This is a genomic window from Maricaulis sp. B-26 (genome assembly GCF_056857855.1).
This window is the reverse complement of sequence record NZ_JBSXNX010000014.1, coordinates 53,064-108,545: the sequence shown is the minus strand read 5'-3', so window position 1 is coordinate 108,545 and position 55,482 is coordinate 53,064. Positions and strand designations below refer to the sequence as shown.

Here is a 55,482-nt window from a genome sequence, read left to right as displayed (position 1 = left end):
CGGCGACCCTGCCGAACAGCAGGAAAAGATCGACGAACTGATCGAACTGCTCGGCCGGCACTACAAGTTCTGAGAGATCAGTCGTCCGCCCATTGCCGCAGGAGGTTGGACTTGCTCTTGAGAACAAGGGCCAATGCCTCCGCCCCGGCGCCCTGTTCTCTCAGCAGCCGCGCAGCCCGGTCCAGGTCGAACAAGATATCGCGCTGATCCGCCCGCCTGACCAGGCTCCTGACCCAGCCGACCACGGCCAGCCGCTCGCCGGAGACGACCGGCGCGACGCGATGCAGAGCGGCCGTCGGATAGACGACGGCACTCCCGGCAGGGAGCTTTACCTCGGTCTCGCCGTCGACACCCTCCATCACCAGCTCGCCTCCTTCGTAACGGTCCGGATCGGACAGGAAGAGCGTGAAGGACAGGTCCACGCGGCGTCCGCCCATCAGCGCATCATCGACATGCCGGCCGTATTCCATACCCGGCCCGTAGCGCGAGACGAGCATGCGGGAGATCGTCTTCGGCAGGGCGAAGGCATTGAAGAGATGATTGGCCTCCAGCGCCTTGCGCACGATCTTGCGGATCGTGTCGATGCGCGGCCCGCTTTCCATCTGGAGATTGTTCTTCACGGCTTTCGCGGCCCAGCCTGCCGTGGCTCTCCCGTCGGCGAACTCGCTCTCCGAAGCCAGGACGCGCAATTGCTCCACATCCTCGGGCGAACAGAGATTCTGCAGACACAACAGCATCGAAAAAACCTGCGACTAATTGTCATTTGCCGGAACTGGCGTTAAGCCGGTTATCGCACCGTTCCAACGCTAATGCATCCCGGAGAGACAAGACCATGTCCATCAAACGTCGCACGCGCATCTGGACGACCGTCGGTACGGCGGCACTGATCGGATCCCTTGCCGGCTGCAGCCAGCCCGTGGACGAGGCCGCCTCCCCGGAGGAATCCCAAAGCGACATGGCCATGCATGATGAAGCCGCTCCGGCCGGATTCGTCGAGGGCGAAGGTGAAGGCGAGGGAGAAGGCGAAGGTGCGGCCGGCGGCGGCGAATTCGGCATCGATCCGTCGGCGGCCGAAGACGACCCGGTTGTCTATCTGATCGCGCTCGAAGTCATGCGGGCGCACTATCTCGCCGGGATCGACGCCTTCCGGGCAGGCGAACGCACCGCCGGTGCCGAAATGTTCGCGCACCCGATTTCCGAGATCTACATCGATTTCGAGCCGGCGCTGGAAGCCAATGGCGCCACGCTGTTCGGCGATGTGATGACCGACGCGTCCGTCGCCCCGTATTCCGGCGAAAGCGACGAGGCGATCCAGGCCCGCGTCCAGGACGTCCTTGCGGCCATCGATGCCGCCTCCGGCCATGCGCCGACCAATTCCATGGGGCAGCCGCAGGTCCATGCCCAGGTGCTGGGCGACCTCATCGAGCGCGCGGCCCTGCAATACCGCGTTGCCGCAGCGGGAACGACCGGCGGCGATGCGTATCTGGACGGATACGGGTTTACCCGGGCCGCGGAAGGCTATGCGCAGGTTCACCTCGAAGAGATCGGCTCGGCCATGCCGGCTGCTGCGGCGGCTGCAATCGTGGCGATCGACGCGCTGGACGCCGCCTATCCGACAGCGACCGAACCCGACAGCCTCGACACCGACCCGGAGGCCCTTCTGGCACTCGTTTCCGGATATCACTCGGTCGCGAAGTAGGCGCACGCAGGGGGCGAATAATTTAAACCCGCAACAATTCCGAGAATCCTGTCTAGCTTACGAGGCTTTCCCGACCCAGTCTCGCTATCAGGAGGGAATGATGGGGTATTTCGATCTGAACAATTTCATGCCGCACGGCATGTGTTTTCTCTGGCGCCCGGAACTGGTCGGTATCCATGTGATTGCCGACCTGGCCATTGCACTGGCCTATTTCTCAATTCCGGTCACCATCGCCTTGTTCCTTCGCCGCACGCGGGCAAGAATTCCGTTCCGCTGGGCATTCGCAATGTTCGGGATTTTCATCCTGTTTTGCGGTATCAATCACGTCATGAACATCGTGGTTCTCTGGTACCCGCTCTACTATCTGGAAGGTGCGCTCAAATTGATGACCGCCGCCGCATCGGTCGCGACCGCTGTCCTGATGCTGCCGCTTGTTCCGGTCCTCATCGATCGCTTTTCGCGAATTGGTGCACCACAAGCCGGCGAGTAAGGGATGCCGGAACAGACAGCGCCCTATCCGGTTTCCGAAGACAGCGAGTTCGAGACGCTGACCGGGCTTCTGCACGCCTATCGAACGCCTGTCGTCATCATCCTGTTCGGAATCCTGATCTCGCTCGGCCTGTTCTTCGCGACCCTTGTCGGCCAGACGAGCAGCAAGGAAGACGCCTTCCGCAATTATGCCGATACCCGCTTCGTCGAACTCGATGCGGGCTTCGACATCCTGTTCGCCGAGCTCAACCAGCTGGACGCGGTGATCGAGGCCGGACTGTCGCCGGACGCGGCCGTCACCATCGTCAGGCGGTCCGGGGCCATCACGCAGATCCCCACCCTCGTCGACATCGGTATCGTCGGCCCCGAAACGATCGGGGACGGCGGCGCCGGACACGCAGCAGCCATCGCCTCGGCGCTTGCGCAGCAGGACCGCTGGCCGGACGCCGCGACGATCCGGGTTCTTCCGCTCGAGCAAGCGGAGGGCGAGGCACTGATCTTCGCCGCCATTCGACCAATGGGCGCCGATCCCCTCCACCACGCCTTTATCATCGCCGATTTCAACGCGATGCTGTCCCATACCGAGCTGCAGGACGAACCGGCCCGCGTGATGGTCCGTTTCGGAGAAGCGCCGCCGGTTTTCGTGGGCGCCGAACGCCCGGCGCCCGGAGATTTCGAGCAGACTGCACCCTATCTGATCCACTGGAACGCTCCGTCGCCCTTCCAGTCCTTTCAGGTCAGTCTGGCGCCCACGCGCGACTACCTGCTCCGACTGGGCCTTTTGCCCTGGCTGGTGCTGGCCTTTTCCCTCTTTGCGACGGCATCGATCGGAGCACTCGCGCTGATGGATGCCCGCCGGTCCGAGCTGGTCCGCCGGGAAGTCGACCGCAAGACCGCTGCGCTGAAAGCCTCGAACGAAGTCATTGCGGCCAAGAATGAGGAGCTCGCGCGCTTCGCGGCGCACGCATCGCACGATTTGCAGGCCCCACTGCGGGCCATGAAAAGTCTGGCCACGCTCCTGGTAGAGCGCGACCTGCAGCTCGACGAACGCAGCGAGGACATGCTCAACCGGATCAATCGCGGCGCCGACCGGGCCCAGAGACTCGTCCAGGACCTGCTCTCATATACCCAGGCGGAGAAGGCCCAGCTTTCGCCCGAGGCGATATCGCTCGATGAAATCCGCGAGGAAATCGAGGACCTTCTGGGCGAAACGGCCCGAGAGGCGGGCGCCGAAATTGTCTGGCAGGGCGACAGCCCCGTCCACGCCGATCGCTTTTTGCTCTCCAGGGCAGTCCAGAATCTCGTCTCCAATGCCATCAAGTATCGCGGCGAACGGCCACCCCGCATCCTCGTGGAGACCCGGTCCGTCGGCTCCGCCACGCGACTGAGCGTTACCGATAACGGTATCGGGATCGATGAAGCCTATTTCGAGAGGATTTTCGATATTTTCGAACGCCTGCACTCGTCCGACACCTATAGCGGGTCGGGGATCGGACTGGCGATGTGCAAGCGGGTGGCGGACATGCATGACGCCCAGATCGGACTGACGTCGGAGCCTGGCGAAGGCAGCTGTTTCTACATTATTTTCCCGGATCGCGACGGGTCTCGCGCGATCGATGGCATGGCCCTCGGCCGCAACGACTGAGGCGATAGCCTGACGCCATGCGACAAGCCTTGCTATAAGCGCCGCATCAGCCAGGGACCAAGCCATGCCGCGCTATCTCATTGCCGCCCTCTACAAGTTCACGCCGCTGGACGGCTTGCCGGCGCTGCAAGCCCGGCTGAAGGAGCAGTGCGAGACGAATGCGGTGTTCGGGACTCTCCTGCTGGCACCGGAAGGGATCAACGGAACGATCGCGGGCCCCGAGGCGGGCCTGCGGACTGTGCTGGCTGCACTGCGCGCCCTGCCCGGCTGCGCCGACCTCGAGCACAAGGAAAGCTGGGCGGACACGCAGCCTTTCCTGCGCATGAAGGTGCGTCTGAAGAAGGAGATCGTGACCATGGGGGTTCCGGGCATAGATCCGAACCGTACCGTAGGCACCTATGTCGAGCCGGAAGACTGGAACGCGCTGATCACCGCACCCGACGTGGTGACGATCGATACGCGCAATGATTACGAGGTCCGGATCGGCCAGTTCGAAGGTGCCGTCGACCCCAAGACGATGAGTTTCCGCGACTTTCCCGACTGGTTCCGGAATTTTCGCGAGGGGCGCCCCAATGCGCGCATCGCGATGTATTGCACAGGGGGAATCCGGTGCGAAAAGGCGACTGCCTTCGTCCGCAAAGAAGGCGTTGAGGACGTCTACCATCTCAAGGGCGGCATCCTGAAATACCTCGAGACCGTGCCCGAAGCGGACAGCCTGTGGCGCGGCGAGTGTTTCGTCTTCGACCGCCGCGTCTCCGTCGCCCACGGTCTGGCAGAAGGCACTCACGGCATCTGTCATGCCTGCCGCGAACCGCTGGCACCTGAAGACATCAAGTCCCCGCTCTACGAAGACGGCGTCTCCTGCCCATATTGCCATGAGGACCGCGACGCGGAGCAACGCGCGCGCTATGCCGAGCGGCACCGGCAGGAACAGCTGGCCGAGGCGCGCGGCGAGCGGCATCTCGGCAAACGTTATCCGGCTATTCAGGACACCGGCTTCGGGCAGGAAGGCGACAGCGGCAAGGAAGCCGGGACGGCGTGACCCGCAACCTGCCCATCCTCTACAGTTTTCGCCGCTGCCCCTATGCGATGCGGGCGCGGTTGGCCCTTCACGTCAGCGCCACGCCGGTCGAGCACCGCGAAGTCCTGCTGCGCGACAAGCCGGCGGCCATGCTGGACGCCTCGCCCAAGGGTACGGTTCCCGTCCTCGTCCTGCCGGACGGCAGCGTACTGGAGGAAAGCCTCGACATCATGCGCTGGGCGCTGGAACGCAACGACCCGGAAGGCTGGCTTGCGGCCGACGCAAGGGGCACCGAGCGTCTCGTCTCGGCCTGCGACGGTCCGTTCAAACACCATCTCGACCGCTACAAATATGCGACGCGCTATGAGGGGGCGAAGCCGGACGACCATCGCGCGGCCGGGCTGGAATACCTCGTATCGCTGGACCGGATTCTCCGCGTCACGCCGCAGCTAGCGGGCGCACGCATGAGCCTTGCGGACGCAGCGATATTCCCCTTCGTGCGTCAGTTCGCCAATACGGATCGCGACTGGTTCGACGCGCAGGACCTGTCCGGTCTGCAGACCTGGCTGGCCGGCCATCTCGCCTCGGAACGCTTCTCTGCGATCATGCAGAAGCAACCGCTCTGGGCGCCTCAGGACTGATTTCGCATTCGCAGCAGTTTTGCTGCAACGCAGCGGGCGGCTGACGCAAATCCGCAACACTCCCTGCTGAAAAACCGGCAGGAACCCCGCTCCCTCTGTCATAAAACGGCAATATCCGATAACGGAGCACTCGTTCACCGATTGAACGCGCCGCCCCTGTTTTGCTGCGACGCACAACAACTGCGCTCTTCACCGCGTACCACTCCGGGAATCCCACATCATGATCCTCCGCTCCGCCACTTCCAGACAGCTCCTGGCCGCGACCGGCGTCAGCCTCCTGGCCCTCACCGCCGCGACCCCGGCCCTCGCCCAGACCTCGGACGACACCGGCGCTTCGACCGTCGAAACCATCATCGTGACGACGACCCGTCGCGAGGAGAACGTCCAGGACATCGCCAACTCCGTTACCGCGGCTTCCGGCGAAGACCTCGCCCCCTATACGGAAGGCGGCGCCGACATCCTGACCCTCGCCGCACGCGTGCCGAGCCTCTACGCCGAGAGCTCCAACGGCCGTGTGGCCCCGCGCTTCTACATTCGCGGTCTCGGCAATACCGATTTCGACCTTGCGGCCTCCCAGCCGGTTTCCGTCATCATGGACGGGATCGTCATGGAGAACGTCATCCTGAAGAGCTTCCCGCTCTTCGACATCCAGCAGGTTGAAATCGCCCGCGGCCCGCAAGGCACGCTGTTCGGCCGCAACACGACAGCCGGCACGATCTCCTTCGACAGCGTCCGCCCGAGTCAGGAAACCGACGGTTTCGCCAGCATCACGGTCGGCTCTCTCGGCACGGTGAATTTCGAAGGCGCCATGGGTGGCACCCTCATCGAAGACGTGCTGAGCACGCGTCTCTCGGTGATGACCCAGAACCGCGAAGACTGGATCAATAATGCCTTCACCGGCGAAAACGATGCGCTCGGCGGCCACGAGGAATGGGCCGGACGCCTGCAATTCCTGTTCACGCCGAACGACAATTTCGACGCCCTGTTCAACGTGCATGCCCGCTCGCTGAACGGTACGTCCGCTGTCTTCCGCGCCAACATCATCGGCCCGGGCAATAACGACCTGAACGCCAATTTCGATCGCGACACGGTGTTCTTCGACAGCACGTTCAACAACCCGCAGGCCTATGACAGCTGGGGCACGAGCGCGACGCTGAACTATTACGGCGACGGATACAGCCTGACCTCGATCACCGGCTACGAGTCGGCCGAAGGCTACAGCCTCGGCGATATCGACGGCGGCAATTTGGTCACCGGCCCGGGCTTCATTCCCTTCCCGTCGGAAACGCAGGACGGTATCGACCAGCTCGACCAGTTCACCCAGGAAGTCCGCATCGCCTCTGACAATAACAGCGCCACCAGCTGGCAGCTGGGTGCCTACTGGTTCGACAGCGAGTTCGACATCACCACGGTCGGTCCGAATGGCGGCTTCCCGCCGGCCACCACGGTCCGTCACGAGAACGAACTCTGGTCGGTCTTCGCCCAGGCCAGCCACCAGGCAACCGATCGCCTGGAACTGTCCGGCGGCGTCCGCTTCACGAACGACGAGAAGGACCTGACCACGCTCGTCTCCGTCGTGCCGCACACTCCGGTGAACGTGTCCGACGAGCAGGTCAGCTGGGACCTGTCGGCCTATTACGACCTCGACGACCGCAGCGCTGTCTTCACCCGGATCGCCCGCGGCTTCCGCGGCCCGACGATCCAGGGCCGTGACATCGCCTTCTTCGGCAACCCGTCCGTCGCGGACAGCGAAACCTCGATCTCCTACGAGATCGGCTACAAGTCCGAGCCGTTCGACGGTCGCGCGCGTTTCAACGCGACGGCGTACTACTACACGGTCTCCGACCTGCAGCTCTCGGCTGTCGGCGGTGCCGGCAACCTTGTCCAGCTGGTCAATGCGGATGAAGGTGTCGGCTACGGCATCGAGATCGACAGCGAGATGTGGGTCACCGACAACCTGTTCGTGACCGCCGGCTTCTCCTGGAACGAGACCGAGCTGCAGGACAATACGCTGGAAGTCGGCGTTTGCGCGCAGTGCACCGTTCTCGACCCGGACGCCGACAACGACACCTTCGTGGAAGTGGACGGCAATCCCTTCCCGCAGGCGCCGGAATACATCCTGTCTTTCACCGCCCGTTATTCGATCCCGGCCGCCAATGGCGGCGAGTGGTTCGCCTATACGGACTGGTTCTACCAAGGCGAGACGAACCTCTTCCTCTATGAGTCGGAAGAGTTCTACTCGGACGGCAATTTCGAGGGAGGTCTGCGCCTCGGCTATGCCGGCTATATGGGCAATGGCCGCAACTATGAAGCTGCCCTTTTCGTGCGCAACATCACCGACGAGGAAAACCTCGTCGGCGGTATCGACTTCAACAACAATACCGGCTTCGTGAACGAGCCGCGCATCTGGGGCGCCTCGTTCCGGATGGACCTGAACTAGTCGGGCATACAGCCTGAAACGGAAAAGCCCCGGGCGATCGCCCGGGGCTTTTTTTTGTGCCCTGAACCGGCAGGACGACGCGTGGCGCCGCCGGAGCAGCGCCGCAGGTCTGAGCCTAGTCCTCCCAGAAGTAAGGCTGGCGCTGCGCGTCGCCGGTGACCGTTTCGTTCATGGTGTCGGCGTCGTAGAGACGGCCGTTCAGCATGACGAATTCGATCTCGTCGGTATTGCCGATATCTTCGAGCGGGTTCTCGCGCATGATAACGAGGTCGGCGAGCTTGCCTTCCTCCAGCGAGCCGAGATCGGCCTCGAAGCCCAGATGGCGGGCCGGCATGGTCGTCGCGGCCTCGAGTGCCTGCAGCGGGGTGAAACCGCCCCGGACGAAGGACCACATCTCCCAGTGAGCCGCCAGGCCTTGCTGCTGCCCGTGTGCGCCAATCGCGACATCGACGCCGCGCTCCATCAGACGCAATGCCTCGCGGGCATTGTCGTCATCGACGAAGTCCTCTTCCGGCGCGGTCGTGCGGCGCACGCTGCCTGCCTGCAGCACGCGCGGCGGCACGTGCTGCGAGAGGATCGGGTGACGCCAGACATCCGTCGCCTGACGCCAGTAGGGATCCCCGGCGAGACCGCCATAGGTGACGACGATGGTCGGCACATAGGCGACTTCGGTCTGGGAATACATGGACAGCACGTCTTCATAGAAGACGTTGACCGGCAGATTGTGCTCGATCGAGGTATTGCCGTCCGCCACCATGGCCATGTCCATGTGGTAGTTGGACCCGCCCTCGGCGACCACTTCCAGACCGGCCTCGATGGCGGCGGCCACGACCTGCTGACGCTGTTCGCGACGCGGCTGGTTGTAGTTCTTGATCGAGTGAGCCCCTTGCGCGGCAAGGCGGAAGACATGCTCTTCGGCGTCTTCATAGTTCTCGATCTGGGCATAGACCGACGGCGCACGGGCGCCATAGACGATCTCGCCGGTCGAATAGATGCGCGGAGCCAGATAATTGCCCGTGCGCTGGTATTCGGACGCCGCGAATATCTGGCTGGCCCGGTTGGACGGGTCGTGGATCGTCGTCACGCCGAGGGCGAGATGGGCGATCGCAGACCAGTTCTGCTCCGGGATGATGTCGCCGGTACCCTGCGGGCCGTGCGCGTGGGCATCGATGAAGCCCGGCGTGATGGTGTGCCCTGTCACATCGACCACACGTGCGCCCTCGGGCACGTCCACGTCCGCGCCGACCGCCGCAATGCGGTTGCCGTCGATCAGGACCGTGCCATTCTCGATGACCCCGCCGTCTTCGCTTGCCATGGTGATGATGCGGGCACCGACCAGAGCCGTCATGCCGGTCGGAACGTCGGCCTGGGCGATGACAGACAGGTCCATGCCCTCAGTCGGCGGCGAATACTCGTTGTCGCCGTCCGGGTTAGGCCGGAAGTCAGCGACGTCGGACGAATAGAGCACAGGACCCATCGACCAGTTCAGCGTTTCGCCGTTTCGGCTCCAGTGGAAATAACTCCCGCCATTGCCGCTGACCTCGACGGTCGGCAGGGCGGAGCTGGGACTGCCGCCGGCGACCGCTTGCGGGCCCGGCAGGAGCGGCTGGACGTGAACGTCGTAATTCTGGCGGAAAGCGACATGCGCCCCGTCCGGAGAGACCTGGTATTCGGTGACCAGATCGCCGGTGACGTGCGTGCGCTCATCGCTGCCGTCGAGATCCATCGAGACAAGGTTGCCGCCGCGCCGGGTCAGGAATATCCGGTCGCTGTCCGCGCCGAAGTGCGGCAGCGTACCGTCATCGGACACCATGGTCATGTCGCCGCCATCGGCTTCGACCACGAAGATACCGGAGGTTTCGGACCATTCGGGCGCCGTGAGATAGCCGCCCTCGCCCTTCTCGAACACGATGAGTTCTCCGTCGGGGGAGAAGCGCGGATTGCGATAGTGACCGGGCTCGTCGGTGACGACGCGCTCGCGACCGCCGCGGGCCGAAATGGTGCGGATGGAGCCAAGCTCCTGGTCGTCCCAGGTCACGAAGGCGATGGTGCGTCCGTCCGGCGACCAGGTCGGGAAGGCCTCGCGATGATCGCCTTCATTGCGGGTCAGCCGGCGCGGCTCGCCGCCATCCGTGTCGCGAATCCAGAGCTGGCCGAGACTTTCGAACACCACCTGGCTGCCGTCCGGCGACGCCGCCGCAAAGCGGGCCATGCGCGTGGTGAAGGTCTCTGGCGCCACCTCGACGGCCGGGCGCGGCGGATCGATCACATCGCGCGTATCGTTGACGCTGAACGGGATGTTGGTGACTTCGCCGGTCTCGATATCGACCCGGTTGATGCCGCCATCCGCCCAGTAGACGATGGAGCCGCTGTCCGGCATCCAGTCCATGTTCGGATACATGCCGGTCACGCCCCAGGTTTCCTGCATGTCCTGGTCGACGGTCTCGACGAGACGGCGTTCCTCGCCGGTATTGAGGTCCTTGATCCACAGGCCGGAGCGGATGCGATCGCGGCGGATGAAGGCCATGTAACGGCCGTCGGGAGACGGAGCCGGGCGGACCGCGCCGCCGGCACCGGAAACGGCCGTGTCGGTTTCGCCGGTCTCCATGTCGTAGCGACGGATATCGAACAGATTTGTGTTCGAGTCCTGCGCGTAGATGAAGGTGTTACCGGAGGTGACATTCTGCGTGTAATAGACGTAGCGGCCATCCGGAGAGAAGATCGGCTCGCCGAGCTCCTTCTGGAAGTTCTCGTTGGGACGCTCGACCAGCTGGACGCCGCCCCCGCCGAGCACGTGATAGAGCCAGATTTCGCCGGTTCCGGCCGAGCGCGTCGTAGTGAAATGCTTGCGGGCCGCAATATAGCGTCCGGACGGGTGCCAGGTCGGATTATTGAGAAGGCGGAAGCTCTCCTCGGTCAGCTGGCGGCGGTTGGAACCGTCCACATCCATGATCCAGATATTGTCCCCGCCCCCGCGATCCGAGGTGAAGGCGATCTGGCTGCCGTCGGGCGAGAAGCGCGGCTGGATTTCCCAGGGCAGACCGGAGGAGATGTTCGTCGCCTCGCCACCGGATGCCGGCATGACATAAATGTCGCCGAGCAGGTCGAAGGCGATGGTCCGGCCGTCGGGGCTGACGTCCAGCGACATCCAGGTGCCCTCGGTGACATTGATGTCGATCGCGCGCGTCTCGAGCGGCGGATTGGCGACATCCCAGCCGGCATCGGCCTCGGCGGCCTCGGCGGCCTCGTCCTGCAGGGCCAGGCCCGGCGCTGAAGCGAGGATGGTCGTAGCGGTCAGTGCCGCGAGAAAACGGGACATATTCCCCCCCTTGTCGATTGCTTTGGGAGGGAGAATAGGTCCGCGCGGGCCCGCCGACAAACTAACCATTTTGTGAAGCGCAGCAGGCTGCTGCGGCGCGTTGCGTGACCCTTCAGTGCGCACCGCCCATACGGCCGATTTTCACGGTATAGTCCGCCGCGATCCCGTAGGCCGGGTCGTCATCACTATCGATCATCAGCTGGCCTGCCCGGCTCAGCAGGCGATGGCAATCGCGGCTGAGATGGCGCAGTTCCAGCTGCTTGCCCGCCGTGTCGTATTTCACGGCCAGATCCTCGATCGCCTGAAGGGCGGACTGGTCCACCACGCGCGATTCCGCGAAATCGATCATTACCCGGTCCGGGTCGTTCTCGACGTCGAAGAGCTCCATGAAGCCGGCGATGGAACCGAAGAAGAGCGGCCCCTCGATCTTGTAGACCTTCTGCCCCTCATCGCCCGCCTCGGTGCGTGCATGAATGTGGGCAGCGGCCTTCCAGGCGTAGACCAGAGCGGAGACGATGACACCCACGATCACGGCAATGGCCAGATCGGCATAGACCGTCACGCCGGTCACGAGGAGGATGACGAAGGCGTCGGATTTCGGGATGCGGGTCAGAATGCGCAAGCTCTGCCAGGCGAAAGTGCCGATCACGACCATGAACATCACCCCGACCAGCGCCGCCAGCGGGATCTGCTCGATCAGGCTGGAACCGACGAGGATGAAGAGCAAAAGGAAGATCGCAGCCGAGATTCCGGCAAGCCGCAGGCGGCCGCCCGATTTCACATTGATCATTGACTGGCCGATCATGGCGCAGCCGCCCATGCCGCCGAAGAAGCCCGTGACGAGATTCGCAGCGCCCTGAGCCAGGCACTCCTGGGAGGCACCGCCCCGGCGGCCGGTGATCTCGCCGACGAGGTTGAGCGTCAGCAGGCTTTCGATCAGGCCGATCGCCGCAAGAATGAAAGCGTAGGGCAGGATGATTTCCAGCGTCTCGAAAGTCAGCGGAACCATCGGGATGTGGAATTGCGGCAGACCGCCCTCGATGGAAGCGAGATCGCCGACTCGCGGCACGGGCAGGTCCAGCCCGATCACGAGGATCGCCACCACGCCGATGGCGACCAGCGGTGCCGGTACGGCCTTGGTGACTTTCGGAACGGCCCAGATCAGCGCCATGGTCAGCGCCACCAGTCCGAGCGTCAGGACGAGCGGGAAGCCGGTCATCCAGACATGTTCGCCCGTGGCCGCATCCACCGTCTTGAACTGTTCCATCTGCGCCAGGAAGATCACGATGGCCAGCCCGTTGACGAAGCCCAGCATGACCGGGTGCGGCACCATACGGATGAATTTGCCAAGCCGGAAAATGCCCGCCGCAATCTGGATGATCCCCATCACCACTACGGTAGCGAACAGGTATTCGATGCCATGCGTCGCCACGAGATGGACCATGACCACGGCCAGAGCGCCGGTCGCACCGGAGATCATCCCGCGACGGCCGCCGAAGAGCGCCGTGATCAATCCGACGATAAAGGCGGCATAGAGCCCGGCCAGGGGCGGCACGCCGGCCACGAAGGCGAAGGCCACCGCTTCGGGAACCAGCGCCAGCGCGACGGTCAGGCCCGCCAGCACTTCGATACGGATACGTCCGGGCGTCAGGGGCGGCAATTCCCCGCGGTCGCGAATACTCGCGGCGAGACGCTCCGTGAACACGGCAAGAGAGGTTTTCAGCATCGGGTCAGATCCGTCGGATTGGGTTTGCGCAGCCATCAGGCAGGCGAAGTATGAGCCGGGGGCCGTCATATGCTGCACCGCAACAGAAAACCACCCTTCAGGTGCAGGGTAGCACAGGCGGCACATAAGGTTTCGCTAACCATGCTTCTCAACCAAATATTTCGGTTGGTCTGGCAAAAGGATGCGGCTTGAGATGGGGAAAGCCGTGGATTTTTCGAGCACAGATCGCGCCGTTCAGACCGGCCCTGCCAATGATACGTCGGACTTCGTCCCGAAACCGGTCGACGAAACCGCTGCGCTGACGCGCGCCCAGCTGAAGGCGCAGGACCGCACGCCGCAGAACCGCGTCAACCGGAAGGCGCTGGGTCATGCCCTGCGCACGATCGACCTGTTTACCGTGACCCTGCTTTCCGCTGTCGGCGTCTGGGTTCTGTCCGGCGGCGCACCGACGCGTCTTCCGGCCGGGGACCTGCTGCCGCTCGTGGCCTTCGCCCTCGCCGCCCCGACGCTGCTGGCGGGGTTCGGCCTCTACCATGTCGATCCGCGCGAGACGGCCGCCATGCGCGTAGTGCGCGCCTTCATCGCCACCGGGCTCTCGGGCGCCCTGGCTGCAGGTCTCGCGCATCTCACTGCCGAGACCAACCTGCCCCTCATCGCCACATTCGCGCTGACATCGGTCGGCGCCCTCACCCTGCTCCACGTCATCTATGCCGGCTTCGTCGAACACTGGGCCAAGGCCGGACGGCTGGCGCGAAATGTCATTCTCGTCGGCGCGACACCGAACGCTCAAAAGCTGATCATGGCGAATTCCGGATCGGGAACCGTGAATGTCGTCGGCATTTTCGACGACCGGAAGTCGCGCGCGCCGCAATCCCTGGCCGGCGCGCCTTATCTGGGCACTACGAAGGACCTGTTCGAATGGCCGCTTCTGCACGAGGTCGACCGCATCATTCTGACGGTCACGCCGAAGGCCGAAGAGCGTGTCCAGATGCTGCTCTCAAAACTCCGGATTCTGCCGCACCAGGTGTGCCTGCTCCTCGATATCGACCAGTTCGACCCTGAAGAGACCTCGCTCGACGACATTGTCGGCGTCCGCTCGGCCCGCATGAGCGGCCCGGAGGAGCGACTGGGTCATGCCGTCCTCAAGCGTTTCCAGGACCTCGCCCTGGGCGTCCCCCTCTTCCTCGCCAGCCTGCCCGTCATGGTGCTGATCGCGCTTGCCGTGCGCCTGGACAGCCGAGGCCCGATCCTGTTCCGCCAGACCCGCGAGGGCTTTAACGGTCGCCCGATCCAGGTGCTGAAATTCCGCTCCATGCGCTTCGATCCCGACACCGGAAACAAGGCGACGCGGCAGGTCGAGCGCGACGATCCGCGTATCACCCGTATCGGCGGCTTCCTGCGCAAGACCAGTCTCGACGAACTGCCCCAGTTCTGGAATGTCATTACCGGCGAGATGTCGCTGGTCGGACCGCGTCCGCACGCGCCGGAAATGCGCACGGGAGGCACGGAGACGTCCAATCTCGTCGCCGAATACGCGCACCGTCACCGCGTGAAACCGGGCATTACCGGCTGGGCGCAGATCAACGGCTCGCGCGGCCCCCTTCACACGCCGGAAGCCGCTCGTGAACGGGTCAAGCTGGACCTGGAATATATCGCGCGCGCGAATGTCTGGTTCGATCTCTGGATCATGCTGCGAACCCTGCCCGCCCTGCTCGGCGACAAGATCAATATCCGCTAGAGGCGGAGTGCCCCTGGCGGACGCAGGCTGTTGCGCTGCCATCCCGCTTCCAGGGCCTGCATCAGCGCATTGCCGGGGTCGACGAGCATCGCGTCCGGCGCGGAGCCGTAACGCGGATTGAAGCGGTTTTCCCGGTTCTCGTAGAGACGCCAGCCGGTATCCCAGCGAAAGACCGACCAGCCTGCCCCGGCCGCTTCCAGCGCCGCGATGCGCTCGGCGAGATAGCGACCGGCTCCGGGCGCCCAGCGCGAAACGCCAAATTCGCCCATCATCCAGTAACGCCGGTCGGGTGCCTCGAAGGCGCCGTCACCGGGCTGATACTCGACCGGATTCTCCACCCGCTGATGGGTATAGGCGCGCGGCGAGTAATCGTGCAGGGCCAGAACCTGTCCCGGAACGGCATCGAGATCGAGCAGGCCGGCAAAGCGTCTGTTCGCATAACCGTCCGGGCTCACCAGGATCGGTGTTTCCATGTCCTCCTCGCGCACGCCCGTGGCGATGCGGCGAGCGAGCGCCGGCCAGTCAGCCGGTGTCCCCGCGACATGGTCCGCCAGGCGGTTCGGGTCCCATTCCTCGAGATCGCCGCCATCGGGTCCCGGCGCGACCTGGTTCGCATTGGGCTCGACCATCAGGAGATAGCCGGCGACATTGCCGCGATCGCGCAGGCGGCGCGCAACCTCGCGCCACATCCCGATCCAGGCATCGGCTGCCTCGCGCGAGCGCCACAAGTGCTCGTCGACACGGTCCGCGGGGAACCAGCTGCCGGCGCTGTCGCGATGGAAGGTGAAGGCGCTGCGACCGGGGCCGGAACGGAACCCGATCACCACGAAAAGTCCCGCGCGTTCGCAGCGGCGCACCAGCCGGTCGAGATGATCCATGATGGCGGGCTCCGGCGCATAAGGCGCGGCAACCGCCCAGGGGCCGGGCATGGACAGGACCAGAAGATTGGCGCCGGACGATGCCAGCCCCGCTAGCGAATGATCCGAGATGGGGCTGCCCACCGGACCGGGGCCGAGGAATTCGGGACCGTCGATATCGTGATAGACCCGGCGCTGGCTGATCACGGCGCCGCGCAGGCGCCCCCCGCGGCTGGTGTCCCACAGATCGATCTTGCGCTCGCCCGGGAGCCTGAAACCGCCCAGACCCAGCGATGCCGCACCGGCCCCCGCCAGACCCAGGCCCAGCACGCGGCGCCGGTCAGGCCGCATCATGCGGCGTAGAAGCCGGCGAGCCGGTCTATCTTGCGCATGGCCTTGCCGGGCCAGGCGGACGCCGGGCCGAGCGGCGCGGCCTCGGCCGACTTCACCATGGCAGCGCCGATCTGGTGCAGATGTCCCAGCATGCTGGGCGTACAGAACGTCCCCGTGGCCAATGGAACCTGATAGGTCGAGAGATCCTTCTTGAAGCCGAATTCGCCCGGCCCGAGTTCGATACCCTGCTGGCCGAGCGCCTCGGCCGTCCGGATCGTCTCCACCAGCAAAAGCAGGCCAGGGCTCAGGGTCGAATAGGCGCGATCGAAAGTGGGGAACCAGTACTGGCAAACCCGGTCCGACATCATGCCGACATGTACGGCGACGATCTCGCCGCCGATATTCAGGGTCGAGCAGACGCCGGAGAAATGGTCGCACTGGCGGCGCATGATCGCTTCCAGCAGCTTGCGCGTCCACGGCACGGAGAAAACGTCGAAAACGCCGGTGGTCTGATACTGTTCGCGCTTCCAGTCGATCATCTTCTCGAAAGCGTCCGGACGATCGTCCGCCATGACGAAATTATACCCGCCCTCGACCTCGTTGAGCCGCTTGTAGCGCGTCGCGATGTTGCGGAGCGGCTTCGAGGACACCGTCCGGCGCTGCGCTTCCCAGCCCTCATACCCGTTCGAGACATCGATCATCCAGGAGCCGTCGAATTCGGCAGCGCCCTCGTGGAAGCCCCGCTGGCTTGCCAGGGCCCCGTGAAACTCGAAGACCGGAATACCGGCTTCGCGGAGCCAGGCGCGCGGATCGGACTCCCGGCCGGGTTCGCCGATCGTGCCATGCACATCGCTCAAGGGGCCGCCGAGCGGGCGGGCATAGCCGACAAGGCCCTGCTGGAACGGCAGGAAGCCGGTGATCTGGCCGTTTTCCCGGACCACGAGCACGCGGGTATCATTGCGCGCCTCTTCACAACATTCAGCGAATTCGACTGCGAAATAAGGGCTGCCCAGCGCCGGGTCCGCAGCCACGAATTCGCGCCATGCGTCGCGTTCGGCCGCCCCCAGCTCGCTCGGTTTCCTGATCGCGATATCCATCTTCGTCCCGTACTCCCCGCTCACCCCTGCAGCGATCTCAAGCTGCAAGCCTAGCGCAAACGCCTTAGCGGGCGGTGAACGGGAGCCGGCAAATCCGTGCGCCCACCCCATTCCCTCACAGGACGGCACGCCTCTTGCGAGCCTCGCTTGTGAGGCGAGTGGAGCGTGCCATGCTTGGACGGCATCTTTTGGGGTATATGCCCGTACAGTTTTCCCAGGCCCTTGTGGGCTTTGGCGGGGTTGCCGTCTTCACGCGCATATTGTCGGCAGACGAATACGGCCAGTACGCCCTGGCCCTCGCTGCCCTCTCCCTGACCCATATCGTGACGTTCACCTGGCTCGAGGCCGCCGTCGCACGCTTTCATGCCCGGGCTGACCGCCGGGGCCGTATGCGCGAACATCTCGCCACGGCCTATGCGCTCTATGGCGCGATCGCGCTCGGTTCGGCGATCGTCCTCCTCGGCGGCGTGCAGTTGCTGCCGCTCGACACGGCCATGAAGACGGCGCTGAGCTTCGCCATTATCTCCCTTTTGCTGCGCGCGGGGCTCCAGATCGGGTTGGAGACGCATCGCGCCGGTGGCGAAGTCGGCCGTTATTCGGCGCTGGAAGCCGGCTATCTCCTTGTCGGTTTCATGACCGGTGTGGGGATCATTCTCGCCACCGATCTCGGCGCGGCCGGGATTTTCGCCGGCACAGCCGTCGCCGCCGCGGTCATGCTGGTCTTCGACCTGCCGGTCATGCTGCGCCGGACGGCACGGGGCCGCCGCCAGCCGGTTCGCGCGAAAGCCTATGCCCGCTACGGCATGCCGGTTTCCATGTCGCTGATCTTCGAACACCTGCTTTCTGTCGGCGACCGTTTCCTGATCGCGGCCTTCCTGGGACAGGGCGCAGTCGGCATGTATGCCGCCGGCTACGGTCTCGCCGACCGCCTGCTCGACGTGATCTTCATCTGGTTCGGCGCCGCGGTCTGGCCGCTGACCATCAAGGCGCTTGAGCGCGAGGGTCCGGATGCCGCCAAGGCTGTGGCCGGCCGCGCTGCGGGCCTGATCGGCCTGATCTGCTTCCCGGCCGCTGCCGGTCTTGCCCTGGTGGCCGAGCCGCTGACCCAGATCGTGATCGGCGAAAGCGTGCGCGCGGAAGCGGCGGGCATCCTCCCCTGGATCGCCCTGTCCGGTCTGATGAACGGCATGATGACCTATTATTTCCACGAGGCCTTCACGCTGAAACGCCGGACCGGCGCCATGGCGGCGATCATGTTCGGCGCTGCACTTGTCAATCTGGGCCTCAACCTCGTCTTTCTGCCGCTCTTCGGCATTCAGGGCGCGGCCATCGCGACCGTCCTCGCCTATGCCGGTTCGCTGATCGTCTGCGCCATTCTGGGCCGCAAGCATTTCGCCCTGCCCCTGCCCTGGACCGAATGGATCAAGGCCGGCGCGGCGACCGCCATCATGGCCGCAGCCGTGTTTACCGTGCCGGACTTCGCCAATCCCTGGATCCTGCTCGGCTCACAGGCCCTCACCGGGATCATGGTTTACGGGATTTCAGCATATTTGCTGGATATTGCCGGATGCCGGCAGTGGGTGAGCGACGCCCGCTCTCTCCTCAAGCCGGCGGAGGTCCAGGCATGAATGCGGTCGTCAACAACCCGGTGCGCACGTTCGCCAATACAGCGAGCGAAACTGCCACCGATGTCCGCATCTCGGTCCTCATCCCTTTCTACAAGGACGATCCGAGGCCGCTGATCGAAGCGCTCGACCGCATCAATGCGGGCGAACCGGATCTGGAAATCCTGCTTCACGATGATGGCGAGCCCGATGCGGATCTGAATGCGCAGATCGCAGCTGCCCTGTCCGATATCGCCTCGCCGGGCCGCCTGCTGACCTCGCTGCGCAATCGCGGTCGCGCCGCAGGCCGGAATCTGCTGGCAGAACAGGCCCGCGGACGCTGGCTGCTCTATCTCGACGCCGACATGCTGCCGGGCGATGCGAACTTCCTCGAGCGCTACCGCACCCTGATCGCGGAAGAGCGTTGCGACGCCGCGTTCGGCGGGTACGAAACGCTCTGGCCGGACGCGCCGGAACTTCAGCTTCACGCCGCGCTCTCGCGCGTCAGCGACCAGAATGATGCGGCCAGCCGTAATGCGATCGGGCCGAGCGCCTTCTGCGCCAGCAATGTCCTCGTTCGGGCCGGCGTCATGCGGGCGATCCGCTATGACGAGGGCTTCGCAGGCTGGGGCTGGGAGGATGTCGACTGGGCCGTTCGTGCCGCCCGCGGCTACAAGCTCGTCCATGTCGACAATCCGGCCGGCCATGCGGGCCTGCAGAATGCCGAGACCCTGCTCGAGAAATTCCGCGACGGCGCGGTGAATTATCGGCGCCTGCTCGACAAGCATCGCGAACTGGGACGCCTGCCCGGCGCGCGTGTGGCCCGCATATTGCGTCGCATTCCCGGCCAGTCCGCCTTGCGCGGTCTCTGGGCGATGTTGACGCGGCAGGCCCGCCTGCCGATGAAGCTGCGCACGACGGCCCTCAAGCTGTGGCGCGCCAGCTGGACTGCGGAGGCGCTGCAATGACCCTGCCCTATCTGCCCGGATCCGGACTGATCTCCCGCTTCAATCGCCGCTGGGCGCGCTTCGCAGCCCGGGCGCCCATGCGCGTCGATCTCGACCACGCCATCGTCACCTTCACCTTCGACGATTTTCCCAAATCCGCCGCCACTACGGGCGCCGAAGCCCTCGAGCGGCGCGGCTGGACCGGGACCTACTACGCCTCCGCGGCCTTCGCCGGCGGCGAGACGCATCACGGCGAAATGTTCGACATGGGCGATATCGTGCGGCTGACGGCAGCAGGGCATGAGATCGGCTGTCACACCTATGGCCATCTCGATGCGTCGTCCGTGCAGACGTCCGAGTTGATGACTGATGTCATGCGCAATGCCCGCGCCCTGGAGGCCATGGGGCTCGACCAGGACATTACGAGTTTCGCGTTCGCTTACGGCGAAGCAACGCCGGCGGCGAAGCGCGCGCTGGGCGAACGCTTCGCCACGCTGCGCGGCATCCAGGCCGACATCAATCGCGGCGAATGCGACCGCCACCTGCTCAAATCCGTTCCCGTCGACGGCGGCGAGGCCGGTATCGACCGGGCTGTCGAGGCAGCCCAGAGCCTGCCCCGTCACCCGGGCTGGCTGATCTATTACGCGCACGACATCCAGGACGCGCCCACGCAATGGGGCTGTACGCCGGACCAGTTCGAACGGGTCTGCCGCGCGGTCGAGGAGAGCGGCGCACGCGTCATGACCATGGCGGAAGCGACACTGATGCTGGAGGTGGAAGCATGAGCATCTCCGTCATCCTGCCGACCTACAAGCGCCCGCACGGGCTGCGCGATGCGGTTCAGAGCCTGATCGCCCAGACGTGCCAGCCCGACGAAATCGTCATCGTGGACAACTCGCCCGATGGCGACGCGGAAGGCATGTCCCGCACGGCACGGGCCGTCGCGCGTTGCAAGGTCGTCTATGTGCACGAACCGCGACCGGGCGTATCGAATGCGCGCAATGCGGGCTTCGCCGCGGCGAGCGGGCGCTATATCGCCTTCCTGGACGATGACGAAGTGGCTTCACCCGGCTGGCTGGATGCGCTGCTCACGACGGCCGAAACGCTCGGAGCTCCGGTGGTTTTCGGCCCCCTGCGCGGCGATGCGGCCGGTGTGGACGGACTGCGCGGCGACCTCGCCCGTCGTCTCTATTCCCGTGTCGGTCCTGACGAAGACCGCTGGCTGGACGAGCCCTATGGCTGCGGCAATTCCCTGGTCGACCGGAAAGCCTTCTCCCTGCCCGAAGCGCCCTTCGACCCACGCATGAATACCTGCGGCGGCGAGGATGATCTCTTCTTCGCCCTGCTCGCCCGCCAGGGTGCGCGCTTTGCCTGGTCTGCCCGTGCCCATGCGATCGAAACCGTGGACGGCGATCGCAACCGGCTGAAATACCTGCTCGCACGCAGCTTCGCCTTCGGTCAGGGCGCGACCCAGAATTGCCGCCACGCCGAGCCTGTTCGATGGAGTGGGGTCGCTTTCTGGATGGCCGTCGGCCTCGTTCAGATGGGCGTGTTCGCCCCCCTCGCAGGCCTCGCCACGCTGCTGCATGCTTCCCAGGCCGCGACGCTCGTCGACAAGGCCGTTCAGGGTGCGGGCAAACTGTTCTGGACCGATCTCTTCGTGCCGCGCTTCTATGGCAGCGGCGATGCCGTCCCGGACCAGCCGTCCTAGCCGGACGCCTGCGGCTCGCGCCGCTGGCCGAGCTTGGCGGACACGGCGACGAGCAGGGTCCAGCTCATTGCATTTTGCTGCAGCAGGTTACTCTCCGAGATGGAGACGAGTCCGACCATCGCGGCGAAGGGCAGAACCCAATAGGTCTCCGGACCACGGAACAGTCGCGCGAGACTGCGCACCAGCAGACGCAGATAGATCAAGGCCATGAGCGCGACGCCGGGCACGCCGAGCGCCAGCGCAATCTCGAGCCAGCCATTATGCGCCGTCGGGACGGGCCAGGCCGTAGCCTCGCGCACCCAGAAGACAGGCCCTTCATCGACCACCCAGAACGCCTTGTAGCCATAGCCCGTCCAGGGCTCGTCGGCGATTGCGCCGACCAGAACGGCCCAGATGTCCGTCCGTCCCGTCAGCGTGGCGTCGCGTCCGAGTGCCTCGAGCGCTTCGACCGGTGCGATCAGCAGGACCAGACCGGCGAGCAGCGCTCCGGTCAGGCCGAGAAACAGCATCAGCGCCGCGAAGCCGAAGCCGCGGCGGCACAGCGCGATGCCGATAACGCCGCCGGTTCCCAGCGTCAGTGACAACAGCGCGGTCTTGGAGGTCGAGAGCAGGACGAGCGCGCTGCACAGCACGGCGAGCCCCATCCAGATCCAGCGGCGCTTCGGATCCGCATTGAGTGCCGCATAACCGCTAACCGCGCCCCAGGCCATGAAGGCGCCCAGTGCGTTCTTTTCGAACCAGCCCCCCTTCCAGGCGCCGGCATGGACGCCGTGGTCGATCCCGATGGAGGGCACGAAAAGCGCCATGAAGGTGCTGCTGACCGCAAGCAGGCCGAAGGTCGTGGCGATCAGCCCGATCAGCGCCCGCCAGGACCATCGCGAGGCCAGCCAGAAGCCGAACAGGGTCGTCATGATCAGCGCGAAGGAGCGGCGCAAAGTCGTGTCCGGATCGATCGACCAGGTCACCGACAGCAGCGTCAGTCCGACGAGGCCGAGCATCAGCCAGTTCCCGGCCAGCGTTCGCAACATGGCCCCGGGGCGCGCAACGGCCATGACCATCGTCGCCCCATAGACCGGCAACCAGATCAGACGAAGTATCTTGGAGTCCTCGGCCCCGGCCGCATCGGCGAAAAGCGGTCCGATCAGCGCCTGGGAAAAGAGGAAGAGACACGCGACGACAAGCCCGCCTTCAAGAACCCCCGCAAAACGAAGGGGCGGTGCCTGTCGCCAGGCCGTGATAAAGGCCGGCTCACGGGCCGCAGCGAGGCTCATGCCGCGCTCCGTGCACCATTCCAGCGATTGACGATCACGCCGGCCACCACGCCGCCGCGCGCCTCGATCGCCTGACGGCGTGCCTCGAAACCGGCGCTCTGGCTGGAGCGGCCGTCCGCAACGAGGATGACACCATCCATATCGCCGGACAGCGCCAGTGGCGCCCGCGTATCGCCGGGCGCGTCCACGACTGCGAAATCGATGGAGCGGCGAACCGCGTCCCAGTAATCCGGAGCCGGCCGCATGATGACCCGCGGCTCGGTGCCCGGCTCGGCCTGGAGCTCGGTCACGAAAAGATTGCGAACGACGGATTCCCGGGCAACCACGCGGGCGCGGCCCTTGCCGGACTGGATGGACCAGAACGGCTCGCGTCCGAAGCCGGCATTATAGGCTTGTCCACGCACACGCGTGGCGGCGGCCTGCGGATTACCCGTGAACTCGAGATCGAACAGCCAGACGCCCCGCTCCGACCGCTTGGCGGCCAGACGCGCCAGCTCGCGAGCGACCGTGGAAGCACCCGCGCCGGGTCCCGCGCCCATGACCATGAGCGTACGCCCTTCCCCGCCCGGCCGGGCAATCGGCTCGAGCTGGTCGATCAGCTGGGACAGATCGGCAGTGAGATTCATCGGAGGGTCCGCACGCAACTCTACTTGAACAGAAACCCAATCCTGCCAGACGTGTAGTTAACGTTGCGCTTACGCGGAGCGGTCGGGAATGCGCGCCAGAACGGGCAGGTCTTCCCAGGGTTCGCGGGCCACAGCCTCGACCGGTTCAGCCGCGTACCGACGCCCTACCGGACCGGGGCCGTCACGACGCGCGACGGGCACCGGCATGACGCTCTGGCGAACATAGGTCCGCCAATATCCCCGCAGCAGGCCGAGGAAGAGCGCGACACCGCCCGCAAGCACGAAAGATGCAATAAAGCCGAGCTTTTTCATGGAACTGCCGTCGAGCGGCGGCGAGGCCCTGTCGATCAGACGCACGGCATCGGCCGCGCCCAGACCGGGCACGCGGCGCGCCGAAGCGGAGGATTCAAGCGCCGCGATCGAGGCGGCGGTCTGTTCGGCCGCAGCGAGGTCCTGGGCGATCCGGGTATATTCCGGCTCCAGGGCCCGCAGGCGCGCGATTTCGGTCCGGCTCTCCTGCAGCTGACGTTCCAGCGATGCTGCAAGCGAAGCCTGCGAGCGGGCATTGGCTTCGCGCGTCGCCAGTTCGGATTCGAGGCTCTGGCGAACCGGATTCACGCCCGTTCGCCGCTGCCCCTGGCCCTCGGTTGCCCCGGAGGCGATAAAGTCCTGGATCGCCTCGATCTCGCGATCGATGGCAAGCACGGCCGGTGCGCCCGGCTGATAGCGAGCCAGAAGGCTGGCGCGTTCGGCGCGGCGGTCGAGCAGGAGGCCGGCCACGCCGTTCTCGACATAAAGCTCGATGTTTTCCGGAATTTGCTGCAGCCGGGCGCGAAGTGCGGCAGCGCCAGCCATGGCGGCATCGCGCTCGGCTTCGGCAGAGTTCACGCGCTCGGTCAGGTTCCGGACGAGGTTTTCCGTCGTCTGCTGTTCGTTCTCGAAGTCGGACAGGTCGTTCGCGATCAGAAAGGTGTCCAGTTCGCCCTGGGCTGCGGCCAGCGCCTCATTGGCCTGGGCTCGGCGGACGGTCAGACCGCTGACGCCCGTCTCGACCAGAACCTGTTCGCGATAGGACAGATAGGCATCGACGATGGCGTTCAGCACCAGCGCCGCGCGCTCGGGATCGTCGGCTTCGAAGCGCACATTGAGCGTCGTGGAGTTCGGTGCGCGCGACAGCGAGAATCCGCCCCGCAGCGTACGCAATGCAGCGGTTTGCGCATTGCCCTCGACCGGCCGTCCGAGAATAGCTTCCGCGCCGAGCGTTTCGAGCGCCAGACGCCGTACGGAGTCGGAGCTGAGAAGCTGGCTTTCCGACTGCAGCACCTGATCGAGCATGAAGGCGCCGCCAAGGCCGGCGGCGGCCGGCGTCGGGTCCTCGTCGAGCAGCACGATCAGCCGCGACTCGGCTTCGTAGCTCGGCTTCAGCTGGGTCAGCGAAAGCGTCGCGCCGACGGCGAAAATCGCCGCGAAAACCAGAATGATGAAAAAGCGCTCGGACCAGGCAAGCGCGATCACGTCGAACAGGTCCAGCTCACGATTTTCACCGTAGCCGGTCCCGCTCGATCGTCCATCGGACTGACCGGGAATATGCGACGCGCGTGTCATGCCTGCATAAAAGCCGATCCGCGCTTAATTTTTCCTTATCCATGAAGGGGTGAAATTCAGCCCGAAACACGAATCCGAGGGAAGTCTCATGCGGACCATTCGAACCGGCATCTGTGCTGCCGCCCTGCTCGCCGCCGCCGGCTGCGCCGGCCATGGCCGTGACACGGCACCGGAAGCCGCCTGGGGCCAGCCCCGTTTCGCGGCCTGGCAGGAGACGGATCCGGAATACCGCTTCTATCCGGGCGACTCGATCGAAGTCACGGTGCACTCCGCTCCGGAGCTTTCCCGCACGGTCCCGATCGGACCGGACGGGCGCGTCAGCCTGCCTCTGCTGCCGAACATCATGGTCGCCGCGCGCACCGATCACGAGATCGCCAACGTCATTGCGGACGCCTATGCGCGGGACGTGCTCGTATCGCCCATCGTGGAGGTTCGCCGCGGCGAGCTGGCTGCCCAGAACATCATCGTCGGCGGCGAGGTCAATTCGCCGGGCCTGATCGAGATGAGCGGTCCGGTCGGAGCGCTCGAGGCGGTCATGCTGGCGGGCGGTTTCCGCGACACGGCGGCACGCGGCGATGTCGTCGTTCTGCGCCGCTCGCCGGGCGGCGAACTGATGATGCGGACGGTCAATCTGCGCGACGCCCTGCGCGGGCGGAGCGGTGCAGATGGGATCCAGATCCGCCGTCACGACATCATTTTCGTGCCGCGCTCGACGGTGGCGGAGATCAATGTCTTCGTGGATCAGTACGTGACCGGCATTATCCCGCTCGACCAGGCCTTCTCCTACGCCATCGCGGACGCCATCACCAATAACTGACGCCCGCCGCGTCCTTTCACGCAAAAGAAAAGCCCGCCACGCCTGCGCTCGACGAAACGAGCGGGCATGCGAGCCTGATGGCGCCGTCCGAAGCGGCGCGCCGGTCCGGCCGCCGGCGAGTGCTTCCACTCGCCAGCCTTGCGGACGGCAAAGCGCAGATTACCCTTCAAGGGCCTGCTTGTCTGTTTGCCGGTTAGTGGCGGGTCGAGAGCCACTCGCGTGCGGCGCGTTGCGCGGCCGCGACCTGGGAACCCGACATCTGGTCGGAGATTTCCTGGCGATAGTATTTCGCCGGCTCCGACCCCATCAGGGCTGCGAGGTTGAACCACTTGTGGGCTTCGACATAGTCGATTTCGCCGCCCTGACCAGTGGAATACAGGATACCGAGTTTGCACAGATCCTCTCCCGTCGGATCTGCAAACACCGCTTGATGGGCCTGGGCCGTTTCTACGTCCGTGAAAGCCATTGTCTTCCCTTTACTCTACACTTTGGCGAATGCGGCATTTTGCCTGTCATTCGCACCACCATCCTGTCCGAATGCCCTTCGAACGAGATCGATCCTGAGCAAAGAGGATTGCATTAAGGTTAAGGAGAATCAGGAATAATACGCCTTAAGTATTTAAATCCGTTAGATTTTCCTACCAAGACATAAACGCGACACGGCCGCGTCCAGATAGCTTAGGCGGCTGGCGTCGCGGATCTGGCGCGGCGTCGCGAGCCGGATAACCGTCAGCAGGAGAACGATGATTGCCGACAAACCCGCGAGCGACAGACCCTTGCGAACATGCGGATCCGGACCGGGTAGCGACACCGCTTCGGGCGCTTCCAGAACGGTAAAGGCGTCGCGCCCGGTCAGCTCGACGAGCGCGAGTAGCGCCGGGCCCGCCACGCGCGCCGTCTGATGCATGGCTGCGGCATCGCCGACCGTACCGATCGCGGGCATGACGCGAATGGCGGTAATCGCCGATGTTTCGCGCCGTACCATGGCGATCTCGCGAAGCAGTTCGGAGACGGCAACAGCGTCCGGGTGTGTTCTCAGATCGATCGCGGCATGCATGGCCAGCCGGGCGCGCCCGGGATTGGCGAAGGCCAGCCCCATATCCTCCGGGCTGTCTGCAAGCCACGCATCGAGGAGGGATGGAGGGATCAAGGCAGGCAGCCGGGCGGTGAGCTCTGCCTCGAGCGCCGGCGTCAGGCGCCCGGCCTGTCGGGCGGCCTGCAGGACTTCTGCGCCGGATTGTGACAGGGAGGCCGGGAGCTGCAGCCGGACCAGGCCGGCCTCCAGCGCTGCCAATGCATAGCGAACATCATCCGGCGCCTCGCGCGGAATGATCGGTTCGGCGCAGGCCGCAATACCGGCCCCGCCCCGCGCGCAGGCCTGCATGACGAGATGCCGGACGCCGCCATAGAGGCGCGTATCGCGCGCACCATCCGCGACCAGGCCCGACAGGCTGCGCATTTCGAATTGCCCGCGATGATCGCCGCGGAAGAACATCTCCGCGCTGGCATGAGCCACGGACCATTGGAAGAGCGAGACGGATTGACGCTGAACGACGGCCAGATCGGCAAAGGCGAGTTGCGGCGGCTGGAGGTCCACGTCTTCCCCGCGCGCCAGCTCCGCCGCAAAGGCATCCTGCAGCGCATGGCGGCGCTCCCAGTCCGGACCGGCGCGCAGACGCGCATCGAGCGCCGCCGGGCCGGCGGGCCCCGCCAAAGTCTCCAGCGCCAGCCGCTCGCGGCCGACCAGATCGGGCCCCAGTGCCGCCCAGGAACGGAAACGGTCGATATCCGGCCGGCGACGGCGATCGCCGTCGAGGGCGGCCACCATCTGCGCATTCCAGAACCGGCGCGCATCGGCGCCAAGCGGAAGGTGCGGTCGAATGACCGTGCCCAGCCGCTCGTTCCTGTCCGGCTGCGGATCGGACACGGCGGCGATCCCGCCGGCGGCCGAGAGCCATTGCGCCCCGAACCACGCCAGGGCGGCGAGCGAGGCCAGCATCCAGGCCGGTTGCAATCCCTTGAAGAAGAAACGCCAGACGAGCCAGAGCGCGACGCCCGGAATAGATGCCTCCCAGGGCGACTGGGTTTCATCGCGCCAACGGGCGACGGCAGCACGGCGCCGGGCCTCCGCCATGGTCAGCCCCGCACGCCGGAACGCATCCGCGTCCGGTGTCGGCTTTGCAGCCGGACTGGCATTGGCAGCCTCCGACATGACATTCCCCCTGTCCCCGGTGCGAGTTTCACGGTTTCAGCCCCGGCTTGCAACCATGTGCACGTGTCGGGCGAGCACTGCGGCCCGCGCCGTGCGTGCGACGTCACGACGCTTGGCAGGACAGCCGCAAATCACTATCCCACCTGCAAGACCAGAACACAGGTATCCCATGTCCGACCAAGACGCCCTCACCCGCTTTCCTCCCGTCTCGATGACGCTTCTCGAAACGGACAAGGACGGCTTCGCCCGCGAGCTCGGCAAGAGCTTCCGCGAATACGGCTTTGCCGCCATTTCCGATCACGGCCTCGACGATGCCCTGATTGCGAAGGCCTATGAAAAGGCGGCCGCGTTCTTCGCCCTGCCGGAAGCGGTGAAGATGAAATACTTCATCGAGGGCGGCGGCGGTGCACGCGGCTATACGCCTTTCGGAAAGGAGATCGCCAAGGGTGCATCCCATGTCGACCTGAAGGAATTCTGGCATGTCGGTCGCGATCTGCCTGCGGGCCACAAGTACGAAGCCGACATGGCGCCGAATGTAGTCCCCGCCGAAGTCGAGGACTGGCACAGCGTCGTACACGGCCTCTACAACGCCTTCGATGCCATGGGCGCTGAGATCCTGCGCGCGATCGCGCTCGATCTCGGGCTCGAGGAGACCTTCTTCGACGACACGGTGAAGGACGGCAATTCGGTGATGCGCCTGCTGCATTACCCGCCGGTGACCGGAGATCCGGGCGGTTCGATCCGCGCGGAGGCACATGGCGACATCAACACCATCACACTGCTGCTGGGCGCCGAGGAACCGGGCTTGCAGGTAAAGACACGCGATGGCGAGTGGGTCGACATGAACCCGCCGCCGGGATGTCTGGTGGTGAATATGGGCGACATGCTGGCGCGCTCGACCAATGACGTCCTGCCCTCGACGCAGCACCGCGTCATCAATCCCGCCGGCGCCCGGACCGGCCATTCGCGCTACTCCATGCCCTTCTTCCTGCACTACCGGCCGGACTACATGATCGAGACCCTGCCGGGCTGCGCCGGCCCGGACAATCCCGACAAATATCCCGAGCCTATCCGCGCCAATGATTACCTCAATCAGCGCCTGCGCGAGATCGGCCTGCTCTAGCCTGCGGGGCGGTCGCCGGTGTTCTCCCAAAAAGAGGGGCGCGCTCGGGTGAGAGCCCGCCCCCAGGGCGACTTTAAGGCGCTGACGATCAGGTCGGCTGTGCCCCCGCCCGATCTTACAGCGCGGCCAATATCCTGTAGTTGCGTTACAATACCTTTAATGCCAAGCGCGATTCATTTTTAAGTCCCGCAAGGCATTCCGGACTGCCACGACAGCGCTCGGCGTCCCGGTCGCGTGATCGCCCTCACACGCACATTCGCGTCTCCCGGCGCAGGATGGCGCCAAGGGGAGATCCAACATGACCACACTCGAATGCCGGCTGCTGCACGCGGCCATCGCCTGCTATGCCATCAAGGACGGCAAGCTCGACCAGAACAATCCCGACCTGGTGGCCCTCGGCCTTGCGGCCCCGACTGCCTATTCCGTCTTCGTGAACGGGCTTGAATCGATCAATGCCGGTTTCGTCGCCGAGACCTCGGACGACTGGGTCGTCCTCGCGCTTCGCGGCACGCTCCCGCCCTTCAAGGGCGACCTCGCAGCCTGGATTCTCGACTGGCTTCAGGATTTCGAACTCGGCCCCACGGACTGGATGGTCGAGGGCAAGCCTTTCGGACGTGTCGAGACCGGCTTTGCCAATGCGCTGGACTCGGTCTGGCCGCAGATCGAGCGCATCCTCGGCGGGATCGATATGAGCGGGAAGAAGGGAATTCTCGTCACCGGCCACTCAAAGGGCGCAGCGATGACTTTCCTCGCCGCCTCGCGTCTCAAATCCGCGGCCCCGGAGCGGCTGGTCGAGGTCTGCTGCTTTGCTGCGCCGATGACCTGCGACGCGACGTTTCAGGCCAGATACGACGCGCTCGGCCTGCGACCTTTCACCGTGCGCTACCAGAACCGCTACGACATCATTCCCTATCTGCCCTGGTGGCCGGCCCTGCTGCTCGCCGCCAATGCGGAGCGGATGTCCGGCAAGGCGCAGACGCTGCGCCTGACCCGCGACGTGTGGCCGGAAACCGGCGATCCGGAGAGCGACAATCTCTACAAGCCGATCGGGATCCTGCGCTATCTGGCGGACAAGTGCGTCGTCGAATACGGCGAACAGGGCGCGGACGATGCCTGGTCGGCACTGAAATACGCGCTCGAGCATCTCGAATTCGAAACCATCGCCGAGGCCCATTCCGCAGCCGGACGCTATCTGACCTGCGTTTGCGACGGATGCGACAGCTCCGGCGACTGAACCGGCCCGAGCGGCGCCCGGTCAGGCTTTCGGCATGTTTTTCACATGCAGGTCGACCTGCGGGAACGGGAACTCGATCCCGTTCTCGTGGAAGGCCTTCCAGATCGCGATGAAAACGTCGCTGCGGACATTGGACAGGCCGTTCTGCGGATCGGCGATCCAGAAACGCAGGTCGAAATTCACCGAACTGTCGCCGTACTCCATGAGATTGCAGACCGGCTCGCGCGCATCGACGACGCGATCCACCGTCTTCGCTGCTTCGATGGCGATCGTCTGCACGCGCTCAAGGTCCACCGTGTCGTAGGACACGCCGAAGGGCGCGTGCATGCGCACGACCCGGTCTGATTTCGACCAGTTGATCACGCCATTGGCGATGAAATTCTCGTTCGGGATCAGGTGCTCGGTCCCGTCGCGCGTGCGCATGGAGACGTAACGCGACTGCATACCCGTCACCCAGCCGAAGGTGCCGTCCACCTCGAGCGCGTCGCCTGGCTTGATCGACTTGTCCGCCAGCAGAGTGAAACCCGCGGCGAAATTCGAGACGGTCTTCTGCAGGCCGAGGCCGACACCGATACCCACGGCACCGGAGAAGATGGCCAGCGTGGCGAGATTGAATCCGGTCAGCTGCAGCGCGATCAGCAGCGCTACCACCGGCAGGACCACGCCGAGTATCTTGGAGATCAGCGCCCGCAGCGCCGGCGAGAGTTCGTCCGCCCGTTCCAGCTGGGCGTTGATTGCCCGCCCGCCCAGCGAGGCGAGCCAGAAGAGCGCGCCGAAATAGATCAGCGTGCGCAGGATATCGAACAGGGAGAGATCGACCGGCTGCCCGGCCTCGGTCTCGCCCAGCGGAATGGCCAGCGCCTGCAGCTGCATGACGACATCGTCGAGCAGACCGAATACGTCCAGCGCCGCGATCGGCCAGGCCGTGTAGAACGCCACCTTGGACCAGAAGCGCGAGCGGATGATCAGCGTCACGGCCCGGATCACGATCCAGGCGGTCAGCAGGCTCATCGCCGCATCGACGAGATGATAGGGCCGCTCGAACGAGCCCAGCCCCACCCTCACCAGCGCCATCACCGCCAGCAGGGCCAGCGGCGTCGCCAACGAGACCGCCGCTCCCAGCAGACGGCGCGCCACACCGGCAGGCAGCCGTGGTGCCAGGTGCTGGTCGACGATCTTGCGAAGACGCGGCCCGAAAATCAGTGCCGGAACGAAGGCCGCCAGGATCAGGCCGAGCTGGAGCGCTACATCGATATTGAGAAGGGTCTGGATAAGCCAGTCGAAAGCTTCGCGCACCCGCGCCTCGGCCACCTCGATAGGCAGCAATTCGTCGAGTGCGCTGTCATCCTGCGGCGTCATGATCGCTCCGGCTAATGCGGTGAGATCAGAGAGTTAGCACGAAGGGGTTGTGGTGGGCCATAGGGACTTCGCCTCACTTGCCGAAGCTGGCGATTTCCCCCTATCACTCGATCCGTCTCCCGGGGGAGAGGGATGCCCAAACGTCTGCAGCTACCCCCCTTCTCCCCCGGGAGAAGGTGCCCGAAGGGCGGATGAGGGGGAAATCCCGATCTCAAAGATTATCCATGATTGAGCGGATTTTCCGGATGTACCGCCCAGTGCACGGCGTCCGCGATAACATCCATCACCGCCTCGGTTTCATTCAGGATCATGTGATTCCAGAAGCGAAGAACCGTGTATCCACGCCTTTCGAGAAACTCCGTACGCTCGCGGTCGGCCTCTTCCTGCTCACCGTGCTGACCACCGTCCGCCTCAATCACCAATCGCGCGGTGCGCGAGGCGAAATCGGCGATATAGGGGCCGATCGGAACCTGGCGCCTGAACTTCACCCCCATCATCCCGCCATTGCGCAATCGGGACCAGAGGCGCGCCTCGGCCGGCGTTTGCCGCTTTCGCATCGCACGAGCGAGGTGGAGATTCTTGTGTGTGGCCTGGCTCGCCAAAGCCGGTGTCTCCCCCCTCTCCCTCGATCCCTCTCCCATGGGAGAGGGAGGTTTGAGCGAGGCTCACCTTAAGTACTGGACCCGCACTCGTCCGTGACCGCGCTCACACCCCTTCTCCCCCGGGAGAAGGTGCCCGAAGGGCGGATGAGGGGGAAATCCCGGTGCTGGGGACTACCCCAACAGCTTTTTGCGAAGTATCTCGTTCACGGCTTGCGGGTTGGCCTTGCCTTGCATGGCTTTCATGACCTGGCCGACGAACCAGCCCATGGCTTTCGGCTTTTCCTTCACCGAGGCGGCCTGGTCGGGATTGTCGGCGATGAGCTGGTCGATGACGGCTTCGATGGCGCCGGTATCGGTGACCTGTTTGAGGCCCCGCTCCTCTACGATCCTGGCCGGGTCTCCGCCCTCATCCCAGAGGATTTCGAAGACGTCCTTGGCGATCTTGCCGGAAATCGTCTTGTCCTCGATCAGGGCGACGAGACCGCCGAGCTGCTCGGCCGAGACCGGGCATTCGGTGATGGTCATGCCTTCCTTGTTGAGGCGGCCATAGAGCTCGTTATTGACCCAGTTCGAGGCCAGCTTGGCATCGTGGCCCTCGGCCACAGCCTCGAAATAGGCAGCGCGTTCCTTGTCCGCGGCAAGAACCGAGGCGTCGTATTCGGACAGGCCCAGCTCGGTCACGAAGCGCTCGCGCTTGGCGTCCGGCAGTTCCGGCAGGCTGACGCGGATCTGGTCGACCCAGTCCTGCTGCAGTTCGAGCGGCAGAAGGTCGGGATCGGGGAAATAGCGGTAGTCGTGCGCCTCTTCCTTGGAGCGCATGGAGCGGGTCACGCCGGTATTGGCGTCGAAGAGACGCGTTTCCTGGTCGACCTTGCCGCCCTCCTCGATGATGTCGATCTGGCGCTTGGCCTCGTATTCTATGGCCTGGCGGATGAAGCGCAGCGAGTTGACGTTCTTGATCTCGCAGCGCGTGCCGAGATGTCCGAAATCGCCGGTCTCGCGGAATTTCTCGTAGGCGCCCGGCTTGCAGACCGAGACGTTCACGTCGGCGCGCAGCTGGCCCTTCTCCATGTCGCCGCCGCAGGTGCCGAGATAACGCAGGATGGTGCGCAGCTTGGACACATAGGCCGAAGCCTCTTCGGGCGAGCGGATGTGCGGACGCGAGACGATCTCCATCAGCGCCACGCCGGAGCGGTTGAGATCGACATAGGTCGAGCTCGGATCGAGATCGTGGATCGACTTGCCGGCATCCTGTTCCAGGTGCAGGCGCTCGATGCCCACGATGAAACGCGAGCCGTCGTCGCGTTCGCACTCGATCTCGCCTTCGCCCACGATCGGGAACTGGAACTGGGAAATCTGGTAGCCCTGCGGGAGGTCCGGATAGAAGTAGTTCTTGCGGTCGAAGCGGGACCAGAGATTGATCTGCGCGTTAAGCCCGAGGCCGGTCTTGACCGCCTGTTCGACGACACGGCTGTTGATCACCGGCAGCATGCCCGGCATGGCCGCATCGACCAGCGAGACCTGCGTATTGGGCGCTGCACCGAAGGCCGTCGCCGCACCGGAGAAGAGCTTGGCATTGGAGACCACCTGGGCGTGGATCTCCAGGCCCATGACAACTTCCCAATCGCCGGTGGCACCCGGCAGCCGATAGGTGTGATCGGTCATCTCTCAATCATCCTCGTCATCGTCGTCCCATTCGGGACGCTCGTCTTCCGGCGTCGCCATCGCGGCGGCCAGAACCCGGCCCGCCATGGTCACGGTCAGGCCGAAAAACACAAAACCGACGCCGGGCACCATCAGCCCGATCGTCCAGATCGCCTTCGGTTCCAGCGGGACGACCCCGCGGAACACGACCGCGCCCGCCAGCAGCAGCAGCGCGCCGACCAGAAAGGCCGGCCGCGCCAGCTTCACGGCAGGATGCGGAACCTTGTTCATTTCACCCGTCCCGACATGACCGACTTCCAGGCGAACATGCCGCCGATCGCCGTCAGACCAGCACCGAGCAGGACGGTCAGCACGACCCAGAGCGAGGGGAAACCGCCCTCGCCCATCACGCTGACGACGCTGTCCACGCCGCCGACCAGAAGGGTCAGACCGAAGGCCAGGCACGACAGGGCGATCACCAGACCGATGATCCGGTTCAGCCAGTCGTTTCCGCCGCCGGACGGGGTCGGCTGTTCGGGCGCGTCGCTCATCAGGACCACCAGTTCTCCGGCTTGGCGGTGAAGCCGGCGCTGTCTTCCAGCGCGGCGCCGACCTTGAACATGGTTTCCTCGTCCAGGGCGCGGGTGATGACCTGCAGCCCCAGCGGCAGGCCGTCCTTGTCCGTGCCTGCGGGAACCGACATGGCCGGCACGCCGGCGAGGTTCGCCGTCACGGTGAAGACGTCGTTGAGATACATCGCGATCGGATCGTCCGACTTGGAGCCCAGCGCGAAAGCGGCGGACGGGGCGGACGGCGTCAGGATGGCGTCGACGGTTTTGAAGGCTTCATCGAAGTCCTGGAGGATGCGCGTGCGCACCTTCTGGGCGCGCAGATAATAGGCGTCGTAATACCCGGCCGAGAGCACATAGGTGCCGATCATGATGCGGCGCTGGACCTCGTGGCCGAAGCCGGCCCCGCGCGTCTGCTCGTAGGTGTCGTTCAGGTCGACGCCGTCGACGCGATTGCCGTAGCGCATGCCGTCATAGCGGGCGAGGTTGGACGAGGCTTCCGCAGGGGCGACGATGTAATAGGCCGGCAGGGCGTATTTCGTGTGCGGCAGGGTGATATCCACGATCTCGCAGCCGGCGGCCTTGAGCCAGTCGATCCCCTTCTGCCAGGCCTCGTCGATCTCGGCGGGCATGCCGTCAACGCGGTATTCCTTCGGCACGCCGATCTTCAGGCCCTTCACCGACTGCCCGCAGGCAGCGACGAAGTCCGGAACGTCATTCGGCAGCGAGGTCGAATCCTTGGGATCATGGCCCGACATGGCCTGCAGCATGATCGCCGAGTCCTTCACCGTCTTGGCGAAGGGGCCGGGATGGTCGAGCGAGGAGGCGAAAGCCACCGTGCCCCAGCGCGATGTCCGGCCATAGGTCGCCTTGACGCCGACCGTACCGGTAAAGCTCGCCGGCTGGCGGATGGAGCCGCCCGTATCGGTCCCCGTCGCGCCGAAGCAGAGATCGGCCGCGACAGCCGCCGCGGAACCGCCGGAGGAGCCGCCCGGGGTCAGCATTTCGCCGTTCGGGCCTTTCCAGGGATTGTTCACCGGGCCGGTATTCGCCGTCTCGTTCGACGAGCCCATGGCGAATTCGTCCATCGAGGTCTTGCACAGGAAGACGCCACCGTTTTCCCAAAGCTTCGTCGTGACCGTCGACTCGTAGGTCGGCTTGAAGCCCTTGAGGATGTTCGAGGAGGCCGCCGTTTCGATGCCCTCGACCGCGAACAGATCCTTGATGGCGATCGGCGCGCCCTCGATCAGACCCGCTTCGCCCTTGGCGATGCGCTCGTCCGACTGACGCGCCATGGCCAGCGTCTTGTCGGCGTCGAAAGCGGTGAAGGCGTTCAGCCTGGGCTGGGCCGTCTCGCAGGCGGAGATCGCATCGGCCGCCAGTTCGACCGCCGAGACCTCTTTCGCCTTCAGCTTGGTGGTGATCTCGTCGAGGGAGAGTTTGAGAAGTTCGCTCATGACCCGCTACTCCACGGATTTCGGAACGACGAAGAAGCCCTCGTCGAATTTCGGCGCATTGGCCAGAACCTTGTCGCGGCAGTCGCCGTCGGTGACGACGTCCTCGCGCTGCGGCAGCGGGAATTTCACCGGCGTGGTCATCGCTTCGACGCCCTCGACATCCACTTCGTTGAGCTGTTCGATCCAGTTCAGGATCCCGTTCAGCTCACCGACCAGCGTGTCGATGCGATCCTTGGGTTCGGCAATGCGGGCGAGACGGGCGATGCGGCGCACGTCGTCAGCGGTCACGGACATGGGAAATCACTCCGGATAATCGAAGCCGCTTGAGTACCAATCCGATTTCGCAGGTGCAAGAAAGCTTGACGGCTGATCGTGCACGTCGCAAAGCGGCGGCATGCCCGTCGTGACCTTCGAAGACCTGCCTGACGGCCCGTTGATCGCCCTCGATCCGGGCACGAAGACCATTGGCGTGGCGGCCTGCGGTGCCTCGCGCGGGCTGACGACAGCGGTCGAAACCATCAAGCGAACCAAGTTCTCGCAGGACGCCGAACGCATCTTCGCCCTGCTCGACGAGCGCAAGGCAGTCGCGATCGTGATCGGCCTGCCGGTGAATATGGACGGCTCGGAAGGCCCGCGCGCCCAGTCGGCCCGTGCCATGGGGCGCAATCTTTTGCGTATACGCGATATACCCGTCCTCTATCAGGACGAGCGCTTGTCGACCTTCGAGGCCGAGGGCAAGCTGATCGAGGCGGGTATCCGCCGTGACCGCCGCAAGGACATGATCGACGCGGAAGCCGCGTCCAATATCCTGCAGAGCGTTCTGGACCGACTGGAGCAGATCAAGACTTGAGCCCGATCGTCACCGCCCTCGTCCCCGTCTTCGGCGTCATTTTCGTCGGCTGGCTGTTACGCCGGTCGCGTCTTCTGCCCGAGGACAGCTGGGGGCCGATCTCGCGGCTCGCCTATCTCGGTCTCTCCCCCGCCCTGCTCTTCAACTCGATCGCCTATGCGGACCTGTCCGAAGTGCGGCTGGGGAGCTTTCTCGTGGCGGGTGTGCTGGGCTTCCTGACCATGGCGGTGCTGACCCTCGCGATCAAACCGCTCCTGAAAGTCCCCAACCCCACCTATACCAGCCTCTTCCAGGCGACCTGCCGCTGGAACGGCCTGCTCGTGCTCGCCCTGGCCATCGCGCTATTCGGCGATGAAGGCGAAGTCCTGGTGGCCATTCTCATGGCCGTTTCCATCCCGCTGGTGAATATGGAGTGCGTGGCGGCGCTGACGGTCTGGGGCGACGGCAACAAGCCCAAGCTGAGCGGCGTGCTGCTGCGCATCGCGACCAATCCGCTGATCCTCGGCTCGGCGCTCGGGGGGCTGGTCAATATCGCCGACATTCCGATCCCGCGTATGGCCGAGGACACGATCGCCATGCTGGGCCGGGCCGCGCTGCCGCTGATCCTGCTCGCCGTCGGCGCCGGGCTCAATTTCACCGCCATGAAGGCACGGCCCCGCCTGCTGGGCCTTTCGGTCTTCATGAAGCTGATGATCGCGCCGCTGGTCTTCTACGGCGCCGGCCTCCTCATGGGTCTGGAAGGCGTACCGCTGACCGTGCTCCTGCTGACCGGTGCGTCCCCGGGTGCGGCCTCGGCCTATGTGCTGGCCCAGCAGATGGGCGGGGACGCGCCCTATTCGGCCGGCGATATCACCGCCTCGGCGCTGTTCTGCTTCATCACCATTCCCTTCTGGCTCGCCCTGCTGGGTTGAGGCTCAGCGTAGCCAGCCCGCCATGCGCAGTCTGATCAGCAGCGTCAGGGCGGTCACCTCGACGAGAATCTGCAGAATGCCGTCGACCGAGGCCTGGTAGTAGGGATTGCCGAGCAGGCTCATCCAGTCGGTGAAATGCAGGATGGCCGAAATGGCGAGGACCGGCACAGCCAGCTTGCGCCGCGCCATCATCAGGATCAGGGCTGTCAGCTTGAACGGTACGACGGCGAAGAAGATCACTTCCGCCGAAATCGGATAGCTCGCGACGAAGCCGTATATGTCCACCCATGCCCAGTCGCGCGGCCAGATGCCGAGGCGCGCGCTCACATCCATGACGAGCCACGCCGTCGCGTAGAGCGCATCCGGCGCGAACAGCAGGATGGCAAGGAGATGCCGGTGCTGATGCTTCATGGAAACAGCCCTCCAGGACCGCGAACCTCAATCTGTGCCGGAAGATAAAGCTTTCAATCGCCGAGGCAAAAACGCTCGCCCTCGTCGGCGAGGCCGAACCCCGCCGCAGCGACCTGTTCGCGCTCCGGCGCGTCGGGAAAGCGCACCGGGTTGGTATGATTGAAGTGGATGAAACGCACCTTGGCCTTTTCGGTGGCAGGCAGGTCGGCGAAGCGCTCCATCGAATGGGTCAGGAAGGGATGCGGAAAGCCGGACATGTCACGTCCGGGGATTTCCCCGTTGGCGAAGAAGGTCGCATCCAGATAGGCCACATCGACACGCTCGATGATATCCTCGATCCGGCGCGCCGTTCCGTCTTCCCACGCATCCCACTCTTCCCAACTGTCGATATCCGGCAGGAAGAGCGCGGCCCGGTCCGGCCCCTCGATGAGATAGCCCACGACCTCCGTGTATTCCTGACGGTGCGGCACTTCCAGGGCGGTGACGCGCAGCGCACCGGCATCGACGGGCGTATCGGCCCTGATATCCTCGAGATCGATATTCTCGTAGCGTACCAGCTGGTCCCACGGCCCGTTCGAGAACAGGAAGGCCGACATGGACGGCATGACGTAGACGGGGACATCCCGTGCGCCCATGCTTTCGAATCCGAGATACATCAGCCCGGTATAATGCCCGATATGGCCGTGGGTCAGGAAAATGCCGTCCAGCCCCGGACGCCCCGAAACCGGAAAGAACTCGTCGAGACGATGGAGCTGTTCGCGCAGGTCCGGCGTGGCGTCGAAGAGATAGCGCTCGCCCGCCTCGCGGTCGACCACCGCGATCGAGGTCGCCAGACGACGCAGGGACGGGTCCTCCCAGGCCGGGTCGGACCTGTTGCCCAGCTGCGGCGCACCGCCGTCCTGGGCGACACCCAGAACGATGAGCTCTACCTGGCAGACGGGCTCCCGGTCGGGCTGGGCAGCCGCGGCGGGGACCAGCATCGAGGCGAGAGACAGGGCGGAAGCGATCGCAGCGAGGCGTTTCATGACGCCAGCTGACTGAGTAGCGGGGAAAAGGTCAAGCGAAACCCGCGGCTGCACGCTGCGGATCGCGTCCCCCCTTGCCTCGCCCCCGGTGCACCCCTATACCGCCGCAAACCTTGTTCAGCGCATTGCGACCGGGAGACGGGATTGAGCCGCGCGGAATTTTCCTACGACTTCCCCCACCGCCACCTGATTTCGGTGGCCGACCTCAACCCCGTTGATATCCAGATTATTTTCGAGCGGGCCGCCCACTGGCTGGAGGCCAACCGGGCGCCCGGGGACCATGCCGACGCGCTGTCCGGGATGACGGTGCTCAACCTCTTCTTCGAAGCCTCGACCCGCACCCAGGGCAGTTTCGAAATGGCCGCCAAGCGCCTCGGCGCCGACGTTGTCAATTTCGCCATCGAGCATTCCTCGGCGAAGAAGGGCGAGAGCCTGTCGGATACGGCCCGCACGCTCGCGGCAATGCGCCCGGACATCATGGTGGTGCGCCACTCGGCAACCGGTGCCCCGGCCTATCTGGCCGAGCGGACCGGGCTCTCCGTCGTCAATGCCGGCGACGGCATGCACGAGCATCCGACCCAGGCCCTGCTCGACAGTTTCACGCTCAGCCAGCGTTGGGGCTCGGTCGGCGGCCGGCGCATCCTGATCGTCGGCGATATCCTGCACTCGCGCGTGGCCCGTTCGAATATCGGGCTTCTCAACATTCTCGGCGCGGAGATCCGCCTCTGCGCCCCGCCGACCCTTCTGCCCAGCGATGTGGACCAATGGGGCTGCGACGTCTTCCACGACCTCGACGACGCCCTGGCCGGCTGCGACGCTGTCATGGCGCTGCGCCAGCAGAAAGAGCGCATGTCTGGCGGTTTCGTGCCCTCGGGCCGCGAATTCTTCCACCTCTTCGGCCTGACCCATCAGCGCCTGGAGGTCTGCTCGCCGGACGTGCTGGTCATGCATCCGGGCCCGATGAATCGCGGCGTGGAGATCCATACGCGCCTGGCCGACGATCCGGAGATGAGCGTCATCCTCGACCAGGTCGAGAGCGGCGTTGCGGTGCGCATGGCCATTCTCGAACTGATTGCGGGCAATATCCGCAAGGGAGCGGCGTCATGACGGCCTCCATCGCCATTATCAATGCCCGCCTCGTCGATCCGGCTTCCGGCCATGACGGCCCTGGCGGTGTGCTGATCGAGAACGGCGTCATCGCGCAGGTCGGCACGGAAATCGATACCGCCGCCGCGGACGAGGTCATCGACGCCCAGGGCCGCATTCTCGCGCCGGCGCTGATCGATCTGCGCGCATCGAAGGAACCGGCCCTCACCCCGGACGGCGAAACGCTGGAGACCCTGGCCGCCTCGGCTGCCGCCGGCGGTATCGGCACGCTGATCCTGGCGCCGAACGATCGCGCACCGCTGGACAAGGCTGACGGTTTCGCCGGCATGACGCGCGGGCTGTCCCACCTGCCGGTACGGCTGCATTCCGCAGCGGCGGCCACGGTCGGCCTCAGCGGCAAGCAGATGGCCGAAATCGGCCTGATGGTACGCGGCGGCGCCGTCTATATCGGCAATGGCGACCGTCCGGTCGCCGATACCTGCATGATGCGCCGCCTGCTGGCCTATACCAGCCAGTTCGATACCTGGCTCTCCGTCCGGCCGGCGGATCCCGATCTCAGCGAAGGTGCGGTCGCCCTAGAGAGCGACTGGTCGGCGCGCATGGGCCTGCCGTCGGAACCGGCCATTTCCGAGCGGATCGCCATCGAACGCGATGCCTCGCTGGCCGAACTGTCGGGCGGCAAGCTGATGATCGACCGGCTCTCCACCGAAGCCGGCCTGACCGCCCTGCGCCATGCGCGCAGCCGCGATCTCGATATCTGCGCCACCATCGCCGTCGCGCACCTGACCCTCAATGAGGTCGATGCCGGCGGGCTGGACAGTGCCTTCCGCATGGATCCGCCTTTGCGCGCCGAGAGCGACCGGCGCGCCCTGGTCGACGCGGTGGCGCGCGGCGAGATCGATGCCGTGGTCTCCGATCACCGTCCGACCCCGTTCGACGACAAGGGCGAACCTTTCGCTCTCGCCATCCCCGGCACGATGAGCGTGGAAACCCTGCTCGCCGCCATGCTGGGCCTCGTCCATGACGGCCAGCTCGAGCTGATCGATGCGCTGCGCGTGCTGACCTGCGGTCCCGCCGACCTGCTCGGCCTGCCGCAGGGCCGCATCGCGGAAGGCGCACCGGGCGATCTCATCCTGATCGACGGGGACAGGCCCTGGGTCTGCGATCCGGACGACTTCCACTCCGCACGCGGCAATTCGGCCTGGGCCGGACGCCGGTTCCAGGGACGGGTCTTGCAAACCATCGTCGGCGGAGTCACGATACACAACCTAAAGGCGTAATTGCTCATGACACCGGTCTACCTCGCTCTCGCCGCGATCGGCGGCTATCTGATCGGCTCCATTCCCTTCGGTCTGGTGCTGACCCGGCTTGCCGGGCTGGGCGATATCCGTGAGGTCGGCTCTGGCAATATCGGCGCAACCAATGTCCTGCGCACCGGCCGCAAGGATCTGGCTGCGGCCACTCTCCTCCTCGATGCCGGCAAGGCGGGCATCGCCGCGGCGGTGTTCGGCCTCCTGCTCGGCACGACAGCAGGACTGGTTGCCGGCGCCGCAGCCCTTATCGGGCACTGCTTCCCGGTCTGGCTCAAATTCAAGGGCGGCAAGGGCGTAGCCACCTATGTCGGCACCATGCTCGCCGTCTACTGGCCGGTGGGCCTGGTCGTGATCGGGACCTGGCTGCTTACCGCTGCCATCTTTCGCATCTCTTCCCTTTCCGCGCTGGTGGCGGCGGTCGCCGCTCCGGTCGCCGCCTATGCGATGGGCCGCACGGATGTGGCCATTATGGCCGGCACCCTGACGATCCTCGTCTACTGGCTGCATCGCGCCAATATCGTGCGCCTGATCAAGGATGAAGAACCGCGTATTGGCGGCAAGAAGACCGCGGACGGCGCTACGGACGACGCCAGCTCCGGCGATAGCGGGGATACGTGACGCAAGGCGGGTCCAGCCATGCCGAACGCATCGCCTGGCTGCGGCTTGCCCGCACGCCCGGCATCGGCCCGGTCACGATTGCCCGCCTGATCCACCGCTACAGCTCCGCCGCAGACGCCCTGGATGCCCTGCCCGGACGCTGCCGCGCCGCTGGTCGCGCCCTGCCAGACATTCCCGCCGTTTCCGAGATCGAAGCCGAGCTGGAGCAGGTCGAGCGCGCCGGCGCCCGTCTGCTGACGCTCGCCGATCCGGACTACCCTGCGCCGCTCGCCGCCACCCCCGCACCTCCACCCGTCATCATACTGCGCGGACGAATGGAGCTTCTCGAACGGCCCATGTGCGCCATGGTCGGCGCCCGAAACGCCTCGGTCGCCGGACTGCGTTTCGCACGCGAACTCGCCAACGGGCTGTCACGGGACGGCGTCACCATCGTGTCCGGACTGGCGCGGGGCATCGACGGGTCGGCACATCAGGGGGCGCTGGATATCGGCACGGTCGCCGTCGTCGCCGGCGGGATCGATCACATCTATCCGCCCGAGCATGCGGACCTCCAGCGGGCTATAGCAGAAGACGGGGTCATCCTTTCCGAGCGCCCGCTCGGCACCATACCCACAGCCCGCGACTTTCCTCGCCGGAACCGGCTGATTTCCGGCCTCTCGCGGGGCACTCTTGTGGTCGAGGCGGCGATGCGTTCCGGGTCTCTGATCACGGCACGCTACGCCGCCGAACAGGGACGTGAGGTCATGGCCGTGCCCGGCTCGCCCATCGACCCGCGCGCCAAGGGTTCCAACCAGCTCCTGAGGGACGGCGCTCATCTCATCGAAAGCGTCGAGGATGTGCTCGACGTACTGGCGAATACCGCAGCGATTACCCCGTCAGCGCCCGGCGCCATGTTCGAGCATCACGCCACCGAACTGGACACGCCCGACGCCGATTTGTTCGCTCGGGACGACATTCCGGCAGATCCCGCGCCGGCCGAAACGGAGGGCCGGATCGACCGGCCCGCCTCACCGTCCGGCAAGCTGCTGGACCTCCTGTCCAGCGTTCCGGTATCAGCAGATGAACTTGCCCGTCAGGCGGGCATGCCGGTCGGTCAGGTTCACGCTCTGCTGACGGAAATGGAAATATCCGGAGATATCGACCGCCTCCCCGGCGGCCTGATTCAGCGCGGTGCCCCCTGAGGGTCGAGTACCCCGTCCAAACAGCGTCGAAAGGGGTCAGTCCCCGGTCTTCTTCCCGGGCACAGGCTGCCGCTTGACCTGCTGCTCCGGGCGGTCACCCTCCATTTCGGTAACCAGGGCCGAAAGCTCGATCATGCCGGAAGCCGTTTCCAGGCCGGCCCGGAAAGCTGTTTCACTCATTTCGCGCAGCCTGTCGGCAATGACATGCGCTGCAGGACGCCCTGAATCCGGGTCCGGCACGGGCCGACCGGACAGGTCCGTTCCCGGTGCGTCCATCTTGCTGCGTCGTCTCAACCAGTTCATTCGCGCCTCCCATGGAAACGCAAATACAACCTTGACGGGCATATAACAACTTTTAATTGGAGCCGGACCGCGACCGGATGTGTTCGAGCAGGCGATCGCGGGCCGCCTGGACTTGCCGCGCGAGGGCGGCAGAGCCCGTTCCGGTGTCGGGATGGACCTTCTTCATCAGCGTGCGGTGGGCCTGCATGACCGCCGTCTCGTCCGCATCCTCGCCGACGCCAAGAATTTCCCGCGCTTCAGACAGGCTCATCCCGCCATCTCCGGACGGCGGACGCTGCCCCGCCTGCCCGGTGCCGGTCCGCTCGCCACGCGCCCGGTTTCGCGTGAGCTGGCCGAGCGTGCCCAGCCCGAACAGACCGATCGGAATGCCCAGCGCCATGGCACCGCGCAGGCTGAGAATCACGCCGGCCAGCACAGCGCCGCCGCCGAGCAGGACGCGAACCATGCGCGCGGCATTCTCGGTCTTCTGTCTGGAAAACCACATCCCCGCAGCGAGAAAGGCGATCAACGCCAGAAGGCCGAGAGTGAGCGCCGTCATCTCAGAACGGGATGCTCTCGCCCTCGAGGCCGGGCAGTTTGAGCAGCGAGATCAGCTCGCGCAATTCCTGGCGCGCAGCCACATGGCTCATCGTGAAGGTCACGGTCGACCCGTCCTCGGTCAGGTCGAGCAGGGTCACGCCCAGCGGGAAAAGTTCGCGGTATATGACCCGTTCGGCAAAGCCCGGCGCAAGCCGGAAGCCGATGCGTTGCGAGAGCATTTTCAGCCCCTCGCCTACGCGCCGCTTGTTGCGCGCATCGAGCATGGATATCCGGTTGCGCATGACGATCCAGTCGATCGAGCGGCGCTGCAGGGCGGCTTTCCGCTTGCGGCAATCCCAGACCATTTCGCTGTAAACGCTCGGCCGGCCGACCTGGTAGGTCTCCGGATCGATCTCGGCCAGCAGGTCGAAATCGACGAAACTGTCGTTTACCGGAGTAATGATGCTGTCGGCGCTGGCATGGGCGAGACGGGAATACAGCGTATCGGCACCCGGCGCGTCGATGATGATGAAATCGGATCGCGTCTTGAGATCGTCCAGCGCAGCATTGAAGCGCTCGGTCTCTTCCTGCTCGACCAGATCGAGATCCCGCAGGACGCTCGGCTCGAGCCGGACTTCCTCCGGCTGCGGCAGGGTGATGCCGTGGCGTTCGCAGTATTCGCGGCGATTGGACAGATAGCGCCCGAAGGTGCGCTGGCGCAGATCGAGATCGATCGCCGCCACGCGCTTGTTCATCCGCAGCAGCGCCACTGCGAGGTGCATGGCGACCGTGGACTTGCCGGCACCGCCCTTCTCATTTCCGACGACGATCACATGCGCCTGCGCAGCACCGGCGCGCTCGCGCCCGGCGGCTGCTCGTGTCGGCAAACGAAAACCGGTGTGATTCGTCATAACGCACCCAAGCTAGACATCAGCCGGAACCGGCGAAACGCCCGCCCGCAGGGCGGCATGTCATTCACCGGTGTCCGTGGCCATATCCGCCATGCGCCGCCCGGTAAAGTCAACGGGCTGGCAGAAGGCGCCACGGGCGCGGATCTCGCCACAGGCGGACAGCGCCGCATCCGGCGTGTCGAAAGGACCGGCCTTGAGCCGCAGATAGTGCCCCTGCCCCGGGATATCGACGCCTTCCAGGCGCGCTTCCAGGCCCGCGAGCGAGGGATACTCCCCCTGCAGCTCCGCCCATCCGCGCCGGGCGGTGTCCTCGCCCCGATAGGAGGCGAGGTGGATAGCGTGCTGCAGGCTCGTGGCCTCGAGCATATCCGCCGGCGGCGGTGCGAGGGTACCGGCGCTCGCCGTCTGGTCTCTCGGAGTCGCCGGGACGGGTCCGGCAGATGCGGCTTCACCGTGCATCTCGGCCTCCGCACCCACCAGCGCAGCGGCGAGCGTGCGCAGTTCGGGATAGACGGTTTCGAGACGGTCGGGGTCGAAACGGGCCAGATGGGAGAGCTCGCGCGCCGTCGCATCGGCCAGCTGGGCCGCCCGGGTCGGTGCAACCTCCGCCGAGGCCTGGGGCGCGGACGTGTCGGAAGCCCCGCCGGTCAGGGTCGCACACCCTGCGAGCAGGACGGGCGTGAGGAAAACGATCAGATGTTTCATGACACTGTCTTTAGTACGAGTCGCGTCGCTTGCCTCCCTCTTCGCTTATGATTATCCCGAACGACTTCTTCAGTCCGGAACACCCATGCTCAACACACAGATTCCCCACGCGACGACCGCCTCCGCCCTGCGCACCCGTATCCGGACCTGGCGCGAGGATCGCCAGACCGTCGGCTTCGTTCCGACCATGGGCGCCCTGCACGCCGGCCATATCTCGCTGGTGCGTCTGGCCCGCGCGCACTGCGACAAGGTCGTGGCGAGCATTTTCGTCAATCCCAAGCAGTTCGCGCCGGGCGAGGATCTCGATGCCTATCCACGCACGCTGATGGATGATGTGGAGAAGCTGGCCGAGGCTAAGTGCGACCTGATCTATCTGCCGACCGATGCCGTGATGTATCCGGACGGTTTCGCCACCACGGTCAAGCTCGGCGGGCCGGCGCTCGAGCTGGAATCGGCGGCCCGCCCGCACTTTTTCGACGGGGTGGCGACGGTCGTCGCCAAGCTCTTCAACCAGGTCCGGCCGGACATGGCCTTCTTCGGCGAGAAGGACTACCAGCAACTCCTGGTGATCCGGCAGCTGGTCCGCGATCTGGACTTTGCGATCGATATCGTCGGTGGCGAGACGGTCCGCGAGGCGGACGGGCTCGCCATGTCGTCGCGCAATGCCTATCTCGATGCCGGCCAGCGCCAGCGTGCCGCCGAACTCAACCGAATTCTCAAGGCCTTGGTCACGGCGCTGGAAGGCGGCGCGCCCGTCGCGAAGGCGCTGGAGAACGCCCGCGCGTCGGCGCACGCGGCTTTCGACGGCGTCGACTATATCGAGGTGCGCGATGCGGAGACGCTCGCCGCGCTGACCGACGGTCCGCTCGACCGGGCAGCGCGCGTGCTCGGCGCCGTCCGCCTGGGCTCGACGCGCCTGATCGACAATATGGCCGCGAAAGCCGGCGGTTGAATCGGGCCTTCTTCATGCCGTGTTTCGGGCTAAGCTGAGCCTGTCACCCAATCGCCAGGACCGCGTCCATGCCGTTTCGCCTGCTGACCGCCCTCTTCATCGGCCTCGTCCTGCCCGCGTGGGCAGCGGCCCAGTCACCCGCCATCGTCCGTCCCGAAGTCGTCGCGACCTATCCGCATGATACGTCGGCCTTTACCCAGGGCCTCTTCATCGCTGAGGGACGTCTCTGGGAGAGCACCGGTCGCGTCGGCAGCTCGGGACTGCGCGAAGTCGATCTGGAAACCGGCGAAACCATCCGCCAAGCGGTCATCGAGCCTCCTTTTTTCGGCGAGGGCGCGGTCCGCTTCGGCGACGAGATTTTCGTCCTGACCTGGCGATCCGAACAGGGCTTCATCTACGATGCCGAAACGCTCGAGCGGGTCGACACATTCACCTATCCCGGCGAAGGCTGGGGCCTGACGACGGACGGAAACCATCTCATCCTGTCGGACGGCAGCCATGTGCTGCGCCGGCTCGACCCGCAGACGATGGCGCTCGCCGGCACGCTCGAAGTAACGCTCAACGGACGCCCCGTCCGCCGGCTCAACGAACTGGAATGGGTGAACGGGGAAATCTGGGCCAATATCTGGCAGACCCGCTCCATAGTCCGCATCGATCCGGAGACGGGTGCCGTGACGGGTCTGGTCGACCTGACGGCACTGGTGCCCGAGAGCGTACGGGGAAGTCGCGACTCCGTTGCCAACGGCATCGCATGGAATGCCGGGACCGGCCAAGTCTACGTAACCGGAAAACTCTGGCCCGAACTGATCGAGATTCGCCTGCCTGACTAGGAGACTGGACGAGGCAAGGCGACACAGGGCAATCAATTTGCCATGACGAGTCTTCAATCACCGAAGCCGGCTTCCGGGGCCGGGGTTTACCGGGCCGCGACATGGTTGTCCGGTACCACGACGCTCTACTTGCTGGGCTGGAGCATTCTGACTGCCGTCTTCTTCCTTTCCGGCTTCACCTTCACGATCGCGGACGTCGACATGCGCGAGGCCGTACGCCATGCGCCGGTCTTCGTCATCGGGGCGCTCTATGCGGAAACGATCCTGGGCGGCATCACTTTCCTGCTGATCCGGCGCCGCCGGTCCGTAGCACTGGTGGTCTGTCTGCTGGCGATCGGCCTGCAAATGGCGATCTGGTACTGCCTCGCCATCGACCCGTATTTCAACGGACGGATCGGCTTCGCGCTGTTCGCGGCCCAGAGCATCCTGGCGATCCTCCTGTGGCTGGCAATGATGGATCGCGAGCTCCGCTGAGCCCTACCAGGCGCCCAATTCCATCAGTTTCGCCCGCAGCTCTGCCGGCAGGTCCTCGCCGCCAGCGCCCGCACCGTCGATATCGCGCGGCGCATCCTCGGGCTTGAGATAGCGCCACCCCTGGAAGGGACGTCGCGGCGTCGGTGCGGTGCGGATCAGGTCCGGCGACATGATGATGGCGCAGCGCTTGATACCGTCCCGTCCCTCGACCTTCTCGAGCGCGACGATCTCCGAGCGGCACTGGATGGAACCGTTGATCACCCAGTAGAGCGATCCCCCGTCCTCGACTTCATCCTTGCGCGAGGGAAACATGCGTGTGACATGCATGACCAATGGCGGTTCGCCTGCCGAAGTTCGCGCGGCTGCCTCCCTGGCGAACGAGGCTTCAAGCTGCTCGATCGAAGACACGCCCACGCAGAGTTTCACGATATGGATCGTCATACTCCGGGATTAGGCCGACTCAAACGCCCCGTCAAAGAGCGAACGCCGGCGCCCGGCAGTGATCCGGGCGGGCGTGTAGCGCGTACACGAGCATCAATCGCAGTGAGCCGGAGACGCTCTTGAAGACCAAGGCCCTTATATCCGTCCTCGCCCTCCTGACGCTCTATGCGAGCGCTTGGGCGGGCATCATCGTCTATTTCATGTCGGGCGGCCGCATCGAAATGGTTCTGGGTATCCAGATGGCCAATGCGTGGGAGTATACGTCGACACTGACGCGGATTGCGGTGCTGTTCTGGGCCGTCGCGCTCTGGCTGACGCTCGGCGCCGCACTCCTGCGCCGGCGCTATGCCGGCTTCGCGATGATCGGCGTGATCCTCATCCACCTGGCGGCCTTCATCCCGCTCACCGCAAACCCCTATTACGATGCGACGGCCGGATACTTCGTGGTCAGTCTCGAGCTCCTGCTGACCCCGCTCCTGTTCAGCTTGCGGGCGGACAGGTCGACCGATTGATCAGGCGACCATCCGGTCCACCAGCCCGTCGGGCGCGTGCGGATCGATGTCGAATGTCCGCTCGCTCTTGGGCATCTGCCGGGCGGCCTCGCCAAACAGCCTGATCTTGAGCTTCATGCCCGCATTCAGGGCCAGCTTGAACAGCGCCCCTGCCCCTTCCGTCGAAGTCGAGCGCGGCCTCCAGCCCAGACTGCGCCGCAGGACACCATTGGCGTAGAGCACCGCATTGCGCCGGCGCGATTGCGGCGTCGAAATCTCGAAGGGCACCGACACGTTCACGCCCGACTGGTTCTCGATCCGGTGCGGCCCGTGCAGCGGCCAGTTGGCGGCCATTCCCGGATGCAGATCAACCGTGAAGGCGGCCGCATCCCAGGCCGGATCGAAGTCGATATCCTCGGTCTTGTCCTTGTGCAGGACGGCCTCGACATCGTCGGTGTTCAGATAAGGCAGACGCGCGGGATAGGTGCGGAAACGCTTCACCCCGCGCATATGCCACAGCATGGTCTCCGACACGTCCGAATGCAGGAAGACCTGCGCCGCCGGCGAGGAAATCAAGATGCCGGCCTCGGCCTGAAGCGGCCGGAAGCTCTTGTCGGCCCGCCGCATGTCAGCGAGCATCTTATCGAAAATGGGCCGGTATTCCGGATCCATATCCATGGCATGACGCAGATTGATCCAGAGCTTGCCCTTGCGGACCGCCTCGATCAGTTCCATCCCGCTCAGCGCCCCGGGATCGCCGGCCCGCCAGCTCTCATGGTCCGTGGCGTCGTCGCCCATGGTGCAGAAATCGATCAGCTCGCGCGGATGGCGCTCGATCAGCCCCGCCAGCGCGACATCAGAAAACCCGTGATGCTCGTGATAGTTATGTCGAATTACGACGGGTTCCCGACGAAACTTGCGCCGTGCATCATCCGTCCAGCGGCTTTCGAACTGATCCATATATGTGTCGCGCATTGAACCGGCTCCTCTCACCTCACCCGTCACGGAGCAAGAGGCGTGCCGGTTTCGCGTGATGCGGGAGCGGCCCGGTGACGGCCTACGCCGCTGCGACGTCTTCCTCGGCCAGCGTAACGAGAACATCGCCCTCGCCGACCTGGGCACCGGTTTCGGCATCGACGGCCTCGATCACGCCGTCGCGCGGCGCGCCGAGCGCGTGTTCCATCTTCATCGCCTCAAGCACGATGAGCGCGTCGCCTTTCGCGACGCTGTCGCCCGGCTTCACGTTCACGGCAAGCACCTTGCCGGGCATTGGCGCCTTGACGACGCCTCCGGCTTCCGCTGCATCGGCCAGGGCGTCGGGATGGGGCTGATCGAAGACCGTCGTCCGGCCATGGCAGGCCACGAGGACAGCTCCACCATCGAGCCTCTCGCAGACGGCGTGCACAAATCTCCCGTTCAGACGGCCCGCAAAAGCATACCCGCTATCCGTGCCGGTTACCTCGATGTCCGAAAGCGACACCGTATCGTTGCCGCTGCGGACGATCAGCGCTGTCTCGCTATCGGTCAGCGAAACGGCAACCGGTTCGCCATTGACCTCGAAGCGTTGCTCCAGGCGCGGAGCCGCATTGAGGCGCCAGCCATCGGCCACGTCGAAGGGCTCGGGCAATTCGCCCAGAAGCGGGCGCAGGCCGAGAGCGCTCAGCATGGCGAAACCGGCATCGGCCGTGTCGACGCCAGCCGGCACCAGGCTTTCGAGCCGGGCCTCGATGAAGCCCGTCGTCACTTCACCGGCAAGGAAATCCGCATCGAGCGCCGCGCGGCGCAGGAAGCCGGCATTGGTCCGGACCGGGTGGACGACCACGTCATCAAGCATGTCCGCCAGCTTGTGAGCGGCACCGCCCCGCGTATCGGCCCAGGCGATCAGCTTCGCGATCATCGGATCGTAGAAGAGAGAAACCTCGCCGCCCTCTTCGACGCCGGTATCGACGCGGCGCCCTTCGCCCGGCGATGCCAGTCCCAGCCGGTCGAGCGGTCCCGTCGAGGGCAGGAATCCGCTGGCCGGATCCTCGGCGTAGAGGCGGGCCTCCATGGCGTGGCCCTGCAGGCCGATCGTATCCTGTTCGGGCACGGAACCGCCTGCGGCGACCTTGAGCTGAAGCTCGACGAGATCGAGGCCGGTGACCATTTCAGTCACCGGATGCTCGACTTGAAGACGCGTATTCATCTCCATGAAATAAAATCCGTCTTCACGAAGCGGGCCGGACCCGTCCACGATGAATTCCACGGTGCCGGCACCGACATAATTCACCGCCTTCGCGGCATTGATCGCGGCCGAGCACATGGCCGTGCGGACCTGCGGCGTCATGCCCGGCGCAGGCGCTTCCTCGATCACTTTCTGGTGGCGGCGCTGCAGCGAGCAATCGCGCTCGTAGAGATGGATCACACGGCCACGGCTGTCGCCGAAAACCTGCACCTCGATATGGCGCGGATTGGTGATGAATTTCTCGATCAGCACGCGGTCGTCGCCGAAACTCTTGGAGGATTCGCGCTTGCAGCTGTCCAGCGCGGCCAGGAAATCGCCGGCCTTCTCGACCTTGCGCATGCCTTTGCCGCCGCCGCCGGCAACCGCCTTGATGAGGACCGGGAAGCCGATCGCCTCGGCCGCATCCTTGAGCAGTTCGGGGTCCTGATTGTCGCCGTGATAGCCCGGCGTGATAGGTACGCCCGCCTCTTCCATCAGCGCCTTGGCCTGGTCCTTAAGCCCCATGGCCCGGATCGCGTCCGGCGACGGGCCGACGAAGATGATGCCGTTCTCGGCACACGCTTCGGCAAAGGCGGCGTTTTCCGACAGAAAGCCGTAGCCAGGATGGATGGCGTCCGCGCCGGTCTGTTTGGCCGCCGCAATGATCTTGTCGCCGAGCAGATAGCTCTCCGCCGCCGGTGCCGGGCCGAGCAGCACGGCCTCGTCCGCCTCGCGGACGTGCGGCGCATTGGCGTCGGCCTCCGAATAGACGGCGACACAGCGAATGCCCATGCGGCGGGCGGTCTTCATCACGCGACGGGCGATCTCGCCGCGATTGGCGATGAGGAGGGTCTTGATCATTGCGATACCTCGAACTGCATCGTTTCGGCCGGTTTGCGCCGGTATTGCACAGCCGCGACGAGGACGAAACTGATGATCATCAGGAGATACCAGGAGCCCAGCTTGGCCAGCGACACCATATGCCAGCTGACATCCTGTCCCGGATAGGTCCAGGCCCGGGCGAAAGTCCCGATATTCTCGGCAAACCAGATGAAAAGCGCGACCAGCAGGAAGCCGATCACCAGCGGCATGGGCCGGTGTTCTCGGTCGGGCCTGAAGCGCACGATACAGCCGCCATAGAGCAGCACCGTCGCCGCGAAGAGGCCATAGCGCAGATCGTACCAGTAATGATGCAGGTAGAAATTCACATAGACCGCAAAAGCCAGCACATACTGCCAGACCAGCGGCGGAAAGCGCTCGAAGCGGAAGTCGAAGATTCGCCAGACCCGCGCCAGATAGGACCCGACAGCGGCGTACATGAAGCCCGAAAAGAGCGGCACACCGGCGATCTGCAGAAAGCTTTCTTCCGGATAGACCCAGCTGCCGGCCGCCGTCTTGAAGATTTCCATCAGCGTGCCGACCACGTGGAAAGCCGCGATCACCCGCGCCTCCTCCCAGCTTTCCAGCTTCGTGGCGATCAGCACGACCTGGATGGCCAGCGCGGCGAGCGTGAGGAAATCATATCGGGCGAGCGCTGCATCGGCCGGATAAAGCAGATAGGTTCCCAGCAGCAGCGCCAGCATAAGCCCGCCGAACAGGCAGGCCCAGGCCTGCTTGATGCCGAAAGCAAGAAACTCGAACAGGCCCAGCGTTACCGGCCCGCGCACGATCCACGCCCGCAGGGCTTCCCGGCGGGCGTGGAGGTAGTCACGGGGATCGGGGAACGCCAAGCGGACCTACTCCGCCCAGCTCGGCTTGCGGCGTTCGAGGAAAGCGGCGAGGCCCTCCTTGCCCTCTTCGGACGAGCGGCGGCGCGCAATGGCCTTGGCAGTGTGGACGAGCAGCGGATGGCCGATTTCCTCGTCCGCGACGTCGTCGACCAGCTTCTTGGCATCGGCGACAGCGCCCGGCGCCGCGGAGAAAGCCAGCTTGGCGAGATGCTCCTCCATCGCCGTCATCTCTTCCATGTCGGCGACCGTGTACTGGGCAAGTCCGATCTTCTCGGCGAAGTCTCCGTCGAAGCCCTCGCCCGAGGTGAAGAGCGCGCGCGCCCATTTCGGGCCGATCGCCTTGACCACGAAGGGCGAGATGGTCGCCGGCGTGAGGCCGAGACGGACTTCGGAGAAGCGGATCTTGGCATCCTTCATCACCACGCCGACATCGCAGGCCGCCAGCAGGCCGGCCCCGCCGCCCATCGCCGCGCCATGAACCAGGGCGACGGTCATCTGCGGCAGTTCGTAGAGGCGCTTGAGCATGGTCGCGAGCGCCATGGCGTCCTCTTCATTGTCAGCCTCGGTATAGTGCGCCGCCGCCTGCATCCATTCCAGGTCGGCACCGGCGGAGAAGCTCGGTCCGGCGCCGCGCAGGAAGACGATCCGCACGCCGTCCTCGTTCGCCCGCAGGGTCTCGAACATGTCGGACAGGGTCGCGATGACCTCGGCATTGAAGGCGTTGTGCTTGTCGGGCCGGTTGAGGGTGATGACGGCAACGCCGGCCGGGCTCACATCGAGAAGGACGGGGGCTTCGGACATGTCTGTCTCCGTTTTGCGTCAATACCCTAGGCTTACTGCCGGAGGCGGATTGCAACAATGAAAAAGGGCCGCTGCATGGCAGCGGCCCTTGAAGTCAGACTTGAAAACGGGGCCCGGCTCGCGGGCACGTACTCACTCGCCTCTGAACACGAGGCCCTTCAGCATGGACAGGATTGTGATTCCGATCAGGTACATGATCGCGATCCCGCCAAGATACAGGTAGTAGTTCGTCTCCGTGAACGGAGCCATGGATGCATTCATGTCGAAGGTGGCACCCTCGCGCACGATGGGCATCACATTGTCGACGATGACATGGATGATCACGCCGACGACGGTGAAGATCAGGATGGCGCCGAATTCACGCATGAGCAGCGCAAGCACCAAGGCGATCACGCCCAGCTGGATCCCCAGCGGCATCCAGTCCACCGCGGTGCCGTCCGCATTGCCCGCGAAGGCAATCAGGCCCGGCATGAAGAAGTCGATGGCGGGCTGGATATAGCCCATGATTTGGTCCAGAAATTCCATTGCGCGGTCCCCTTCCGCAACTAAACACGAGTCCAGCTTACCCCAAGTCAGACCCTTTGGTTAACGTTCTGTCGAATTTCACGGCTTGAAAAGCGGGTTCTCCTGAGAGGCGAATTCTATGAACCTTTTACGACAAGCCGTTTAATCGCGAACAGAATTCCGATCACGATCAGATAGCCTACAAACAAGGCCACGAGGTACCGCCAGAATTCAACTTCCAATACTTGGGGTAACTGGAAGCCTCCGACTTCGGCGATGACCGGGGCCATGACATCAAGAGCGATATGGGCCACGACCGCACCACCGGCGATAACGCCGATACGCGACCAGTTCGTCAGCATCAGCGTCGCCACAACGGCCACGAAGAGGCCCTGAACGGCATTCACCTCCGCAAAGCCCTCACGGGCCAGCACAAGCGCCTGATCGACGAACTCTGGCATACATCCCCCCATTTCCCGCATTCACGCGAGCAACGGGGACATCTTACCAAACATTAACCAATTGTCACGCACCGAACCGTCAGCTTCCTGACGCAACAAGCTGAAACTACGGGAAGACCGTCCCCCAGGGCCTGGCGGGAACGCCGTCAGATACCCTTCTGCCCCAGCGTGCGCACGCGCTCGAGCATGGCCAGGCGCCCCTTCTCGCCGGCCGCTTCCACAGCACCGAGAATGGTGTGCCGGACAGGCCGGAAGCCGGACATGCGGAAGATACCCTGCTCGATCGCCTTGAGGCTGTGAGCGCCGAAGATCAGCTTGTAGGCAAAGCCGGGCATGCCCATCGTCACGATCAGGCGCGCCGACTTGCCCTTCATCTTCTGCGCCGGCCATTTCGAGCTGTCGCCGGCGGTATCCAGGAAGAAGCCGCCCCGGCCGACCTGTTCGAGAAAACCCTTCAGCTTGGCCGGCAGACTGCCCAGCCAGAGCGGATACAGCAGGACGACATGATCCGCCGCCGCGATCTTCTCGCGCGCCGCGCAGAGGATGTCGTCGGGGGCCGTGGCAAAGGCGTCTGCGCTGTCGAGGTAACCGAAATCGAGATGCGCGACATCGATCCGGCTGACCTGATGCTCCCCGTCGAAGGCCCCTTCGGCATAAGCGTCGGCGAGCGCCGTGACGAAACGCCCCTCGGACGTATCAGGGTGACCGTTGATGATGCAGATATTCAGGCCCATTCGCGCGCATCCTCCCTCGAAAGGGCCACGCTAGCGCCGAATCGCTGTCTCCGCCGCGCGGCACGGCGCCGCAGGACGGTGCGGCTTACTTACATCCGGAACACGCCGAACTTCGTCTTCTCGATCGGAGCGTTCAGGGCGGCCGAGAGCGAGAGGCCGAGGACGCGTCGCGTGTCCTGCGGGGCGATGATGCCGTCATCCCATATGCGGGCGGTGGAGAA

Annotated in this window: 57 protein-coding genes (2 of these 57 running past the window's edge); 25 read left to right on the top strand and 32 right to left on the bottom strand. The window is 64.9% G+C overall.

Annotated elements, in window-relative coordinates; genetic code table 11:
- Window positions 1-73: the end of a metal-sensitive transcriptional regulator gene (locus AC13HB_RS03305; protein ID WP_482948297.1), read on the top strand. It extends 221 nt beyond the left edge of the window; the window shows 73 of its 294 coding nt (coding positions 222-294); the start codon falls outside the window, past its left edge; its stop codon occupies window positions 71-73.
- Window positions 74-77: 4 nt separating this feature from the next.
- Here the strand turns inward: AC13HB_RS03305 and AC13HB_RS03300 are convergent, their stop codons facing one another.
- Window positions 78-737: a Fe2+-dependent dioxygenase gene (locus tag AC13HB_RS03300; RefSeq protein WP_482948296.1), complete on the bottom strand. Its 660-nt coding sequence runs from the start codon at window positions 735-737 to the stop codon at window positions 78-80.
- A gap of 95 nt (window positions 738-832) precedes the next feature.
- On the opposite strand from AC13HB_RS03300, the gene AC13HB_RS03295 reads away from it, so the two are divergent.
- The 6 genes from AC13HB_RS03295 (at window position 833) to AC13HB_RS03270 (ending at window position 7,935) form a co-directional block, all read left to right on the top strand.
- On the top strand, window positions 833-1,699 hold the full coding sequence (locus tag AC13HB_RS03295) for a hypothetical protein (RefSeq protein WP_482948295.1): 867 nt from the start codon (window positions 833-835) through the stop codon (window positions 1,697-1,699).
- A 100-nt stretch (window positions 1,700-1,799) separates the two neighbouring features.
- Window positions 1,800-2,189, top strand: coding sequence for a hypothetical protein (locus AC13HB_RS03290; protein ID WP_482948294.1), 390 nt, complete (start codon window positions 1,800-1,802; stop codon window positions 2,187-2,189).
- Window positions 2,190-2,192: 3 nt separating this feature from the next.
- A complete protein-coding gene (locus tag AC13HB_RS03285) occupies window positions 2,193-3,833 on the top strand; it encodes a sensor histidine kinase (protein ID WP_482948293.1) in 1,641 nt (546 codons plus the stop codon).
- 64 nt (window positions 3,834-3,897) lie between these two features.
- Entirely contained in the window at window positions 3,898-4,875 is a 978-nt protein-coding gene (gene trhO / locus AC13HB_RS03280; RefSeq protein ID WP_482948292.1) for an oxygen-dependent tRNA uridine(34) hydroxylase TrhO, read from the top strand.
- Window positions 4,872-5,495: a glutathione S-transferase gene (locus AC13HB_RS03275; protein ID WP_482948291.1), complete on the top strand. Its 624-nt coding sequence runs from the start codon at window positions 4,872-4,874 to the stop codon at window positions 5,493-5,495. Before trhO ends, AC13HB_RS03275 begins: the two co-directional genes overlap by 4 nt.
- A gap of 220 nt (window positions 5,496-5,715) precedes the next feature.
- Window positions 5,716-7,935: a TonB-dependent receptor gene (locus AC13HB_RS03270; RefSeq protein ID WP_482948290.1), complete on the top strand. Its 2,220-nt coding sequence runs from the start codon at window positions 5,716-5,718 to the stop codon at window positions 7,933-7,935.
- Window positions 7,936-8,050: 115 nt separating this feature from the next.
- Here AC13HB_RS03270 and AC13HB_RS03265 read toward each other — a convergent pair whose 3' ends face one another.
- Window positions 8,051-11,254 carry an amidohydrolase family protein gene (locus tag AC13HB_RS03265; RefSeq protein WP_482948289.1) on the bottom strand — a complete coding sequence of 1,068 codons (3,204 nt, stop codon included), beginning with the start codon at window positions 11,252-11,254 and terminating at the stop codon, window positions 8,051-8,053.
- Between the two features lie 112 nt (window positions 11,255-11,366).
- The gene (locus tag AC13HB_RS03260; RefSeq protein ID WP_482948288.1) at window positions 11,367-12,980 is read right to left on the bottom strand and encodes a SulP family inorganic anion transporter; all 1,614 of its coding nucleotides are present in this window, start codon (window positions 12,978-12,980) and stop codon (window positions 11,367-11,369) included.
- 205 nt (window positions 12,981-13,185) lie between these two features.
- Here AC13HB_RS03260 and AC13HB_RS03255 point away from each other — a divergent pair, with 205 nt between their 5' ends.
- Window positions 13,186-14,718: an exopolysaccharide biosynthesis polyprenyl glycosylphosphotransferase gene (locus AC13HB_RS03255; RefSeq protein ID WP_482948287.1), complete on the top strand. Its 1,533-nt coding sequence runs from the start codon at window positions 13,186-13,188 to the stop codon at window positions 14,716-14,718.
- Here the strand turns inward: AC13HB_RS03255 and AC13HB_RS03250 are convergent.
- Complete coding sequence (locus AC13HB_RS03250) at window positions 14,715-15,929, bottom strand: glycoside hydrolase family 5 protein (protein WP_482948286.1); 1,215 nt, start codon at window positions 15,927-15,929, stop codon at window positions 14,715-14,717. The two genes, AC13HB_RS03255 and AC13HB_RS03250, sit on opposite strands and share 4 nt — an antisense overlap.
- On the bottom strand, window positions 15,926-17,005 hold the full coding sequence (locus AC13HB_RS03245; protein ID WP_482948285.1) for a GNAT family N-acetyltransferase: 1,080 nt from the start codon (window positions 17,003-17,005) through the stop codon (window positions 15,926-15,928). Before AC13HB_RS03245 ends, AC13HB_RS03250 begins: the two co-directional genes overlap by 4 nt.
- 170 nt (window positions 17,006-17,175) lie before the next feature.
- Here AC13HB_RS03245 and AC13HB_RS03240 point away from each other — a divergent pair, with 170 nt between their 5' ends.
- From AC13HB_RS03240 to AC13HB_RS03225, 4 genes are read left to right on the top strand one after another with little or no spacing between them, the layout of a single operon-like run.
- On the top strand, window positions 17,176-18,633 hold the full coding sequence (locus AC13HB_RS03240) for an oligosaccharide flippase family protein (RefSeq protein WP_482948284.1): 1,458 nt from the start codon (window positions 17,176-17,178) through the stop codon (window positions 18,631-18,633).
- Window positions 18,630-19,577 (top strand): glycosyltransferase family 2 protein, encoded by a 948-nt coding sequence (locus tag AC13HB_RS03235; protein ID WP_482948283.1) that lies wholly within the window; start codon window positions 18,630-18,632, stop codon window positions 19,575-19,577. The genes AC13HB_RS03240 and AC13HB_RS03235 overlap by 4 nt, the downstream gene beginning before the upstream one ends.
- Window positions 19,574-20,341: a polysaccharide deacetylase family protein gene (locus tag AC13HB_RS03230; protein WP_482948282.1), complete on the top strand. Its 768-nt coding sequence runs from the start codon at window positions 19,574-19,576 to the stop codon at window positions 20,339-20,341. Before AC13HB_RS03235 ends, AC13HB_RS03230 begins: the two co-directional genes overlap by 4 nt.
- Window positions 20,338-21,267: a glycosyltransferase family 2 protein gene (locus AC13HB_RS03225; RefSeq protein WP_482948281.1), complete on the top strand. Its 930-nt coding sequence runs from the start codon at window positions 20,338-20,340 to the stop codon at window positions 21,265-21,267. Before AC13HB_RS03230 ends, AC13HB_RS03225 begins: the two co-directional genes overlap by 4 nt.
- Here the strand turns inward: AC13HB_RS03225 and AC13HB_RS03220 are convergent.
- The 3 genes from AC13HB_RS03220 to AC13HB_RS03210 form a co-directional block, all read right to left on the bottom strand.
- Entirely contained in the window at window positions 21,264-22,538 is a 1,275-nt protein-coding gene (locus AC13HB_RS03220) for an O-antigen ligase family protein (protein WP_482948280.1), read from the bottom strand. The two genes, AC13HB_RS03225 and AC13HB_RS03220, sit on opposite strands and share 4 nt — an antisense overlap.
- Window positions 22,535-23,164 carry a P-loop NTPase family protein gene (locus tag AC13HB_RS03215; protein WP_482948279.1) on the bottom strand — a complete coding sequence of 210 codons (630 nt, stop codon included), beginning with the start codon at window positions 23,162-23,164 and terminating at the stop codon, window positions 22,535-22,537. The genes AC13HB_RS03220 and AC13HB_RS03215 overlap by 4 nt, the downstream gene beginning before the upstream one ends.
- 69 nt (window positions 23,165-23,233) lie before the next feature.
- On the bottom strand, window positions 23,234-24,769 hold the full coding sequence (locus tag AC13HB_RS03210) for a GumC family protein (RefSeq protein ID WP_482948278.1): 1,536 nt from the start codon (window positions 24,767-24,769) through the stop codon (window positions 23,234-23,236).
- 88 nt (window positions 24,770-24,857) lie between these two features.
- Between AC13HB_RS03210 and AC13HB_RS03205 the strand changes: the two genes are divergently transcribed.
- Window positions 24,858-25,586: a polysaccharide biosynthesis/export family protein gene (locus AC13HB_RS03205; protein ID WP_482948277.1), complete on the top strand. Its 729-nt coding sequence runs from the start codon at window positions 24,858-24,860 to the stop codon at window positions 25,584-25,586.
- A 193-nt stretch (window positions 25,587-25,779) separates the two neighbouring features.
- Here AC13HB_RS03205 and AC13HB_RS03200 read toward each other — a convergent pair whose 3' ends face one another.
- Entirely contained in the window at window positions 25,780-26,052 is a 273-nt protein-coding gene (locus AC13HB_RS03200) for a hypothetical protein (RefSeq protein ID WP_482948276.1), read from the bottom strand.
- A gap of 162 nt (window positions 26,053-26,214) precedes the next feature.
- On the bottom strand, window positions 26,215-27,798 hold the full coding sequence (locus AC13HB_RS03195) for a hypothetical protein (RefSeq protein ID WP_482948275.1): 1,584 nt from the start codon (window positions 27,796-27,798) through the stop codon (window positions 26,215-26,217).
- A 169-nt stretch (window positions 27,799-27,967) separates the two neighbouring features.
- Between AC13HB_RS03195 and AC13HB_RS03190 the strand changes: the two genes are divergently transcribed.
- Both AC13HB_RS03190 and AC13HB_RS03185 read left to right on the top strand, forming a co-directional pair.
- Window positions 27,968-28,921: an isopenicillin N synthase family dioxygenase gene (locus tag AC13HB_RS03190; protein ID WP_482948274.1), complete on the top strand. Its 954-nt coding sequence runs from the start codon at window positions 27,968-27,970 to the stop codon at window positions 28,919-28,921.
- A 298-nt stretch (window positions 28,922-29,219) separates the two neighbouring features.
- Window positions 29,220-30,155: a lipase family protein gene (locus AC13HB_RS03185; RefSeq protein WP_482948273.1), complete on the top strand. Its 936-nt coding sequence runs from the start codon at window positions 29,220-29,222 to the stop codon at window positions 30,153-30,155.
- A 21-nt stretch (window positions 30,156-30,176) separates the two neighbouring features.
- On the opposite strand, the gene AC13HB_RS03180 is transcribed toward AC13HB_RS03185, so the two are convergent.
- From AC13HB_RS03180 to gatC, 7 genes are all read right to left on the bottom strand, one after another.
- Window positions 30,177-31,514, bottom strand: coding sequence for a mechanosensitive ion channel family protein (locus AC13HB_RS03180; protein WP_482948272.1), 1,338 nt, complete (start codon window positions 31,512-31,514; stop codon window positions 30,177-30,179).
- A gap of 218 nt (window positions 31,515-31,732) precedes the next feature.
- A complete protein-coding gene (locus AC13HB_RS03175) occupies window positions 31,733-32,116 on the bottom strand; it encodes an endonuclease domain-containing protein (RefSeq protein ID WP_482948271.1) in 384 nt (127 codons plus the stop codon).
- Window positions 32,117-32,287: 171 nt separating this feature from the next.
- Entirely contained in the window at window positions 32,288-33,781 is a 1,494-nt protein-coding gene (gene gatB / locus AC13HB_RS03170; RefSeq protein ID WP_482948270.1) for an Asp-tRNA(Asn)/Glu-tRNA(Gln) amidotransferase subunit GatB, read from the bottom strand.
- Between the two features lie 3 nt (window positions 33,782-33,784).
- Window positions 33,785-34,051, bottom strand: coding sequence for a hypothetical protein (locus AC13HB_RS03165; protein ID WP_482948269.1), 267 nt, complete (start codon window positions 34,049-34,051; stop codon window positions 33,785-33,787).
- Window positions 34,048-34,311: a hypothetical protein gene (locus AC13HB_RS03160; protein WP_482948268.1), complete on the bottom strand. Its 264-nt coding sequence runs from the start codon at window positions 34,309-34,311 to the stop codon at window positions 34,048-34,050. Before AC13HB_RS03160 ends, AC13HB_RS03165 begins: the two co-directional genes overlap by 4 nt.
- Window positions 34,311-35,786 carry an Asp-tRNA(Asn)/Glu-tRNA(Gln) amidotransferase subunit GatA gene (gene gatA / locus AC13HB_RS03155; RefSeq protein WP_482948267.1) on the bottom strand — a complete coding sequence of 492 codons (1,476 nt, stop codon included), beginning with the start codon at window positions 35,784-35,786 and terminating at the stop codon, window positions 34,311-34,313. The genes AC13HB_RS03160 and gatA overlap by 1 nt, the downstream gene beginning before the upstream one ends.
- Window positions 35,787-35,792: 6 nt before the next feature.
- Window positions 35,793-36,080 carry an Asp-tRNA(Asn)/Glu-tRNA(Gln) amidotransferase subunit GatC gene (gene gatC, locus AC13HB_RS03150; protein WP_482948266.1) on the bottom strand — a complete coding sequence of 96 codons (288 nt, stop codon included), beginning with the start codon at window positions 36,078-36,080 and terminating at the stop codon, window positions 35,793-35,795.
- Between the two features lie 100 nt (window positions 36,081-36,180).
- Here gatC and ruvX point away from each other — a divergent pair, with 100 nt between their 5' ends.
- The gene (gene ruvX / locus AC13HB_RS03145; protein WP_482948265.1) at window positions 36,181-36,636 is read left to right on the top strand and encodes a Holliday junction resolvase RuvX; all 456 of its coding nucleotides are present in this window, start codon (window positions 36,181-36,183) and stop codon (window positions 36,634-36,636) included.
- Window positions 36,633-37,547 carry an AEC family transporter gene (locus AC13HB_RS03140; RefSeq protein ID WP_482948264.1) on the top strand — a complete coding sequence of 305 codons (915 nt, stop codon included), beginning with the start codon at window positions 36,633-36,635 and terminating at the stop codon, window positions 37,545-37,547. The genes ruvX and AC13HB_RS03140 overlap by 4 nt, the downstream gene beginning before the upstream one ends.
- 3 nt (window positions 37,548-37,550) lie before the next feature.
- On the opposite strand, the gene AC13HB_RS03135 is transcribed toward AC13HB_RS03140, so the two are convergent.
- Together AC13HB_RS03135 and AC13HB_RS03130 are read right to left on the bottom strand one after the other, a co-directional pair.
- Window positions 37,551-37,958: a hypothetical protein gene (locus AC13HB_RS03135; RefSeq protein WP_482948263.1), complete on the bottom strand. Its 408-nt coding sequence runs from the start codon at window positions 37,956-37,958 to the stop codon at window positions 37,551-37,553.
- A 53-nt stretch (window positions 37,959-38,011) separates the two neighbouring features.
- Window positions 38,012-38,983 carry an MBL fold metallo-hydrolase gene (locus tag AC13HB_RS03130; RefSeq protein ID WP_482948262.1) on the bottom strand — a complete coding sequence of 324 codons (972 nt, stop codon included), beginning with the start codon at window positions 38,981-38,983 and terminating at the stop codon, window positions 38,012-38,014.
- Window positions 38,984-39,127: 144 nt separating this feature from the next.
- Here AC13HB_RS03130 and AC13HB_RS03125 point away from each other — a divergent pair, with 144 nt between their 5' ends.
- Genes AC13HB_RS03125 through dprA form a run of 4 tightly spaced genes read left to right on the top strand, consistent with a single transcriptional unit; the run spans window position 39,128 to window position 43,202 of the window.
- Window positions 39,128-40,090: an aspartate carbamoyltransferase catalytic subunit gene (locus tag AC13HB_RS03125; protein WP_482948261.1), complete on the top strand. Its 963-nt coding sequence runs from the start codon at window positions 39,128-39,130 to the stop codon at window positions 40,088-40,090.
- Window positions 40,087-41,370, top strand: coding sequence for a dihydroorotase (locus AC13HB_RS03120; protein WP_482948260.1), 1,284 nt, complete (start codon window positions 40,087-40,089; stop codon window positions 41,368-41,370). The genes AC13HB_RS03125 and AC13HB_RS03120 overlap by 4 nt, the downstream gene beginning before the upstream one ends.
- Before the next feature lie 6 nt (window positions 41,371-41,376).
- Window positions 41,377-42,021, top strand: coding sequence for a glycerol-3-phosphate 1-O-acyltransferase PlsY (gene plsY / locus AC13HB_RS03115; RefSeq protein WP_482948259.1), 645 nt, complete (start codon window positions 41,377-41,379; stop codon window positions 42,019-42,021).
- The gene (gene dprA / locus AC13HB_RS03110; protein WP_482948258.1) at window positions 42,018-43,202 is read left to right on the top strand and encodes a DNA-processing protein DprA; all 1,185 of its coding nucleotides are present in this window, start codon (window positions 42,018-42,020) and stop codon (window positions 43,200-43,202) included. Before plsY ends, dprA begins: the two co-directional genes overlap by 4 nt.
- Window positions 43,203-43,238: 36 nt before the next feature.
- On the opposite strand, the gene AC13HB_RS03105 is transcribed toward dprA, so the two are convergent.
- The 4 genes from AC13HB_RS03105 to AC13HB_RS03090 are packed head-to-tail and all read right to left on the bottom strand — an operon-like array spanning window position 43,239 to window position 45,640.
- The gene (locus AC13HB_RS03105; RefSeq protein ID WP_482948257.1) at window positions 43,239-43,505 is read right to left on the bottom strand and encodes a hypothetical protein; all 267 of its coding nucleotides are present in this window, start codon (window positions 43,503-43,505) and stop codon (window positions 43,239-43,241) included.
- Between the two features lie 52 nt (window positions 43,506-43,557).
- Window positions 43,558-44,043: a J domain-containing protein gene (locus tag AC13HB_RS03100; protein WP_482948256.1), complete on the bottom strand. Its 486-nt coding sequence runs from the start codon at window positions 44,041-44,043 to the stop codon at window positions 43,558-43,560.
- Between the two features lies 1 nt (window position 44,044).
- Window positions 44,045-44,935 (bottom strand): division plane positioning ATPase MipZ, encoded by an 891-nt coding sequence (locus AC13HB_RS03095; RefSeq protein WP_482948255.1) that lies wholly within the window; start codon window positions 44,933-44,935, stop codon window positions 44,045-44,047.
- Window positions 44,936-44,995: 60 nt separating this feature from the next.
- Window positions 44,996-45,640 carry an SPOR domain-containing protein gene (locus tag AC13HB_RS03090; RefSeq protein WP_482948254.1) on the bottom strand — a complete coding sequence of 215 codons (645 nt, stop codon included), beginning with the start codon at window positions 45,638-45,640 and terminating at the stop codon, window positions 44,996-44,998.
- An 85-nt stretch (window positions 45,641-45,725) separates the two neighbouring features.
- On the opposite strand from AC13HB_RS03090, the gene panC reads away from it, so the two are divergent.
- The 3 genes from panC (at window position 45,726) to AC13HB_RS03075 (ending at window position 47,896) form a co-directional block, all read left to right on the top strand.
- Window positions 45,726-46,592: a pantoate--beta-alanine ligase gene (gene panC, locus AC13HB_RS03085; RefSeq protein WP_482948253.1), complete on the top strand. Its 867-nt coding sequence runs from the start codon at window positions 45,726-45,728 to the stop codon at window positions 46,590-46,592.
- 68 nt (window positions 46,593-46,660) lie between these two features.
- On the top strand, window positions 46,661-47,422 hold the full coding sequence (locus AC13HB_RS03080) for a glutaminyl-peptide cyclotransferase (RefSeq protein ID WP_482948252.1): 762 nt from the start codon (window positions 46,661-46,663) through the stop codon (window positions 47,420-47,422).
- Between the two features lie 42 nt (window positions 47,423-47,464).
- A complete protein-coding gene (locus AC13HB_RS03075) occupies window positions 47,465-47,896 on the top strand; it encodes a hypothetical protein (RefSeq protein WP_482948251.1) in 432 nt (143 codons plus the stop codon).
- A gap of 3 nt (window positions 47,897-47,899) precedes the next feature.
- On the opposite strand, the gene AC13HB_RS03070 is transcribed toward AC13HB_RS03075, so the two are convergent.
- Entirely contained in the window at window positions 47,900-48,337 is a 438-nt protein-coding gene (locus AC13HB_RS03070; protein WP_482948250.1) for a DUF1489 family protein, read from the bottom strand.
- A 119-nt stretch (window positions 48,338-48,456) separates the two neighbouring features.
- On the opposite strand from AC13HB_RS03070, the gene AC13HB_RS03065 reads away from it, so the two are divergent.
- On the top strand, window positions 48,457-48,849 hold the full coding sequence (locus AC13HB_RS03065; RefSeq protein WP_482948249.1) for a hypothetical protein: 393 nt from the start codon (window positions 48,457-48,459) through the stop codon (window positions 48,847-48,849).
- On the opposite strand, the gene AC13HB_RS03060 is transcribed toward AC13HB_RS03065, so the two are convergent.
- The 8 genes from AC13HB_RS03060 to AC13HB_RS03025 form a co-directional block, all read right to left on the bottom strand.
- Window positions 48,850-49,803 (bottom strand): hypothetical protein, encoded by a 954-nt coding sequence (locus AC13HB_RS03060; protein ID WP_482948248.1) that lies wholly within the window; start codon window positions 49,801-49,803, stop codon window positions 48,850-48,852.
- A gap of 82 nt (window positions 49,804-49,885) precedes the next feature.
- Window positions 49,886-51,892 (bottom strand): acetyl/propionyl/methylcrotonyl-CoA carboxylase subunit alpha, encoded by a 2,007-nt coding sequence (locus AC13HB_RS03055; RefSeq protein WP_482948247.1) that lies wholly within the window; start codon window positions 51,890-51,892, stop codon window positions 49,886-49,888.
- Complete coding sequence (locus AC13HB_RS03050) at window positions 51,889-52,698, bottom strand: DUF817 domain-containing protein (protein ID WP_482948349.1); 810 nt, start codon at window positions 52,696-52,698, stop codon at window positions 51,889-51,891. The genes AC13HB_RS03055 and AC13HB_RS03050 overlap by 4 nt, the downstream gene beginning before the upstream one ends.
- A 69-nt stretch (window positions 52,699-52,767) precedes the next feature.
- Entirely contained in the window at window positions 52,768-53,562 is a 795-nt protein-coding gene (locus AC13HB_RS03045; RefSeq protein WP_482948246.1) for an enoyl-CoA hydratase-related protein, read from the bottom strand.
- Window positions 53,563-53,694: 132 nt separating this feature from the next.
- Entirely contained in the window at window positions 53,695-54,087 is a 393-nt protein-coding gene (locus AC13HB_RS03040) for a hypothetical protein (RefSeq protein WP_482948245.1), read from the bottom strand.
- 116 nt (window positions 54,088-54,203) lie between these two features.
- The gene (locus AC13HB_RS03035) at window positions 54,204-54,527 is read right to left on the bottom strand and encodes a hypothetical protein (RefSeq protein WP_482948244.1); all 324 of its coding nucleotides are present in this window, start codon (window positions 54,525-54,527) and stop codon (window positions 54,204-54,206) included.
- A gap of 146 nt (window positions 54,528-54,673) precedes the next feature.
- Window positions 54,674-55,261, bottom strand: coding sequence for an NAD(P)H-dependent oxidoreductase (locus AC13HB_RS03030; RefSeq protein ID WP_482948243.1), 588 nt, complete (start codon window positions 55,259-55,261; stop codon window positions 54,674-54,676).
- An 89-nt stretch (window positions 55,262-55,350) separates the two neighbouring features.
- A protein-coding gene (locus tag AC13HB_RS03025; protein WP_482948242.1) for a carboxyl transferase domain-containing protein crosses the window boundary here: on the bottom strand, window positions 55,351-55,482 show its final stretch. It continues 1,476 nt past the right edge of the window; 132 of the gene's 1,608 nt are visible here — the last part of the coding sequence; the start codon falls outside the window, past its right edge; its stop codon occupies window positions 55,351-55,353.

Bases quoted from the DNA above. Each gene is read 5' to 3' on its own strand.
- AC13HB_RS03300 (WP_482948296.1), bottom strand. From the start codon at position 737: ATGCTGTTGTGTCTGCAGAATCTCTGTTCGCCCGAGGATGTGGAGCAA.
- AC13HB_RS03295 (WP_482948295.1), top strand. From the start codon at position 833: ATGTCCATCAAACGTCGCACGCGCATCTGGACGACCGTCGGTACGGCG.
- AC13HB_RS03290 (WP_482948294.1), top strand. From the start codon at position 1,800: ATGGGGTATTTCGATCTGAACAATTTCATGCCGCACGGCATGTGTTTT.
- AC13HB_RS03285 (WP_482948293.1), top strand. From the start codon at position 2,193: ATGCCGGAACAGACAGCGCCCTATCCGGTTTCCGAAGACAGCGAGTTC.
- trhO (WP_482948292.1), top strand. From the start codon at position 3,898: ATGCCGCGCTATCTCATTGCCGCCCTCTACAAGTTCACGCCGCTGGAC.
- AC13HB_RS03270 (WP_482948290.1), top strand. From the start codon at position 5,716: ATGATCCTCCGCTCCGCCACTTCCAGACAGCTCCTGGCCGCGACCGGC.
- AC13HB_RS03265 (WP_482948289.1), bottom strand. From the start codon at position 11,254: ATGTCCCGTTTTCTCGCGGCACTGACCGCTACGACCATCCTCGCTTCA.
- AC13HB_RS03260 (WP_482948288.1), bottom strand. From the start codon at position 12,980: ATGCTGAAAACCTCTCTTGCCGTGTTCACGGAGCGTCTCGCCGCGAGT.
- AC13HB_RS03250 (WP_482948286.1), bottom strand. From the start codon at position 15,929: ATGATGCGGCCTGACCGGCGCCGCGTGCTGGGCCTGGGTCTGGCGGGG.
- AC13HB_RS03245 (WP_482948285.1), bottom strand. From the start codon at position 17,005: ATGGATATCGCGATCAGGAAACCGAGCGAGCTGGGGGCGGCCGAACGC.
- AC13HB_RS03240 (WP_482948284.1), top strand. From the start codon at position 17,176: ATGCTTGGACGGCATCTTTTGGGGTATATGCCCGTACAGTTTTCCCAG.
- AC13HB_RS03235 (WP_482948283.1), top strand. From the start codon at position 18,630: ATGAATGCGGTCGTCAACAACCCGGTGCGCACGTTCGCCAATACAGCG.
- AC13HB_RS03230 (WP_482948282.1), top strand. From the start codon at position 19,574: ATGACCCTGCCCTATCTGCCCGGATCCGGACTGATCTCCCGCTTCAAT.
- AC13HB_RS03225 (WP_482948281.1), top strand. From the start codon at position 20,338: ATGAGCATCTCCGTCATCCTGCCGACCTACAAGCGCCCGCACGGGCTG.
- AC13HB_RS03220 (WP_482948280.1), bottom strand. From the start codon at position 22,538: ATGAGCCTCGCTGCGGCCCGTGAGCCGGCCTTTATCACGGCCTGGCGA.
- AC13HB_RS03215 (WP_482948279.1), bottom strand. From the start codon at position 23,164: ATGAATCTCACTGCCGATCTGTCCCAGCTGATCGACCAGCTCGAGCCG.
- AC13HB_RS03210 (WP_482948278.1), bottom strand. From the start codon at position 24,769: ATGACACGCGCGTCGCATATTCCCGGTCAGTCCGATGGACGATCGAGC.
- AC13HB_RS03205 (WP_482948277.1), top strand. From the start codon at position 24,858: ATGCGGACCATTCGAACCGGCATCTGTGCTGCCGCCCTGCTCGCCGCC.
- AC13HB_RS03200 (WP_482948276.1), bottom strand. From the start codon at position 26,052: ATGGCTTTCACGGACGTAGAAACGGCCCAGGCCCATCAAGCGGTGTTT.
- AC13HB_RS03195 (WP_482948275.1), bottom strand. From the start codon at position 27,798: ATGTCGGAGGCTGCCAATGCCAGTCCGGCTGCAAAGCCGACACCGGAC.
- AC13HB_RS03190 (WP_482948274.1), top strand. From the start codon at position 27,968: ATGTCCGACCAAGACGCCCTCACCCGCTTTCCTCCCGTCTCGATGACG.
- AC13HB_RS03185 (WP_482948273.1), top strand. From the start codon at position 29,220: ATGACCACACTCGAATGCCGGCTGCTGCACGCGGCCATCGCCTGCTAT.
- AC13HB_RS03180 (WP_482948272.1), bottom strand. From the start codon at position 31,514: ATGACGCCGCAGGATGACAGCGCACTCGACGAATTGCTGCCTATCGAG.
- gatB (WP_482948270.1), bottom strand. From the start codon at position 33,781: ATGACCGATCACACCTATCGGCTGCCGGGTGCCACCGGCGATTGGGAA.
- AC13HB_RS03165 (WP_482948269.1), bottom strand. From the start codon at position 34,051: ATGAACAAGGTTCCGCATCCTGCCGTGAAGCTGGCGCGGCCGGCCTTT.
- AC13HB_RS03160 (WP_482948268.1), bottom strand. From the start codon at position 34,311: ATGAGCGACGCGCCCGAACAGCCGACCCCGTCCGGCGGCGGAAACGAC.
- gatA (WP_482948267.1), bottom strand. From the start codon at position 35,786: ATGAGCGAACTTCTCAAACTCTCCCTCGACGAGATCACCACCAAGCTG.
- gatC (WP_482948266.1), bottom strand. From the start codon at position 36,080: ATGTCCGTGACCGCTGACGACGTGCGCCGCATCGCCCGTCTCGCCCGC.
- ruvX (WP_482948265.1), top strand. From the start codon at position 36,181: ATGCCCGTCGTGACCTTCGAAGACCTGCCTGACGGCCCGTTGATCGCC.
- AC13HB_RS03135 (WP_482948263.1), bottom strand. From the start codon at position 37,958: ATGAAGCATCAGCACCGGCATCTCCTTGCCATCCTGCTGTTCGCGCCG.
- AC13HB_RS03130 (WP_482948262.1), bottom strand. From the start codon at position 38,983: ATGAAACGCCTCGCTGCGATCGCTTCCGCCCTGTCTCTCGCCTCGATG.
- AC13HB_RS03120 (WP_482948260.1), top strand. From the start codon at position 40,087: ATGACGGCCTCCATCGCCATTATCAATGCCCGCCTCGTCGATCCGGCT.
- plsY (WP_482948259.1), top strand. From the start codon at position 41,377: ATGACACCGGTCTACCTCGCTCTCGCCGCGATCGGCGGCTATCTGATC.
- AC13HB_RS03105 (WP_482948257.1), bottom strand. From the start codon at position 43,505: ATGAACTGGTTGAGACGACGCAGCAAGATGGACGCACCGGGAACGGAC.
- AC13HB_RS03100 (WP_482948256.1), bottom strand. From the start codon at position 44,043: ATGACGGCGCTCACTCTCGGCCTTCTGGCGTTGATCGCCTTTCTCGCT.
- AC13HB_RS03095 (WP_482948255.1), bottom strand. From the start codon at position 44,935: ATGACGAATCACACCGGTTTTCGTTTGCCGACACGAGCAGCCGCCGGG.
- AC13HB_RS03090 (WP_482948254.1), bottom strand. From the start codon at position 45,640: ATGAAACATCTGATCGTTTTCCTCACGCCCGTCCTGCTCGCAGGGTGT.
- panC (WP_482948253.1), top strand. From the start codon at position 45,726: ATGCTCAACACACAGATTCCCCACGCGACGACCGCCTCCGCCCTGCGC.
- AC13HB_RS03080 (WP_482948252.1), top strand. From the start codon at position 46,661: ATGCCGTTTCGCCTGCTGACCGCCCTCTTCATCGGCCTCGTCCTGCCC.
- AC13HB_RS03075 (WP_482948251.1), top strand. From the start codon at position 47,465: ATGACGAGTCTTCAATCACCGAAGCCGGCTTCCGGGGCCGGGGTTTAC.
- AC13HB_RS03070 (WP_482948250.1), bottom strand. From the start codon at position 48,337: ATGACGATCCATATCGTGAAACTCTGCGTGGGCGTGTCTTCGATCGAG.
- AC13HB_RS03060 (WP_482948248.1), bottom strand. From the start codon at position 49,803: ATGCGCGACACATATATGGATCAGTTCGAAAGCCGCTGGACGGATGAT.
- AC13HB_RS03055 (WP_482948247.1), bottom strand. From the start codon at position 51,892: ATGATCAAGACCCTCCTCATCGCCAATCGCGGCGAGATCGCCCGTCGC.
- AC13HB_RS03045 (WP_482948246.1), bottom strand. From the start codon at position 53,562: ATGTCCGAAGCCCCCGTCCTTCTCGATGTGAGCCCGGCCGGCGTTGCC.
- AC13HB_RS03040 (WP_482948245.1), bottom strand. From the start codon at position 54,087: ATGGAATTTCTGGACCAAATCATGGGCTATATCCAGCCCGCCATCGAC.
- AC13HB_RS03035 (WP_482948244.1), bottom strand. From the start codon at position 54,527: ATGCCAGAGTTCGTCGATCAGGCGCTTGTGCTGGCCCGTGAGGGCTTT.
- AC13HB_RS03030 (WP_482948243.1), bottom strand. From the start codon at position 55,261: ATGGGCCTGAATATCTGCATCATCAACGGTCACCCTGATACGTCCGAG.